Source organism: Streptomyces sp. NPDC048462 (assembly GCF_043200175.1).
Lineage (GTDB): Bacteria > Actinomycetota > Actinomycetes > Streptomycetales > Streptomycetaceae > Streptomyces.
This window is the reverse complement of record NZ_JBICXG010000003.1, coordinates 1-56,790: the sequence shown is the minus strand read 5'-3', so window position 1 is coordinate 56,790 and position 56,790 is coordinate 1. Positions and strand designations below refer to the sequence as shown.

46 protein-coding genes and 3 pseudogenes (1 of these 49 only partly in view) are annotated in these 56,790 nt (G+C 72.2%); 27 read left to right on the top strand and 22 right to left on the bottom strand.

The annotated features are described in order from the left end of the window. Together ACGFU6_RS06380 and ACGFU6_RS06375 are read left to right on the top strand one after the other, a co-directional pair. On the top strand, positions 1 to 294 hold the 3' portion of the coding sequence (locus ACGFU6_RS06380; RefSeq protein ID WP_393608464.1) for a hypothetical protein. 213 nt of this gene lie to the left of the window's left edge; the window shows 294 of its 507 coding nt (coding positions 214-507); the start codon falls outside the window, past its left edge; the stop codon is at positions 292 to 294. Between the two features lie 91 nt (positions 295 to 385). Beyond that, a pseudogene (locus tag ACGFU6_RS06375) lies at positions 386 to 652 on the top strand (hypothetical protein); the annotation flags it as partial. Positions 653 to 743: 91 nt separating this feature from the next. On the opposite strand, the gene ACGFU6_RS06370 reads toward ACGFU6_RS06375, so the two are convergent. Further along, the gene (locus ACGFU6_RS06370) at positions 744 to 1,406 is read right to left on the bottom strand and encodes a hypothetical protein (protein ID WP_393608463.1); all 663 of its coding nucleotides are present in this window, start codon (positions 1,404 to 1,406) and stop codon (positions 744 to 746) included. Here ACGFU6_RS06370 and gndA point away from each other — a divergent pair. Continuing rightward, on the top strand, positions 1,396 to 2,835 hold the full coding sequence (gene gndA / locus ACGFU6_RS06365) for an NADP-dependent phosphogluconate dehydrogenase (protein WP_393608462.1): 1,440 nt from the start codon (positions 1,396 to 1,398) through the stop codon (positions 2,833 to 2,835). The two genes, ACGFU6_RS06370 and gndA, sit on opposite strands and share 11 nt — an antisense overlap. Before the next feature lie 73 nt (positions 2,836 to 2,908). Here gndA and ACGFU6_RS06360 read toward each other — a convergent pair whose 3' ends face one another. After that, positions 2,909 to 4,585, bottom strand: a complete 1,677-nt coding sequence (locus tag ACGFU6_RS06360) for a sigma-70 family RNA polymerase sigma factor (RefSeq protein ID WP_393608460.1) — start codon at positions 4,583 to 4,585, stop codon at positions 2,909 to 2,911. Positions 4,586 to 4,714: 129 nt separating this feature from the next. Next, positions 4,715 to 5,410 (bottom strand): type 1 glutamine amidotransferase domain-containing protein, encoded by a 696-nt coding sequence (locus tag ACGFU6_RS06355; RefSeq protein WP_393608458.1) that lies wholly within the window; start codon positions 5,408 to 5,410, stop codon positions 4,715 to 4,717. 235 nt (positions 5,411 to 5,645) lie between these two features. Here ACGFU6_RS06355 and ACGFU6_RS06350 point away from each other — a divergent pair, with 235 nt between their 5' ends. After that, on the top strand, positions 5,646 to 6,254 hold the full coding sequence (locus ACGFU6_RS06350) for an HAD-IA family hydrolase (protein ID WP_393608457.1): 609 nt from the start codon (positions 5,646 to 5,648) through the stop codon (positions 6,252 to 6,254). Between the two features lie 50 nt (positions 6,255 to 6,304). Continuing rightward, positions 6,305 to 6,616 (top strand): hypothetical protein, encoded by a 312-nt coding sequence (locus ACGFU6_RS06345; protein WP_393608455.1) that lies wholly within the window; start codon positions 6,305 to 6,307, stop codon positions 6,614 to 6,616. Here ACGFU6_RS06345 and ACGFU6_RS06340 read toward each other — a convergent pair. After that, a protein-coding gene (locus ACGFU6_RS06340; protein WP_393608454.1) for an IS5 family transposase occupies positions 6,598 to 7,418 on the bottom strand; the annotation gives its coding sequence in 2 pieces (ribosomal slippage) (positions 6,598 to 7,067 and positions 7,067 to 7,418; 822 coding nt in all). The genes ACGFU6_RS06345 and ACGFU6_RS06340 overlap by 19 nt on opposite strands. A gap of 267 nt (positions 7,419 to 7,685) precedes the next feature. Between ACGFU6_RS06340 and ACGFU6_RS06335 the strand changes: the two genes are divergently transcribed. The 4 genes from ACGFU6_RS06335 (at position 7,686) to ACGFU6_RS06320 (ending at position 10,874) form a co-directional block, all read left to right on the top strand. Beyond that, positions 7,686 to 8,441 (top strand): MgtC/SapB family protein, encoded by a 756-nt coding sequence (locus ACGFU6_RS06335; protein ID WP_393608452.1) that lies wholly within the window; start codon positions 7,686 to 7,688, stop codon positions 8,439 to 8,441. Between the two features lie 184 nt (positions 8,442 to 8,625). Further along, positions 8,626 to 9,702: a Dyp-type peroxidase gene (locus ACGFU6_RS06330; protein ID WP_393608450.1), complete on the top strand. Its 1,077-nt coding sequence runs from the start codon at positions 8,626 to 8,628 to the stop codon at positions 9,700 to 9,702. Continuing rightward, positions 9,702 to 10,499: a family 1 encapsulin nanocompartment shell protein gene (locus ACGFU6_RS06325; protein WP_393608448.1), complete on the top strand. Its 798-nt coding sequence runs from the start codon at positions 9,702 to 9,704 to the stop codon at positions 10,497 to 10,499. Before ACGFU6_RS06330 ends, ACGFU6_RS06325 begins: the two co-directional genes overlap by 1 nt. A 54-nt stretch (positions 10,500 to 10,553) precedes the next feature. Then, positions 10,554 to 10,874, top strand: a complete 321-nt coding sequence (locus tag ACGFU6_RS06320) for a hypothetical protein (protein ID WP_393608447.1) — start codon at positions 10,554 to 10,556, stop codon at positions 10,872 to 10,874. Positions 10,875 to 10,936: 62 nt separating this feature from the next. Here the strand turns inward: ACGFU6_RS06320 and ACGFU6_RS06315 are convergent, their stop codons facing one another. From ACGFU6_RS06315 to panD, 3 genes are read right to left on the bottom strand one after another with little or no spacing between them, the layout of a single operon-like run. After that, the gene (locus tag ACGFU6_RS06315; protein WP_393608445.1) at positions 10,937 to 11,593 is read right to left on the bottom strand and encodes an arylsulfatase; all 657 of its coding nucleotides are present in this window, start codon (positions 11,591 to 11,593) and stop codon (positions 10,937 to 10,939) included. Between the two features lie 38 nt (positions 11,594 to 11,631). After that, positions 11,632 to 11,994, bottom strand: a complete 363-nt coding sequence (locus ACGFU6_RS06310; protein WP_393608444.1) for a GNAT family N-acetyltransferase — start codon at positions 11,992 to 11,994, stop codon at positions 11,632 to 11,634. Positions 11,995 to 12,024: 30 nt separating this feature from the next. Further along, a complete protein-coding gene (gene panD, locus ACGFU6_RS06305) occupies positions 12,025 to 12,450 on the bottom strand; it encodes an aspartate 1-decarboxylase (protein ID WP_393608442.1) in 426 nt (141 codons plus the stop codon). A 264-nt stretch (positions 12,451 to 12,714) separates the two neighbouring features. Here panD and ACGFU6_RS06300 point away from each other — a divergent pair, with 264 nt between their 5' ends. After that, the gene (locus ACGFU6_RS06300; protein WP_393608441.1) at positions 12,715 to 13,008 is read left to right on the top strand and encodes a hypothetical protein; all 294 of its coding nucleotides are present in this window, start codon (positions 12,715 to 12,717) and stop codon (positions 13,006 to 13,008) included. Here ACGFU6_RS06300 and ACGFU6_RS06295 read toward each other — a convergent pair. From ACGFU6_RS06295 to ACGFU6_RS06285, 3 genes are all read right to left on the bottom strand, one after another. Continuing rightward, complete coding sequence (locus tag ACGFU6_RS06295; RefSeq protein WP_393608439.1) at positions 12,989 to 13,282, bottom strand: DUF1330 domain-containing protein; 294 nt, start codon at positions 13,280 to 13,282, stop codon at positions 12,989 to 12,991. The two genes, ACGFU6_RS06300 and ACGFU6_RS06295, sit on opposite strands and share 20 nt — an antisense overlap. Positions 13,283 to 13,481: 199 nt before the next feature. Next, positions 13,482 to 15,164, bottom strand: coding sequence for an L-aspartate oxidase (locus tag ACGFU6_RS06290; protein WP_393608438.1), 1,683 nt, complete (start codon positions 15,162 to 15,164; stop codon positions 13,482 to 13,484). Between the two features lie 41 nt (positions 15,165 to 15,205). After that, the gene (locus tag ACGFU6_RS06285; RefSeq protein ID WP_393608436.1) at positions 15,206 to 15,871 is read right to left on the bottom strand and encodes a carboxymuconolactone decarboxylase family protein; all 666 of its coding nucleotides are present in this window, start codon (positions 15,869 to 15,871) and stop codon (positions 15,206 to 15,208) included. Between the two features lie 139 nt (positions 15,872 to 16,010). On the opposite strand from ACGFU6_RS06285, the gene ACGFU6_RS06280 reads away from it, so the two are divergent. After that, positions 16,011 to 16,307, top strand: coding sequence for a winged helix-turn-helix transcriptional regulator (locus tag ACGFU6_RS06280; RefSeq protein ID WP_393608435.1), 297 nt, complete (start codon positions 16,011 to 16,013; stop codon positions 16,305 to 16,307). 347 nt (positions 16,308 to 16,654) lie between these two features. Here the strand turns inward: ACGFU6_RS06280 and ACGFU6_RS06275 are convergent, their stop codons facing one another. After that, a complete protein-coding gene (locus ACGFU6_RS06275; RefSeq protein WP_393608434.1) occupies positions 16,655 to 17,152 on the bottom strand; it encodes a MarR family winged helix-turn-helix transcriptional regulator in 498 nt (165 codons plus the stop codon). A gap of 63 nt (positions 17,153 to 17,215) precedes the next feature. Here ACGFU6_RS06275 and ACGFU6_RS06270 point away from each other — a divergent pair, with 63 nt between their 5' ends. After that, positions 17,216 to 17,584 (top strand): VOC family protein, encoded by a 369-nt coding sequence (locus ACGFU6_RS06270; protein WP_393608433.1) that lies wholly within the window; start codon positions 17,216 to 17,218, stop codon positions 17,582 to 17,584. Positions 17,585 to 17,642: 58 nt separating this feature from the next. Here the strand turns inward: ACGFU6_RS06270 and ACGFU6_RS06265 are convergent. Beyond that, positions 17,643 to 18,438 (bottom strand): annotated as a pseudogene (locus tag ACGFU6_RS06265) (SDR family NAD(P)-dependent oxidoreductase). A gap of 299 nt (positions 18,439 to 18,737) precedes the next feature. Between ACGFU6_RS06265 and ACGFU6_RS06260 the strand changes: the two are divergent. Then, complete coding sequence (locus ACGFU6_RS06260) at positions 18,738 to 19,004, top strand: hypothetical protein (RefSeq protein WP_393608431.1); 267 nt, start codon at positions 18,738 to 18,740, stop codon at positions 19,002 to 19,004. Between the two features lie 136 nt (positions 19,005 to 19,140). On the opposite strand, the pseudogene ACGFU6_RS06255 reads toward ACGFU6_RS06260, so the two are convergent. The 4 genes and pseudogenes from ACGFU6_RS06255 to ACGFU6_RS06240 all read right to left on the bottom strand — a co-directional run. Continuing rightward, positions 19,141 to 19,284, bottom strand: a pseudogene (locus tag ACGFU6_RS06255) (transcriptional regulator); the annotation flags it as partial. 52 nt (positions 19,285 to 19,336) lie between these two features. Further along, positions 19,337 to 19,900, bottom strand: a complete 564-nt coding sequence (locus ACGFU6_RS06250; protein ID WP_393608429.1) for a hypothetical protein — start codon at positions 19,898 to 19,900, stop codon at positions 19,337 to 19,339. Positions 19,901 to 20,100: 200 nt separating this feature from the next. Further along, a complete protein-coding gene (locus ACGFU6_RS06245) occupies positions 20,101 to 20,958 on the bottom strand; it encodes an ABC transporter permease (protein WP_393608428.1) in 858 nt (285 codons plus the stop codon). Continuing rightward, positions 20,955 to 21,569, bottom strand: coding sequence for an ABC transporter ATP-binding protein (locus tag ACGFU6_RS06240; RefSeq protein ID WP_393608426.1), 615 nt, complete (start codon positions 21,567 to 21,569; stop codon positions 20,955 to 20,957). Before ACGFU6_RS06240 ends, ACGFU6_RS06245 begins: the two co-directional genes overlap by 4 nt. Positions 21,570 to 21,884: 315 nt before the next feature. Here ACGFU6_RS06240 and ACGFU6_RS06235 point away from each other — a divergent pair, with 315 nt between their 5' ends. Further along, complete coding sequence (locus ACGFU6_RS06235; protein WP_393608425.1) at positions 21,885 to 23,258, top strand: flavin-containing monooxygenase; 1,374 nt, start codon at positions 21,885 to 21,887, stop codon at positions 23,256 to 23,258. Between the two features lie 39 nt (positions 23,259 to 23,297). On the opposite strand, the gene ACGFU6_RS06230 is transcribed toward ACGFU6_RS06235, so the two are convergent. After that, entirely contained in the window at positions 23,298 to 24,437 is a 1,140-nt protein-coding gene (locus ACGFU6_RS06230; RefSeq protein ID WP_393608423.1) for a wax ester/triacylglycerol synthase domain-containing protein, read from the bottom strand. A 1,095-nt stretch (positions 24,438 to 25,532) separates the two neighbouring features. Here ACGFU6_RS06230 and ACGFU6_RS06225 point away from each other — a divergent pair. The 8 genes from ACGFU6_RS06225 (at position 25,533) to ACGFU6_RS06190 (ending at position 45,669) form a co-directional block, all read left to right on the top strand. Continuing rightward, on the top strand, positions 25,533 to 26,741 hold the full coding sequence (locus tag ACGFU6_RS06225; RefSeq protein ID WP_393608421.1) for an SDR family oxidoreductase: 1,209 nt from the start codon (positions 25,533 to 25,535) through the stop codon (positions 26,739 to 26,741). Positions 26,742 to 26,774: 33 nt separating this feature from the next. Then, complete coding sequence (locus ACGFU6_RS06220; protein WP_393608420.1) at positions 26,775 to 28,358, top strand: PfaD family polyunsaturated fatty acid/polyketide biosynthesis protein; 1,584 nt, start codon at positions 26,775 to 26,777, stop codon at positions 28,356 to 28,358. A 56-nt stretch (positions 28,359 to 28,414) separates the two neighbouring features. Next, the gene (locus ACGFU6_RS06215; RefSeq protein WP_393608418.1) at positions 28,415 to 34,555 is read left to right on the top strand and encodes an SDR family NAD(P)-dependent oxidoreductase; all 6,141 of its coding nucleotides are present in this window, start codon (positions 28,415 to 28,417) and stop codon (positions 34,553 to 34,555) included. Positions 34,556 to 34,605: 50 nt separating this feature from the next. Next, entirely contained in the window at positions 34,606 to 41,091 is a 6,486-nt protein-coding gene (locus ACGFU6_RS06210; protein WP_393608417.1) for a beta-ketoacyl synthase N-terminal-like domain-containing protein, read from the top strand. Between the two features lie 105 nt (positions 41,092 to 41,196). Further along, entirely contained in the window at positions 41,197 to 42,123 is a 927-nt protein-coding gene (locus tag ACGFU6_RS06205; RefSeq protein ID WP_393608415.1) for a MerR family transcriptional regulator, read from the top strand. A 284-nt stretch (positions 42,124 to 42,407) separates the two neighbouring features. Then, a complete protein-coding gene (locus ACGFU6_RS06200; RefSeq protein WP_393608413.1) occupies positions 42,408 to 43,166 on the top strand; it encodes a (5-formylfuran-3-yl)methyl phosphate synthase in 759 nt (252 codons plus the stop codon). 8 nt (positions 43,167 to 43,174) lie between these two features. Continuing rightward, positions 43,175 to 44,578, top strand: a complete 1,404-nt coding sequence (locus ACGFU6_RS06195; protein ID WP_393608412.1) for an aldehyde dehydrogenase family protein — start codon at positions 43,175 to 43,177, stop codon at positions 44,576 to 44,578. A 2-nt stretch (positions 44,579 to 44,580) separates the two neighbouring features. Next, positions 44,581 to 45,669: an NAD(P)-dependent alcohol dehydrogenase gene (locus ACGFU6_RS06190; RefSeq protein WP_393608410.1), complete on the top strand. Its 1,089-nt coding sequence runs from the start codon at positions 44,581 to 44,583 to the stop codon at positions 45,667 to 45,669. 65 nt (positions 45,670 to 45,734) lie between these two features. Here ACGFU6_RS06190 and ACGFU6_RS06185 read toward each other — a convergent pair whose 3' ends face one another. Both ACGFU6_RS06185 and ACGFU6_RS06180 read right to left on the bottom strand, forming a co-directional pair. Beyond that, positions 45,735 to 46,655: a class I SAM-dependent methyltransferase gene (locus ACGFU6_RS06185; RefSeq protein WP_393608409.1), complete on the bottom strand. Its 921-nt coding sequence runs from the start codon at positions 46,653 to 46,655 to the stop codon at positions 45,735 to 45,737. A gap of 177 nt (positions 46,656 to 46,832) precedes the next feature. Further along, positions 46,833 to 47,366, bottom strand: coding sequence for an EF-hand domain-containing protein (locus ACGFU6_RS06180; protein ID WP_393608408.1), 534 nt, complete (start codon positions 47,364 to 47,366; stop codon positions 46,833 to 46,835). Between the two features lie 542 nt (positions 47,367 to 47,908). Between ACGFU6_RS06180 and ACGFU6_RS06175 the strand changes: the two genes are divergently transcribed. Both ACGFU6_RS06175 and ACGFU6_RS06170 read left to right on the top strand, forming a co-directional pair. Further along, positions 47,909 to 48,829 (top strand): diiron oxygenase, encoded by a 921-nt coding sequence (locus tag ACGFU6_RS06175; protein WP_393608406.1) that lies wholly within the window; start codon positions 47,909 to 47,911, stop codon positions 48,827 to 48,829. A 43-nt stretch (positions 48,830 to 48,872) separates the two neighbouring features. Then, positions 48,873 to 50,519 (top strand): FAD-dependent oxidoreductase, encoded by a 1,647-nt coding sequence (locus tag ACGFU6_RS06170; protein ID WP_393608405.1) that lies wholly within the window; start codon positions 48,873 to 48,875, stop codon positions 50,517 to 50,519. A 39-nt stretch (positions 50,520 to 50,558) separates the two neighbouring features. Here the strand turns inward: ACGFU6_RS06170 and ACGFU6_RS06165 are convergent, their stop codons facing one another. After that, positions 50,559 to 51,098 carry a DoxX family membrane protein gene (locus ACGFU6_RS06165; RefSeq protein ID WP_393608403.1) on the bottom strand — a complete coding sequence of 180 codons (540 nt, stop codon included), beginning with the start codon at positions 51,096 to 51,098 and terminating at the stop codon, positions 50,559 to 50,561. Positions 51,099 to 51,334: 236 nt separating this feature from the next. On the opposite strand from ACGFU6_RS06165, the gene ACGFU6_RS06160 reads away from it, so the two are divergent. Next, a complete protein-coding gene (locus ACGFU6_RS06160) occupies positions 51,335 to 53,350 on the top strand; it encodes an FAD-dependent oxidoreductase (protein WP_393608402.1) in 2,016 nt (671 codons plus the stop codon). Between the two features lie 55 nt (positions 53,351 to 53,405). Further along, positions 53,406 to 53,960, top strand: a complete 555-nt coding sequence (locus ACGFU6_RS06155) for a PadR family transcriptional regulator (protein WP_393608400.1) — start codon at positions 53,406 to 53,408, stop codon at positions 53,958 to 53,960. Positions 53,961 to 54,025: 65 nt separating this feature from the next. Here the strand turns inward: ACGFU6_RS06155 and ACGFU6_RS06150 are convergent, their stop codons facing one another. Both ACGFU6_RS06150 and ACGFU6_RS06145 read right to left on the bottom strand, forming a co-directional pair. Further along, positions 54,026 to 54,988, bottom strand: a complete 963-nt coding sequence (locus ACGFU6_RS06150) for a hypothetical protein (protein ID WP_393608399.1) — start codon at positions 54,986 to 54,988, stop codon at positions 54,026 to 54,028. Beyond that, positions 54,985 to 55,821, bottom strand: a complete 837-nt coding sequence (locus ACGFU6_RS06145) for a phosphatase PAP2 family protein (protein ID WP_393608397.1) — start codon at positions 55,819 to 55,821, stop codon at positions 54,985 to 54,987. Before ACGFU6_RS06145 ends, ACGFU6_RS06150 begins: the two co-directional genes overlap by 4 nt. A 165-nt stretch (positions 55,822 to 55,986) precedes the next feature. On the opposite strand from ACGFU6_RS06145, the gene ACGFU6_RS06140 reads away from it, so the two are divergent. Continuing rightward, the gene (locus ACGFU6_RS06140; protein WP_393608396.1) at positions 55,987 to 56,616 is read left to right on the top strand and encodes a TetR/AcrR family transcriptional regulator; all 630 of its coding nucleotides are present in this window, start codon (positions 55,987 to 55,989) and stop codon (positions 56,614 to 56,616) included. The last annotated feature ends 174 nt before the right edge of the window (positions 56,617 to 56,790 follow it).

The window sequence follows — 56,790 nt, the reverse complement described above, 5'->3', positions numbered from 1 at the left end:
ATCCCCGCAACCGCCGCTCACAGTGCCGAACACATCACTGTGGTCATCAGCAACTTCGGCAACCTGGCCATCATGACCTTGGGTGATCCAGGCGTCTACGACGAGGAGGAGGAGCGTGAGTTCTTCCACACCACCGATCGACTCCGCATCGGGGAAGAACTCGACGCCCTCGGCTACACCGTCATCTCGGAGCACCTGCTCCGGACGAGATACGACGGGGTCAGCGACCTCGTCTCCTACTACCCGCCCGAGTACCACCCGACGTGGTGGATCCGCTTCTTCGACTACCTGTGACCCCGCCTTCAGGGTGCTCGGCAGAAGCATTCCGCCAGTTCCCGTACCCACAGCCGCCGCCGGAGAACCGGGACTGACTGATCGTTCCAGAATGAGTCGAGCTCGGGTCTTGCACTCGGCGATCTTGGTCGGCGGGGTGTCCGGAGTGCGTGCTGATCTTGTTCCTGACGACCTGTGGGAGCGTGTTGCCCCGCTGCTGCCGCCCGCTCCCGAGCGCCGCCGATTGCGTCGGCTGCGGGACTGGACCGAGTCCGGCGTCCGGCCCCGCCTGCATGCCACCCTGTTGACCGAGCTTCGCCGCGCCGGCCTGCTGCACCTGGACGACTGCTCCGTGGACGGGTCCCACGTCCGGGACCTGATCTCGCGCCGTCGCAACCCGCTATGACAAGCGCGGCTACGTCTTCCTTCGAACGGTCACTGCGGCGGCGGCCCCGGCCATCTGGTTGCGGTCATGAATCGACGTGCTGGTCCTCTGCCCTCAACATGACCGGCTCGGTGTCGAGCGGCCAGCGATGGCCGGCGTCATGCAACCTACTCAACGCCGAGTGGTCATTGGCCACCAGCACCTGGGCCAGCCGGGCTGCCGCGGCGACTACGGCAGACCAGCCAGGTGAGTCCATGAATGCCTCGTCACGAGCCGCAGTCCCGACCGATTCCTGTACCGCGCCGTAGGCAGCACCGAGACGCGCCATCAGCTCGACCTCCTCCTCGCTGCGAAGGCACTGCCCCAGCCACGGCAGAGGACTGTTCGCGTCGCAGAAGTCGTCGAAGAGCACGTGGACGGTGTGGTCGAGGTCCTCGAACCGATCCGAATCGAGCCACACCTCTCGCTGCCATGCCGGACTGGCCAATGCCACGACCGCAGACACGACATGGAGGCGGTAGTGAGGCAGCGCAATGCCGTGATCAATCACAAGTAAAGGGTACGCATCCGATGATCGGTGCCCACGGGCATGGCACGCCCGTTCGGGGCACATCGGCGACACCTCGGCAGCCGCACGGTCCGCGATCGGATGTACCTCGTAAGCTCGGTAGTCCGTTCCACCATGGTGGTCGGCCGAACTGCCGAAGACCACGAAACCGGAAGCAGGCGGAACCTCGATGAGCAGCACAGCGCAGATCGGTGTCACAGGACTTGCCGTCATGGGGCGCAACCTGGCCCGGAACTTCGCCCGCAACGGATACACCGTTGCTGTGCACAACCGTACGGCCGCCCGTACCCGCGAACTCGTCGAGGAGTTCGGCGATGAGGGTGATTTCATCGCCGCGGAGAGTGCCGAGGATTTCGTGGCAGCGCTGGAGAAGCCACGACGTCTGGTCGTCATGGTGAAGGCCGGAGAGCCCACGGACGCGGTGATCGCGGAGTTCACGCCCCTCCTGGAACCCGGCGACGTGATCATCGACGGAGGCAACGCGCACTTCGCGGACACGCGCCGCCGGGAGCAGGCTCTGCGCAAGCAGGGCATCCACTTCGTCGGCACCGGGGTGTCCGGCGGCGAAGAAGGGGCGCTCAACGGGCCGAGCATCATGCCGGGCGGCAGCCGGGAGTCCTACGAATCACTCGGTCCGATGCTGGAGAAGATCTCCGCGAAGGCCAAGGACGGCGCACCGTGCGTCACGCATGTCGGCCCAGACGGTGCCGGGCACTTCGTGAAGATGACGCACAACGGCATCGAGTACGCGGACATGCAGCTCATCGGTGAGGCCTACCAGCTGCTCCGCGACGTGGCGGGATACTCCCCCGCGCAGATCGCGGACATCTTCCGTACCTGGAACACCGGGCGCCTGGACTCCTACCTCATCGAGATCACCGCGGAGGTGCTGTCGCACGTCGATGCGGCGACCGGCAAGCCCTTCGTCGATGTCGTGCGTGACCAGGCGGAGCAGAAGGGCACCGGGCGCTGGACCGTGCAGATCGCCCTGGACCTGGGCGTCCCGGTCTCCGGCATCGCCGAGGCCGTCTTCGCCCGCTCCGTCTCCGGCCACGCCGACCTCCGCGAAGCCTCACAACACCTCGCCGGACCGACCGCCCACAAGCTCGGCAAGGACGAGGCGGCGGCATTCGCCGACCAGGTCGAGCAGGCCCTGTACGCCTCGAAGATCGTCGCCTACACCCAGGGCTTCCACGAGATCGCGGCCGGCAGCGAGCAGTACGACTGGGACATCGACCTCGGCAAGGTCGCCGCGATCTGGCGCGGTGGCTGCATCATCCGGGCCGCGTTCCTCGACAGGATCACCAGCGCCTACGAGGCCCAGCCCGACATGCCGAGCCTCCTCTCCGACAAGAGCTTCGCGCAGGAGATCGCCGCCGCCCAGGACGACTGGCGCGCCGTCGTCGCCGCCGCAGTGACCCAGGGCGTTCCCACCCCGGCCTTCGCCGCCACCCTCGCCTACTACGACTCCCTGCGCGCCGAACGTCTCCCCGCCGCCCTCACCCAGGGCCAGCGCGACTACTTCGGCGCCCACACCTACCGCCGGGTCGACCGCGACGGCGTCTTCCACACCCTCTGGGGCGGCGACAAGACCGAAGTCGAGAACTGACGGGCGGGCGGGCTGACCGCCGGCCGGTCAGCCGGCTCCGGACAGATGTGCCGGACCCGCTGTGCCGGACGGCTCACATCTTGGCGCCGAAGTCCTGGGTCCACCACGGTCCGCCGGAACCCTTGTGGATGCCGACGCCGAGGTCCTTGAAGGAACAGTTGAGGATGTTGGCGCGGTGACCCGGACTGTTCATCCAGGACTCCATCACCGATTCGGGAGTCTGCTGCCCCCGGGCTATGTTCTCGCCGTACGTCGACCAGTGGTACCCGGCATCGGTGATGCGGCGTCCGGGGTCGGCGCCGTCGGGGTTGGTGTGCTCGAAGAAGTCACGGGCGGCCATGTCCTCGGAGTGGCGCAGTGCCGCGTCCGTGAGCTGCGCGTCCTCCTTGACCGGCCCGCACCCGGACTTCGCCCGCTCCTGGTTGACCAGGGCAACGACCTGGGCCGTCTCGCTCGCGGGGGCGGGTTGCGTGGCGGGGGCGCTCGACGGGCGGGGCATGGACGTCTTCTCCGGCGGCGGGGCGACGGTCTTGGGCGGTTTGCGGGCCGGGGAGGCGGAGGCGCTCCGCTTTGTGGACGGCGAGGGCGAGACCGGGTGCGAAGGTGAGGGCGACGCGGACGCCGAGGGCGGCGATGAGGTGGTGGCCGGGCTCTCGGACGCCGTGAGATCGGCGATGGGGGCCGCCGAGGTGCGCGACGCGCTGTCTTCCCCGGCCCCCGTTCCAGGCCCGAGGGCCGCGTACCAGAGGCCTCCGCCGGTCATGCACGCCACCACCACCGCGCCGCCGACCGCCCGGCGCTGGATCCGCCGGCGCCGGCGTGCGGCGGCCCGGGAGGTGTCCCTGCCGCCCGTGTGCCGCCCGCCCCCGGAACGGTGGCGGGCGGGGCGGGCCGCGGTCGCGCCGTCGCCCGCCGCGGCGTCGAGAGCGTGTGCGGCGGCGACCGGCGCCGCGTCGTCCCGGGCGGGCCACAGCACGAGGAGCGCCGCGGGCACAGCCACCAGCGCGAGTCCGGCCAGCAGGCCCTCGGCGGGCATCAGACCGCTCCACAGACCGGCGCACCGGAGGCAGTCACGGGCGTGCCGGGCTATTCGCTTGCGCCACAGTGCCGAGGGGCGGCCGTCCCAGGTGGTCAGGACGGCGCGGAGTTCCTCGCACGGCGGATGCGCGCCGAGGGCCCGCACGACGACGCGGGCCGTCTCCAGCTGCGCCTTCATCCGCTGCACCCGGACCGCCGCGTACTGCGGCGAGAGCTCCAGCGCCTGGGCCACCTCGGTCCGGGTCAGCTCCCCCGCGCACTCCAGCCACCACAGCGACAGCAGGCCCCGGTCGTCCGGCTCCAGCCAGCGCGTCGCGCACGCCGTCTCCTGGCGCTGTCCGGACAACTGCAGGCGCATCATCGTCAGGTCGACGAAGTCGGCCCCCGGGTCAGCGATCTCCCCGGCCTCCTCCAGCGTGCCGGGGGCGATGTCGCGGTCCCGCCAGTGCGCACGTATCTGGTTCATCGCGATCGCCACCAGCCAGGAGCGGAAGCTCTCCGGGGTGCGCAGACCGCCGAGGCCGTCCAGTGCGCGGAGCATGGTGTCCTGCACCACGTCGTCGACGTCCGCCGAACCGTTCAGGGCCCGGCCCACGATGTTGTAGACGAGCGGAAGGTAGGCGCTGGCCAGTGCGTCCTGCGCCCCCGCGTCCCCGTTGCGCGCGGCGATCACCAGTGGCACCGGGTCCACCGTGTGCTGCTGACTGCTCATGTCTCAGATCCCTGTCCTGTAGGCCGCTGATGATGCCCGATGACTGGGAGACCGCCGCGGGCGGCCGGGATATCAGTTCCTCCGACCGGAGTTTCCGGTACGGGTCCGGCGCGCGCCGGACCCGACGGCTCAGGCGAGTTTCTTGAGCAGCTCGTCCGCGAGCGGTGCGGCGGAGGCCGGGTTCTGGCCGGTGACCAGATTCCGGTCGACGACCACGTACGGGGCCCACGGCTCGCCCTCCTGGAAGTCGGTGCCGATCTCCACCAGGCGGTCCTGGAGCAGCCACTTGGCCTTGTCCGCGAACCCGGCCTGGCTCTCCTCCGTGTTGGTGAAGCCGGTGAGCCGGTAGCCGGCGAAGGCGTTGGTGCCGTCGCTCTTCGTGGCCGCGAGAACGGCGGCCGGGGCGTGGCAGACGATGCCGAGCGGCAGCCTCGACTCCAGCGCCCTGGTCAGCAGCTTCCCGGAGTCCACGTTCACCGCCAGGTCCTCCATGGGGCCGTGGCCGCCGGGGTAGAACACCGCCGCGTAGTCCGCCAGGTCGACGTCCGCCAGGCTCAGGGGCCGCTGGAGTTCGCTCATGGAGGCAAGGACGTCCGCCACCCGGTCGGCGTTCTCCTGACCGTCGTTGAACTCCGGCGCCAGGCTTCCCCGGTCCACGGTCGGCACCACGCCGCCGGGAGTGGCGACGACGATCTCGTACCCGGCGGCCTTGAACCGCTCGTACGGTGCGACGGCCTCCTCGGCCCAGAAGCCGGTCGGGTGCACGCTCCCGTCGGCGAGGGTCCAGTGGTCGGAACCGGTCATCACGAAAAGGATCTTTGCCATCTCACATCTTCCGCAGGGCCCGGCGTCAGCCGTCCGGGACGATCACGCGCGTTTCGCGCCTACGGGCCCGACCGTACGGTGCCCACCCGCCGGAGCCCGGCAGGGGCGCTACGGTGGGGCGCCGGAAAGCCATTGGGATGACGTGGGTGGAGCAGACGGCGGGCGCCCGCCGGCCGTCGGGCCGGATCGCCGGCCGGGACACGTGTGTCGTCGTTCAACGGACGGAGAGCCGGTCATGCCCGCCCGTCTCATCGACGCGGTGCTCTGCGACATCGACGGAGTGATCCGGCACTGGCCCGTGGCGGATGCCCTTGAGGACGCGCACGGCCTCCCCCGAGGCGCGCTCGCCGCGGCGGCCTTCGCACCGGCCCGGTTGCTTCCTGCCATCACGGGCGAGGTGACCGACGAGCAGTGGCGGTCCGCCGTGGCGAGCGACCTGGCCGAGGTCTGCGGGTCGGTGGACCGGGCCGGGGCCGCGGTGGCCGCCTGGGCCGGGCTCGTCCCCCTCGTCGATCCGGAGGTGGTCGCGCTCCTGACCGCGGTCCGGGAGGTGGCGGTGGTGGCCCTGGTCTCCAATGCCACCACGAGGCTGGAGCGCGACCTCGCCCGGCAGGGCCTGACCGGCGTGGCCGACACGGTGGTGAACACCGCCCGCATCGGCGTCGCCAAGCCCGACCCCCGGGTCTACCGCATCGCTGCCGAGCGCGTCGGGACCGCGGCGGGCCACTGCCTGTTCGTGGACGACACCGAGGCCAATGTGGCCGCTGCCCGGCGCGAAGGCATGACCGCGCTCCACTTCCGTGGGCCACAGGATCTGCGTGCCGCCCTCGCCCCGCTGCTTTAGACGATGTCTCAGTTGGCGCGATCGCTTGGTGACCGGCAGGATGCACCGGCATGGCAGACCTCGAGCTTCAGCGTGTCAACGGCATCGCCCTCACTGCGGTGCAGGCTCTGCTAGGGCTGATCTCATCCGACGTGGTAGCGGTAGCGGTAGCGGTTGCGGCCGAGGAGCAAAGAGTGTTGCTCTCCTTCTGGGTGCGTCGCCATACCGCTGAGATCGACGAAGACATCGCCGATGCGATTGGCGACCTGGAGGCGTTTCTCCATCCAGAGATTCCGCTGATCGAGCCGCGCGTCATGGTGGGCATGCCGGACGCGGCTGACACGCAGCCTCACGAGCGCATGATCTATTGGGCCAAGTCATAGAGCTGCACCGCTCTGTGGTAGCAGATGAGGGTGCAGGCGATGCCGAGAAAAGCGAGGAAGTGCTCAGCCTTGCGCTCGTAACGTCGGTGCAGACGACGGCAGCCGTTCAGCCAGGACGTCGCGCGCTCGACTACCCAGCGGTGCCGGCCCAGACGGCCGGACGGTTCGACGCCGCGGCGGGCGATGCGCGGCACGATCTGCCGACGGCGCAGCCATCCTCGCAGGTGGTCGAAGTCGTAGCCCTTGTCCGCGTGGAGTTTGGCCGGGCGCCGGCGCCGGGGTCCATAGCGGGAGCGGATCGGCGGAATGCCGCGCATCAGCGGGATCAGGGCCTGGCTGTCGTGGAGGTTGGCGCCGGAGATACCCACCGAGATCGGCAGCCCGTTGCGGTCACAGATGACGTGCATCTTGGACCCGAGTTTGCCGCGATCGGTCGGATTCGGTCCGGTCAGGGGCCCCCTTTGACCGCTCGGACGCTGGCCGAGTCGATTGCGCAGCGCGACCAGTCCAGCTCGCCGTGCGCGCCGAGCCGGTCGAGGACCACGCGGTGCAGCTTGGCCCAGACCCGGGCCGCGGACCAGTCGGTGAAGCGACGGTGGACCGTCTGCCAGGAGGCCCCGAAGACCGGTGGCACCTGCCGCCAGGCGCAGCCCGAGGTAGCGACGAAGATGATCGCGGCCAGCACTGCGCGATCATCGCACCTCCGGCGGCCCCCACCTTGAGCGCGGACCGGCGGCTCCGGCGCCACGTCCTGGAAGATCTCCCACAGCCCGTCCGGGACCAAGCGCACAACTATGTCCATGCTCAGAACAACGAGCGATCGCCAATCAAGACACCGTCTTAGCACGCGCCGTCCCCCGCACGCGGGAGCAGACGGTGCGCGGTCCCCGGCCCAATCGGCGGAATCCCCGGCTCCGCAGTCCCGGCGGCGCCCCGGACCGTACGAGCCCGGCCGGTACGGTAAGGCATCGCGCCGCCGCCACCGTCGCGCCGCCCGGCCCGGCGGAGTGACGGCGCTTTCCTTCCGGCGGCCGGCTGCCCGGAAGGTCTCAAGGGCTTCGGAGGGTCTGTGGCAATCGACATCAATGAACCGTTCGGTCAGAACTGGACGCACGCGGCACAGTTCGGCATCGCGTTCGGGCTCTCCTGCGCGATCGGGATCGAACGGGAGATCCGCCAGAAGGCGGCCGGTCTGCGCACGTACACGATCGTCGGGCTCGGGGCCGCCCTGTTCACCCTGGTCAGCAAGTTCGGCTTCTCGGACGTGCTGGTCACCGGGCAGGTCGAGTTGGACCCGTCCCGGGTGGCGGCGCAGATCGTCTCCGGGCTCGGGTTCATCGGAGGTGGCGTCATCTTCGTCCACCGCGGCTCGGTCAAGGGGCTGACCACGGCCGCGTCGATCTGGCTGACCGCGGCGGTCGGCTGCGCGGCCGGCGCGGGTCTGCCCGTCCTGGCGACTCTCGCCACACTCGCCTACTTCCTGGTGTCGTACGGCGTCCGGCCACTGGCCCACCGCCTCCCGGCGCTGCGCAACGCCTCGATCGGGTACCGGATCACCTACACGGAGGGGGTGGGCGCGCTGCGGGAGCTGGTCAAACACTGCACGGAGGCGGGGTTCGCGATCTCCGAGCTGACCACGCTCGCCGCCGACGGCGAGGGGATGTTCCGGCGCCGCCGCCGGTCGGAGACCGAGCCGCCGCCCGAGCGGACCGTCGAGGTCGCGCTCAGCGTGCAGGGCAGGGGTGATCCGGACGCGTTGATGGCCAGGCTGTCGAGCACCACGGGCGTGCTGGCGTGCAGCCGGAGTGACCTCGCGGACGAGTGAACGGTCCGGGGAGGGGGCGGGGCGCGCGCCGCGCCGGCGCGTAGATCGCCCGGTCGGACGCGCCGAGGTGCGGCACCCCGCCGGGTGTGGGTAAGTGGCAGCGGGCCCCGCTGCCGTCACATACGCGGGTACCGCCGTACCGCCGTACCGCCTTGTCGCCCACGCCACCTCATGGAGCCGCCGCATGCCCGGGACCACCGAGGAAGCGGCCGCGGCGCAGCCCGTGGTCGCGCCGCTGACCAGCGCGGCCCTGATCCTGGTCGCCACGATCGAGCCGGGCGGTGAGCCCGCTGTCCGCGAGGCACTGCCGGAGCTGGCGGCCCTCGCCCGCTCCATCGGGTTCCGTTTCCCCGGCGCGGGGCTGGCCTGTGTGACCGGGTTCGGTTCCGATGCCTGGGGCCGGCTGTTCGCGGGGCCGCGCCCCGCCTCGCTCCACCCCTTCCAGGAGCTCCACGGGCCCCGCCACCACGCCCCCGCCACCCCGGGCGATCTGCTGTTCCACATCCGGGCCGAGCGGATGGACGTGTGCTACGAGTGGGCGTCCCAGTTGCTCGGCCGGCTCGGCGGCGCGGTGAAGGTCGTCGACGAGACGCACGGGTTCCGTTACTTCGACCACCGGGACCTGCTGGGCTTCGTCGACGGCACCGAGAACCCGGTGGGGCCGGACGCGCGGTCGGCGGCGCTGGTCGGTGACGAGGACCCGGACTTCGCGGGCGGCAGCTACGTCGTCGTACAGAAGTACCTGCACGATCTGACGTCGTGGAACGCGCTGAGCACCGAGGAGCAGGAACGGGTGATCGGGCGGACCAAGTTCACGGACATCGAGTTCGCCGACGACGTCAAACCCGCCGACTCCCACGTGGCGCTGAACACCATCACGGACCCGGACGGCACGGAGCGCGACATCCTGCGTGCCAACATGCCGTTCGGCAGCTTCGGGCAGGGTGAGTTCGGTACGTACTTCATCGGGTACGCCGCCGATCCCGGCGTCACCGAGCAGATGCTCCGCAACATGTTCCTCGGCAGTCCCCCCGGCACCCACGACCGCATCCTCGACTTCTCGACCGCGGTCACCGGCACGCTCTTCCACGCCCCCAGCGCCGACTTCCTCGACGCCCCGCCGCCGTCGCCCGCGTCCGCCGAGGCCGGGATCCGGGCCCTGCCGGAGCCGGCGTCCGCGCCGGCTCCGCAGGCCCTGGTCCCGCCGGGCTCCTGTGACGGTTCGCTGCACATCGGCAGCCTGCAAGAAAGCGCCCAGTGATGAACAACCTCCACCGCGAACTCGCCCCTGTCACGCAAGCCGCCTGGGACCAGATCGAGGAGGAGGCCCGGCGCACCTTCAGCCGCCATCTGGCGGGCCGCCGCGTCGTCGACGTCCGCGGTCCCGAGGGCGCGCAGCTGGCGGCCGTCGGCGACGGCCACCTCCGGGAGATCGATCCGCCCACCCCCGATGTGCTGGCCCGTGCCCGCACATCGGTGCCGGTCATCGAGTGGCGGGTGCCGTTCACGGTGACCCGGGCGGCCGTGGACGATGTGGAGCGCGGCTCCGACGACAGCGACTGGCAGCCGGTCAAGGACGCCGCCAGGACCTGTGCGTTCGCGGAGGACATGGCGCTCATCGACGGCTACGCGGCGGCCGGGATCACCGGTCTGCGGGACGGGTCCTCGCACACCCCGCTGGCGCTTCCGGCGGACGCGCGGGACTATCCGGCCACGGTCAGCCAGGCACTGACCAAGCTGCGGCTGGCCGGTGTCGACGGGCCCTACCGGCTGCTGCTCGGCGCGGACGCGTTCACGGAGGCGACGGAGACGTCCGACCACGGGTACCCGGTCTCCACCCATCTGGCCCGGCTGCTGGACGACCAGATCCTGTGGGCGCCGGCGGTGGCGGGCGGGGTGCTGCTCTCCACTCGGGGCGGCGACTTCGAGCTGTGCCTGGGCGAGGATCTGTCGATCGGCTACCAGGAGCACGACGCGACGACCGTCAGCCTGTACTTCTACCAGTCGTTCACGTTCCGGATGCTGACGCCGGAGGCCGTCGTCCCGATCATCGCCTGATCGCGGCTCGTGCCGGAGGCTCAGGACGCCGAGCCTCCGGCACGAGTCCGGAAAATGACGGTGCTCATCGAGGCGGCCGAGGGACAAAAACGCCGCGGCCGGTCAGCCGTGACGGCCGAGCGCATCGCTCAGCCGACCGGTGAGGGCTCCGGCTCCGGCGGCGGCACCGGCTCGGGGTCAGGAGCGGGCGGCTGCGGAATCGGGTCGGGCGAGGGGCCCGGCGGTGTCGGGACCGGCGGCGTCGGCCCCGGGCCGGGCGGCACCGGTGTGGGCTCCGGCAGCGGCTGGGGCGGCCCCGGTACGGGCCCCGGGGTGGGCGCGGGCGGAACGGGGTCGGGGAACGGATGGGTCATCTCGGGCCTCCGAACGGTCTGAGTGGATCTCCTCCACCGTCTCCCGGAGCGGCTGCCCGCGCCCGGCGAGTCCATACGTTCGGGCTACGAATGATCCGCCCGGCCCACCGCAGCGGCTGCCGCAGCCGCTGCGGCCAGGCCCGGCCGCGGGCTGGACAGCACCGGAATCCGCGTGACCGTGCGGGTGACGGCACCGGCCATGGACGCCTGGGCCAGCACGATCACGTCGGCGTCCGTCACCGCGTCGGTGGCCGAGGCCACCAGATCCAGGTAGCCGTCGTACTCGCCCGCCTCGAAGCGCTCCCAGGCGCCCTCGACCAGCACGGTGCGCACCTCCACCCGCCGGCCCGCCCTGTCGGCCTCCTCGGCGAGCAGCGCGAGGGTCGGCGGCAGAGTGGCGGCGACGGTCGCGATGACCGTCACCCGCTCCTCGCGGGCGGCTGCGGCCGCCATCGGCCGGTCGACCCGTAGCACCGGGACGCCGAGTGCCGGGCCGAGCGACTCGGCGACCCCGCCGATCGTCGAGCACGTACAGAGCACCGCCGTGGCCCCCTCGGCGACCGCGGTGGCGAGCACCGCCTCGACGTCGCCCGCCACCGCCTGCGGCCCGCTCTCCCCGGCCCGGTCGAGGAGGTCCTCGAGCACGAGGTGGCGCAGGACGAGCTCCGGATGGCCGGCGTCGCGCAGGGCGTCGAAGACCGGGACATGGGCCGGGGAGGTGTGCAGCAGAGCCAGGGGCATGGGCGAAACGCTACCGGCCCCGCCGCCTGCCCCGGTGATCAGTACAGCTCGGGACGCGACGTGAGCTGTTCCTTCGCCCGCTCCACCAGTTCGTCCGGGGCCTGCGGTGCCTCGTCGGGGTGGCGCGACGCCCACTTCGCCGCGTACGGGCAGAGCGGCACGACGGGGACGCCATCCCGGCCCGCCATGGCGTAGACCTCCCTGACCAGAGCGCTCCCGATCCCCTTGCCCTCGTGCCCCGGCTCGACGACCGTGTGCACGGCGACGAGCGCGGCCGGTGCCCCGTCCATCACGAAGTACACGACGACGCCGACGGCCGTGCCGTTCTCGTACGCGAGCAGCTTGCCGGCCGCCCGGTCGTCGACGAGGTCGAGTCCGTTCCGTCCGCTCCGGTCCGCCATGTCGGGTGCTCCTTCGTCGGGTCGGTCGCTTCAGCGCGCCGAGGGCACGGCGTGCGGGCTGCGCGCGGTGTCGGTACCCGGAACGGGAGCGGAGGCGTCCGCCCCGAGCTCGACGATCCGGTTGCCCGCGTCGACGTGGACGACACGCGGGACCAGGCCGCGCGCCTCGACGTCGTCGACCTGCGCGTAGCTGATCAGGATGACCAGGTCGCCGGGGTGCACGAGGTGGGCGGCCGCGCCGTTGATCCCGATCACCCCGGAGCCGCGCTCACCCTCGATGACGTACGTCTCAAGCCGGGCGCCGTTGTCGATGTCCACGATGTGCACGAGCTCGCCGGGCAGCAGATCCGCCGCCTCCATGAGCTCGGCGTCGACGGTGACGGAGCCGACGTAGTGCAGGTCGGCCTGGGTCACGGTGGCCCGGTGGATCTTGGACTTGAACATGGTGCGCATCATCGAGGCACTCCTGGATTTAGGCTCCCTGCCTGCGTTTTTGCAGGTCAAGGGCTGTTTCGACATCCTACAGCGAGTCGCACGCCCGAGCAGCTTTCCCCGGTTTGCACTCTCAATGCTCCACCGTGGCGACAGCGACAAGCCTACGCAGCGCCCCGAAGCGCGTCCGTGATCACCGTCACACAGGCTGTCCGGACGACGGTCAGGAGCGAAGGCGCTCGGGGGAAGTCGCGTCACGCGCCGCCGCCATGGGCCGAACGCGTTGGCATGTTCGACCACGCCGTCGACCGCGGTCTCTTCGGCATCGTCCTGGCCAGAGGGCTCTTCGACTACCTCGAAGAGCCCTTCGCCCGAGCCCTGATCCCCACCGCCCTGTCCCGCCTGCTCCGGCCCGGAGGCACCTTCTACTTCTCCAACATCGCAGCTCCGAACCCCTGCGCCGCCCTGATGACCCACATCTGCCGCTGGCGCCTCGGGCGCGGAGGAGCCGCGGTGACCCCCACAGCGGACTCGGTGGTCGTCGTTGACGCGGCGCCGGTCGTCAGTCGAGGCCTTCGATGATGCGGAAGTCGCGTTCGACGGCGTCTGCGAGAGCGGCCAGCGCCTCCTGGTACGCCGCGCTCGCGTGTGCCGCGACTGCCTGATCGAAGCTGTCGAACTCGATCAGGATGGTGCGCTCGGCGATGCCTGCGTCGTGTGCGACGGCCCTGCCGCCGCGGGCGAGGAGCCGGCCGCCCCCGGCCCGGACCGCCGGACCGGCCAGCCTGTCATAGGCAGCCAGCTTCTCGGGGTCGGTGATGGTGCGGTACGCACTGACCCAATAGCCCTTGGCCATGAGACCTCCACTGCTCGCGACTGTACGTCTGACTTCGAATTCGGACTTCATGGTCTTCCAAGACCAAGGGACGCTCAGAAGCATGCTCAGATCCATGCCCGGCGCGCTGTGGGTCAGCGAGCCGGCAGAGATGGCGTCGGCACCGGTCTCCGCGACCGCGCGCAGGTCGTCCAAGGTGGACGGCCGGGGGTGTCCACGGTCACTGCTCCCGAAGAAGAGGAGGGAGGGTCGGAGGGTATTGCGCTGTGGCTGTGGTGCGTACCGCGAGGGAACGGTCGGGGCGCATGGTTACGGTCAAGTGGCGCTGCCAGGCCGCGTCCTTGCGGTCGTCATGGTCCTCGCGCCAGTGGCAGCCACGGGTCTCCTCGCGGCTCTGTGCGGCGGCGACCAGGGCGCGGGCCACGCACAGGAGGTTCGTCGCCTCCCAGGACTCGACGCCGGGGACCGCCGGCTTGCGGTCGTCGGGGGTTTCGGCGTCGGCGTCCGCCCTGAGCGATTCGAGACGCGCGGCAGCCTCCGCGAGGCTCGACGACGAGCGGACCACTCCGGCTCCCTGCGTCATGATCCGCTGGATCGGGAGCCGGGAGCCGGGAGCCTGGAGCGGGAGCGTGACGCCCCCGATGATCTCCGGTTCGGGCCGGTTGTGGGACGTTGCCGTGATGTGTCGCGCGGTGCGTTCCGCGAAGACCAGGCCCTCCAGGAGGGAGTTGGAGGCGAGGCGGTTGGCGCCGTGGACTCCGTTGCACGCCACCTCGCCGCAGGCGTAGAGGCCGGGGACGGTGGTGCGGCCGTGCAGGTCGGTGCGTACGCCGCCCGCTGCGTGGTGAGCGGCCGGGAAGACGGGGATCGGCTCCTTGACCGGGTCGATGCCGTGGCTGCGGCAAACGGCGAGGATCGTGGGGAAGCGGGTCTGCCACATCTCGCGGCCGAAGTGGCGGGCGTCCAGGTACATGTGTTCGGTGCCATGGAGCTGTATCTGGCGGGTGACGGCCTTGGCGACGATGTCGCGGGGGGCCAGTTCGGCAAGTTCGTGCTGCCCGAGCATGAAGCGGGTGCCGGTCGCGTCGACCAGGTGCGCGCCCTCGCCCCGTACCGCCTCGGAGACCAGGGGCTGCCGGCCCTCGGATCCGGAGCCCAGAAAGAGGACGGTGGGGTGGAACTGGACGAATTCGAGGTCGGAGACCTCTGCGCCGGCGCGCAGGGCAAGCGCCACGCCATCACCCGTGGAGAGGGAGGGGTTGGTCGTCGCGGAGAAGACCTGGCCCATTCCGCCGGTGGCCAGCACGACGGCGGGTGCGCGGACCGCGCCGACTCCGTCGTGTTCGCCCTCGCCCATGACGTGCAGAGTCACGCCCGCCGCGCGGCCCCCGGTGTCCGTCAACAGGTCCAGGACCAGGGCGCCCTCAATCGTGCGGAGGGCCGCAGACCGCACCGCATCGACCAGTGCGCGCGAGACCTCCGCACCCGTGGCGTCGCCGCCCGCGTGGACGACGCGGCGACGGTGGTGGCCGCCCTCACGGGCGAGGTGGAGGCCGCCCTCCGGCGAGGTGTCGAAGCGGGCTCCGGTGGCGATCAGCCGTCGTACGGCGTCAGGGCCCTCGGTGACCAGGGCACGGACCGCGTTCTCGTCGCAGAGCCCGGCCCCGGCGACCAGCGTGTCGTCCAGATGCTGCTGAGGGGTGTCGCCCTCGCCATGGGCTGACGCGATGCCGCCCTGGGCCCAGCGCGTGGAGCCGTCACCCAGGCCGGTCTTGGTGACGACGACGGTGCGCAGGCCGGCCGCATCACAGCGCAGGGCCACGGTGAGGCCTGCCACGCCGGATCCGACGACCACGACGTCCGCGTCGATCGACCAGCCCGGGGCCGGCGCGTGCAGGCGCATGCCGGTCGCGGTGGCTGTTCCCGTTCCTGTTGCGGACACGGTCACCGGGAGCCCCCGAACGTGAGCGGGGTGTTGGCGATATGACGGGCGGCGCCTGCCCTGGGGGTCACCGGGACGGCCTGATCGCCGGTGTGGTCGTCGGGGGCCCCGGTGAAGTCGGAGAAGCGTGGTGCGCCGGGCTCGTGCGGTATGCGTGCGGTGCGCGCCGCGAAGCTGACTGCGTGGTACCACCCGCACAACAGCAGCAGGTCGAGCAGTTGGAGGTCATCGAAGACCGAGGCCAGCCGTGCCCACGACGCGTCATCGATGTCGGAGCGCTCGTGCAGCATGTCGACAGCGAGGATGAGCAGCCGTTCCGGCTCGGAAGTCCAGCACGGGTCGTCCGGACCGCCGTGCACCAGTGACGTCGCCTGCTCGCGGGTGAGTTCGACCCGCTCGGCGAACGACATCATGTGCACGCCCCACTCGTACTCGCAGCCGCACCGCGCGCACGTCCGGTCGATGACGATCTCGCGTTCCCGCATGGTCAGCGTCAGCTGTCGGCCCAACTCGTAGCGGCCCCACCCGTGCATGGCGCCGGCCATCGGGAGGTTTCGGGCGAACATCCTGAACAGCCCGATCGGTTGAGTGTTGCTGGGCATCATGCGCGCGAGCAGTGCGCCGGCCCGGTCGCTGTACGGCGGCTCCACCAGGGCTATCCGAGACATCGGTTCTCCCGTCGAGTTCGTTTCGAAATCAGAAACACCGGGTGGATGTTAGTGTTTCTAATAACGAAACACAAGGAGGGTCATGCCGACACCGCGCCCAGGAGTTCCGGTACGTGGATCGACGACCGGCCGCCCCCTCATGGCCGCATTGGACCTGTTCGGCCGCCGGTGGGCACTGCGCATTCTCTGGGAGCTGCGTGCGGGTCCAGTCGGTGCCCGCGCACTGCTGGCGCGGTGCGAGGGATTGTCGTCCAGCGTCCTTTATCAGCGCCTCCGCGAACTCACATCGAGCGGGATCATCACACCCTCGGCCGATGGCTACGAGCTCACCCGGCTGGGCACAGAACTCAGTGGCGCCTTCGGCCGGCTCGACGAGTGGGCGATCACCTGGGCGCAGGAGCTGGAACGCAACGGCCAAGAGCCCACGGAAGCCTGAAGGTCACACCTGGCCAGATAGAGCCGTGATGCGCCTGGAACCAGGAGTTCCTGGGGGAATCGTTCGCCACCGGAGACGGTGGCAACGGCCTCCACGAGTTCGTCGTCCACGGCTACGGGCCCCACGGCCACCAGGCCGCGAAGGAGACGGTCGGGCAGATTCAGCACCGGCAGCGCGACCACGGCGCCACCCCGTGCGGCCCTGATCACCGACGCCGACGGCCGCCACCCGCTCCACCTTCGCCAGGTGCGCCAGGTGCGCCACTGCCGTCCACGACCGGGCCGGCGTCCGGGCACTCGACATCACGGTGAAGCGGAGCACCCCGTGCGCCTCGTTCGAGGATCTGCTCAGTGCGGCGTCACGGCGCTCACGTCACCGGCGCCGTCGCCGCCGTCGCCTCCCCCTTCGCGCAGGGAATGGATCATGCTCCGCAGGATCCGGAACGCCGCCGCCTGCTCGGTCTCGGTCATGCCGGCCATCATTCTGACCTCGACGGACCGGACAGCTGCGGTCGCCTTCTCCAGGCTCCGCCGGCCACGAGGAGTGAGCCGAGCGGGAAGGATCTTCCCGACACGCGCTTCCGCAGGCCTGGTTACGCAGCCATCCCGCTCAAGGGTCTGCAGCAGCACGTTCATCGACTGCCGAGTGACGAACGCGCGCCGCGCCAGCTCGGAGTTCGACAAGCCCGGCCGCTGAGCCAGCAGTTCGAGGCAGGAATAGTGCGTCACGGTCATCCCGAGCGGCCGCAGTACCTCCTCCATGGCCACGCGCAGGGCACTCGAGGCCTCTTTCAGCAGGTAGCCCAGCGATTTGTCCAGGTCGATGCCGACACCGTTTTGACTCATGTCAGCAGTCTGACATACGCTGGTTCGTGTCAGGATACTGACACAACCGGAAGGAGTACCGTCATGCCCGCCACCGGCCCCGACTTCATCTCGCTCCAGGTACACGACCTCGATGCCTCGCAGGCGTTCTACGAGCAGCACCTCGGCCTGGTCCGCTCACAGGCCGGGCCTCCGCACGCTGTCGTCTTCGAGACGAAGCCGATCGCGTTCGCGCTCCGTGACATCGTTCTCGGCACCGATCTCGCAGCCGTCGCCCAGCCCGGCATCGGTGCCGCCATCTGGCTCCACGCCACCGACATCCAGGCCATCCACGATGCGCTCGTCGCCGACGGCCACACCATCACCTCCGCGCCGATCGACGGCCCCTTCGGCCGGACATTCACCTTCGCCGACCCCGACGGCTACCGGATCACCCTCCACGACCGCGCCTGACAGGACGAACGCTCCGGCCGGGAGGAGCCATGAGGGCCGCACGTCCCGGTCGCAGCGGTCACGGCAGGATCGAGTCCACGTAGCCGCCGTCCACCCGCAGGGCCCCACCAGTGGTCGCGGAGGCGAACGACGAGGCCAGGTAGACGACCATGTGGGCGATCTCCGCCGGCTCGATGAGGCGCTGGAGCAGCGACTGCGGCCGGTGCCTGCGCATGAACTCCCGTTGCGCCTCGTCCCACGGAAGGTCCTTGTCGACCAGCTCGTAGACGAAGTCCTCGACCCCACCGGTGTGCGTCGGACCGGCGATGACGGAGTTGACCGTCACGCCGGTGCCCGCGGCGTCCTTCGCGAAGCCACGGGCGACGGCCAGCAGTGCCGTCTTGGACACGCCGTAGTGGATCATCTCCGCCGGGATGACCACCGCCGAGTCGCTGGCGGATGTACTGCACCCGCCCCCATCCGTTCTCCTTCATACCCGGCAGATACGCCCGGGTCATACGGATCGCGGCCAGGACGTTGACCTCGAAGTAGCGACGCCAGTCGTCGTCACTGATCTCCAGCGCAGGCTGGGCGCCGAAGATGCCGAGATTGTTGACGAGGATGTCGGCACGCGGCAGCGCGTCGCGCACCTGACGGGCACCCTCGTCGGTGGCGATGTCGCCCGGCGCGGCGACGAACTCCGCCTCGGGACATTGTTCGCGCAGCCGCTCGATGGCGGCGGCCACCGAATCGGCACTGCGGCCGTTGACCGCGACGCGGGCGCCCGCACCCGCGAGGCCGGCGGCGATCGCCGCGCCGATTCCCTGCGTGGAGCCGGTGACCAGAGCTGATTTTCCGGAGAGATTGACGAGCATGGAAGTCGCCTTCCCTGGATGAATCAGGATCAATCAGGGTTAATCATTTTCAATCGTCCGAGCCATGTCGATTTATTGCCTCACCGGCCCTCACCGGCCCCTCGCGCACCCCGCGTGGCGCCACGGCCGCCTCGCTGCCGCCATTGCGCCCCAGGCGTGCGCACCGAGGGCGGTGAATCGTGCCGGCGGTTCTTCGAATGAACTCAAGTCAATGTGTTCATAAGGAAGTTCGGGGCAACTGAGCAACAAGCCGGTCACCGCCGGACCAGGCCTCAGGCCGATCGACAAAGGAGTGGGTCATGACGACGCAGTACGGCAATCACCAGACTGGCCAGCAGCCCCACGGCGCACCGCGGCCTGCGACGACCGGCAACGTACTGAGCATCATCGCCATCGTGGCCGGAGTGATCTCACTCCTCTTCCTGCCGATCGTCTTCGGTGTGGTCGGCCTGATCCTGGCCATCGTCGCCAAGACCGTCCGGCACGAGCGGCTCGCGGTCATCGCCATCGTGGTCAGTGCCGTGGGCCTGGTCGGCGGCATGATCCTCGGAGCCGCTCTGGCCTGACCAACACCCGGGCCCGAGGATCGGGCCCGACGTGGATCGACTTCCTCGGCCGGTTGTCGCCCGCCACTAATGGTGGCGCGCGACAACCGGCCGAGGCCGTGCCCGCCCGGGTCGCGGGAGTGGCGGCCACCGTCGGTCACGGACCGGCCGGCGCCCCCTCCGCGGGCGTCACCGGGGCGTCGCGGACCCCCATCCGCAGATGCTCGACGCGGTACAGCCCTTAGTCGAGGAGTTCGGCCACGTGGTTGTCGTACAGGGCGTGGACGATCGAGCGCCCATGGCCGGTGCGGGAGCACGGGACCGGTCCGCCCCGGGCTCCCGTACCGCGGCGGCTACCAGCCGGCCTTCACCCCGTTGTAGGCCGTCCGGCAGTCCGCGTTGGTGGCATCGGCGGCGAGCTTCTCCATGGAGTTCTTCCAGACCTTCTTGGCCACCTTCTCCATGTCACGGGTCGCGGCGGGCACGTTCGGGGCGTACTTCTTGATCGTCCCGATCGAGGATTTGGCGAACTTGTTGCAGACGGGCGCCGCGGCGTTCCGATAGCGGGTGTCCAGCTCCCCCGCGACCGCCTGGCCGTTGTTGGTCGCCCAGGTGTTCCAGGCCGCGCACGCCGCCTCCGTGAAGACCGCCTGGTCGGCCTCGCTCAAACCCAGCACTTCGCCCAGCATGGTGTTCTTGGCCTTGTCCGGGACCGTGAAGTCCACGACGGGGAACTTGTCCATGGTTTCGAGCAGCGCCTCCTGACACGCCGGCGGCAGCGGGGCCGCCTGCGCGGCGGCCGGAGCGGCAGCGCGGGTGGTGGGCTCGGCCACGGCGCTGGAGGAGACGGTCAGCGCGGAGGCGGACAGGAGAGCAGCGGTCAGGACGGTGCGCCGGACGGTACGCGAAAGAGTCATGGGGGTAGTGCTCCTTGCACGGAAGGGTCTGTCGGTCCGGGCACCGTTTCGGCGCCCGACGGCTACTGAACGATCACCGCATCCCGCAGGTCACGGGCCCTTTCGGTGGGACAGCCAGTGGCACAAAGGGGCGTCGGGCGTCCGTGCGACGAGAGGGTCCGGGGGCCCGTCGGTGATCAGGTGATCGAGTGATCCGGCGCTCAGGTGGGCTGTGCGCGCTCCGCCGAGGAGAGCGGCTCAGGGGCGCTCTCGGCGCCCGCGCGCTCGGTGGGAGCCGGGACCCACGGCCGCCTCTCCGGCGGCAGCGCGTTCCCGGTCCGCCTGCGGAAGACCAGGAACCCGGCCGAGGCCGCACCGAGGAGCCAGAGGCACTGGATCACGAGGCCCTGGACGGCGGAGGCGTCGGAGAACGCCGCCGACATGCCGGCCTGCACGGCTCCGTAGGTCGGCAGGAAGCGCACCACCGCACTGTCGGACCCTGAGCTGGAGAGCGGGTTCTGCAGGGCGACATCGAGGATGCTGATCATCAGAATGGCGAACATGCCCTCCACCTCCCGGCGGAGTACCGATCCGAAGACCACGCCGAGCGCGCCGTACGTCATCGCGGCGCAGAACAGCGCGGCCGCGAGCAGGAGTGGCTGTCGCGGCGGCCAGGAGAACCCGACGGCGACCGTGGCGTACCCGGCGATCGCGGCACAGACCAGCGTGAGCGCGGCGAGCTTCGCGAGGACGAGGTGGTAGCGGGGGTAGCCGGCCATCGCGAGCCGCCGGTCGAAGGCGCCTCCGGTGAAGGTGGCCGCGAACATCATGAATCCGGCGATCAGCGTGACCGCGTTCAGCGCACCGGTGATCTGGGTCAGGTGGTTGCCGGGCGGGGACAGCACCTCGCCGGTGGCCCGGAGCCGGAACGGGGCGAGCCGGTCGGGGATGGTCACATAGGCGAGGCCGATCCATACGGGGATGTAGACGACCACCAGCAGCATCGCGAACCGGTTGCGTGCGTGCCCGATCAACGCGTAGCGCGACGCGGTGCTGAACAGGGACCAGTGCCGCCTCATGCCACTGCCTCCGCCCGCGGTTCCCGGCAGTGCAGGCGCCCGTTCTCCAGGCGCCAGAGCAGGTCGAGCCGGTCGATGTCGTACGCCAGGTGGGAGACGACCAGCACCGAGCGCCCGGCGTCGCGCAGTTCGGTCGCCAGCTCCCAGAAACGCAGGTACGTCTCCCAGTCGAATCCCTGGTAGGGCTCGTCCAGGAGCAGCACGTCGGGATCGTGCATGAGGGCGAGGGTCAGGTTCAGCTTCTGCCGGGAACCCCCGCTGAGCAGGCCCGCACGCTGGTCGAGGTACTCGGTGAAGCCGAGGACCTCCATCACCTCCTCGGCCCGTCGCAGATCCGCAAGTCCGAACGCGCTCCTGAAGAAGTCGAGGTGCTGGCGGACGGTGAAGGCATCGTCCAGGACCACGGACTGCGGGCAGTAGCCGAACCTGCCCCGGTGGCGCACCGAGCCTCGGCCGGGCCGGAGTTCACCGGAGACGATCTTCAGCAGGGTCGTCTTGCCCGAGCCGTTCTCCCCGACGATTCCGGCGAGGGTGCCGGGCCGCAGCCGAAGGTCGACGCCCCGCAGAACGGTGTGCCGGCGGTAGGCGTGGTGCACATCTGTGACGTCCATCGTGTCGCTCCGTCGTGCCGGGCCCGGCTGGTGGCCGCGGAAATCGTCCGCGTCCAGCCGGTGTACGGGAATCCGGCGGCCGGTCGCTCGGTGGCGCGTCCGGTCCGCCCGTGCCCAACGAGCGGGCCGAGCAGCGGAAACGGTGCCGGGAGAGCGCCTGTTCCGCGCCGTCAACCCCGTGCACGAGGTGTCATCCGCGCGACGGGTCCACCGCTGAAGACCGGTGCCCGAAGCGGCGGGGTGGCTAGCGTGACCCGCTCCGGAGTGACGCGATCGGTGCCGATGAAGGGTCAGTCAGCCATGCGGAGAACGTGTGTGATCGGAGCGGGCCCTTCCGGTCTGGCCGCGAGCAAGGTCCTCGCCTCGCGCGGTGTTCCGTTCGACTGCTTCGAGGCCGGTTCGGGCATCGGCGGGCTCTGGCGGTACGGGAACGACAACGGCATGTCGGGGGTGTACGCGTCGCTGCACACGAACATCTCGAAGGAGAGCATGTCGTTCTCCTCGCTGGCGATGCCGGACACCTACCCGGTCTTCCCGCACCACAGCAAGGTCCTCGCCTACCTGGAGGACTACTCCGCGGCCTTCGGCCTGCACCGCCGCATCACGTTCGGTACGGAGGTCACCTCGGTGCGGCCGCTGGCCGACGGCGGCTGGGAGGTCACCCACCGGCGCCGCGGGGACACGGCAGCTGAGGTGGAGGCGCGGCGGTACACCGAAGTGGTGGTGGCCAACGGGCACCACTGGAACCCCCGCCTCCCCGACCCCGCCGTGCCGGGGGCCGAGGAGTTCGAGGGGTCCGCCCTCCACTCGCACGACTACCGCACCCCGGAGGCGTACGCCGGCCGCCGGGTCCTGGTGATCGGCATGGGCAACTCGGCGTGCGAGATCGCGGCGGAGATCTCCCGGACGGCGGCGCGGACGTTCCTCTCCGCACGCGAGGCGACGCACGTGTTCCCCAAGATGCTGCTCGGCCGGCCGGCGGACCACCTGGTGTGGAGCCCGCTGTCCCGCATCCCGCGCTTCCTCAAGGGCCCGGCGATGGCGCTTCTCCTGCGCCTGACCCGCGGTGCCCCGGCCCAGTACGGGCTGGCCGAACCGGTCCGTGGGCCCCTCGCCGCCCACCCCTCCACCTCGGACGAACTCCTCGTCCAGCTGGCCAGGGGCGCGGTCACTCCCAAGCCCGGCGTCAGCTCGTTCGGCCGGGGCACGGCAACCTTCACGGACGGCAGTCAGGAGCCCGTGGACGCGGTGGTGTACGCCACCGGGTACTCCATCTCCTTCCCCTTCCTGGACCCCGGTGTCTTCGCGGCCCGGGGCGGCCGCACGGAGCTCTATCTGCGCACGGTGCCGCCCCGGCTCCCGGGCCTCTACTTCATGGGGCTCGCCCAGCCTGCGGGTGAGGCGTTCCAGTTGCTCGAACCACAGGCGGAATGGGTCGCCGGCCTGATCACGGGAACGATGGCCCTGCCGTCACCGCAGAACATGACGCGGGCGATCATCCGCGAGGCGCGGCAGCACGGGAGGGCCTATGCACCCACCTACCGCCACGGCATCGAAATCGATGTCCGCTCCTACCACCGGGCCCTTCGCCGGGAGCTCCGGGCGGGCGCACGCCGAGCACGCGGGGGCGTCCCACCCGTGTCCGCGCCGGCCGCTGCCGGTCCCGTCCCGGTAGCGGAGGGCGGGTGACCCGTTTTGCCGCGAACCCCACAAGGTGCCCGGCGGCGCTCAGACCAGTGTCGAGATCTCCTCCAGCTCACGCACGGCCCGCTCCCACAGCTCCGGCAGCGACTCCCCGAGCGGGAGGGCGCCGTCGACCACGACGGACACCTCTGCCCAGTCGCCGAAGAACGACAGTCCCACGCCGAAAAGGTGTCCGGGCACGAGCAGGGGCAACAGGGCGGTGCCCGTCACCTGCGTCTCCCCCAGGCTCCCCTTCCCGGCCAGTGGCATGGATGTGGCCATGACGTTGGTGACGCGTGGGGAGAGCACGCGTCGCAAGTACCACTCGGTGGGGCGGCCCGGCATGAAGCGGACGAGGTCCTGAATGGCCTGCCGCCATGCCTCGCCCCGCAACTTCCGCGTCCTCGCCATCACATGGTCCAGTCGCCGCAGTGAGACGTCACCGGCGCCGGGCTCGTCCGGATCCTTCGATGCGGTCCCCACCGGCAGCTCCATCGGCACCGCGAAGCAGCGGTTCCCCCACGTCTGGTCCTCGTCGGGGCGGCGTGCGTCGATGGGCAGCAGGGCCGTCACCCGGGGCAGAGCAATCCCTGAGCGGGCCGACCACACGGTCAACGCCCCGGCGAGCGCGGCAAGATGCACATCGTGGGCCGAGCCGCCCCGCGCGGCGCCGATCCGGCGGAGGGTGTCGGCCGGAACCCGCCCCCGCGCCAGCCGCCGCTCCCCGGAGGGGGTGAAGACGGCGTCCGGGCGGTGTCCCCGTACGGCGAGTGAGCCCGCCGCGAACCTGATGGCGAGCCCGACGGCCGCACCCACCCGCCGGGGCACTGCGGCCCGGTGGCTCCGGCCGGGTACCGGACGCGCCGAGGGCTCCCCTTCGCCCAGGATGGCGCGGAAGGTCATGGCGGCGGCGGAACCGTCCTGGCAGGCGTGGTGGAAGCGGTAGCAGACGGCGTATGCGTCCGGTTCGTGCCCGTGGATCAGCCACATCCCCCACAGGGCTCCGGGCTCGAACGGGGCGTTGAGCGCGGTGTGCAGGGCACCGTCCCAGGCGGCGGGGCCATCGGCGGCCACCTCGTGCACATGCCGGGCGATGTCGAATGCCGCGTCCGGCTGCCACTGGGGCCGCCGGCCGCCCTCGGCCCTGCTCGTGTGCAGGGGCAGCCCGCCCAGACGGAAGCCCACAAACGCTCGAAAGTCCGCCAGGGCAGGGGGCGGCCCGCTGAGGTAGGCGACACCGCCACCGTCCCAGCGGACATCGGGCCGCCGGCGCCCCAGGTTGAGGAACGCACGGTCGACCGAGTGCGTGGGATGGCGGCGGGGTGGGGAAACGAACGGGGCAGAAGCGGCGGACGGCTCGGGCTGAGCAGGCTCGGCGGATTCAGTGGGCTCAGTGGACTGTTCAAGACCGGACATGGGGTTTCGGAGCTCCGATTCTGGCCGAAGGCCACGACAGATCAGGTCAGGGCAGGGCGACCGCTCGGCCACAGCTGGGCGACAGCACCGGCGGCAGAAGAGAACAGGTCATGCGTGCACGAGCGGGCGGGCTGCAGGAGGCCGCCGCACCTGCGGCCGTCGCCCGCAGCACAAAGCTGGCCGGACCGGCATGACAACAGAATGACCACCGTCCGGAGCCGGCTCCCTCCGGCGTCCGAACCCCCCATCCGCCCCGGTAACCCGGTTCCGGCCGGCGCCGGGCCGGTCGCCCGTATCCGCACGCAGGCATCCGGGGACCCGGTTCCCGTGCCGTGACCGGCCTGCCGCACCGCGCCACCCGCAGCCGCCGACGACGCGGCTGCCCCGGCACGCGCGTCCGGGGCACCCGGCCGATCCATGATCCTCACCGGCAGGTTCGCCCGAAAGGAGGACGGGTCTCGGACCGTGCCCGTACGGCTCCGCACATGTCCCGTCGGCGTATTCGACGAGGCAGCCGGGAGGGCGGTGAAACCCCTCCGGATCGGACGGCTCGCACGGTTCCCGGTGTGGCGTACTTCGTTCGGGTGAGCAGGGGGAATCGAGGCGGGCAGCCCGCCCACCGTCTGACATTGTGTGCCGTGCGCCGGAGGTCACCGGGCCGGGGCGAGCCCGGGGGAACCCTGTCCGGACAGGGCACACCGGACCGGTCGCACCGTGCGACGCGCCCGCCAGTGGCACCCCGCCTCGCAGGACGGCCAGCGGCATCCCGCTCTGCCGGCACCCGGTCGCCGTAACGGCGGTGCCCCTGCCCCTCCGCACCCGGTCGCGGGACCGCCCCTTCTCACCGCCCTTGGAGCCACGCTCGTGCACGTCGCCCTCACCGGCGCCACCGGATTTCTCGGACTGCGCCTGTTACGTCGCCTGCTCGGCACACACCCGACAGTGACGGTCCTGGCCCACGCCGGATCGGACGACGCCCTGCTCCGCATCACCCGGTACTTCGAACTGACGGGCTCGCCCGAGGCGTTCATCGCCGAACTCCCGCGCCGGCTGCGCGTGGTGGAGACCGACCTCGCACAGCACCGCCTGGGGCTGTCCGGACGGGCCTTCCAGGAACTGGCCGACGGTCTGGGCACGATCTGGCACAGTGCGGGCAGCATCAATCTGGAGGGTGATCTCCCCGAGCTGCGCCACATCAACGTCGAAGGCACGCGTCACGTGCTGGAGTTGGCGGCAGCCGGACGCCGGACACCTCTGCTCCGCCACGTGAGCACCGCGTTCGTCGCCGGGTCCCGGCGGGACGGAGTGGCGTACGAGGACGAGCTGGAGGATGCCTGCGGCTTCGAGAACGCCTACGAACGGTCCAAGTACGAGGCGGAGCTGCTGGTACACGCGTGGTCCCGCAAGCACGGCCGCCCGGCCCTGGTCCTGCGGCCGAGCATCCTGGTCACCGATCTGCCGCCGCACCCCGAACTGCCCTCGCATCCGCTGCTGGTCATCGAGCGGATCCTGCGGGACGCCCGGTGTGCCGCAGAACTCGCAGAGCCCTCGGCGCCCCGAGAGCCCGCAGAGGCCGCCCAGCCCGCACAACCCGCTGGGCACGGGCCCGGTCCGGGCGGCCGGCCCCTCGTCCGGACGGTGGGGCACCCGGACGGCCGGCTGAACCTGCTGCAGGTCGATCACGCGGCCGAGGTCATGGTGCGGCTGGCAGGGCTGACGCCATCGGGCGGCGTCGACACCTACCACGTCGTCCACGACCGCGATGTGCCCGTACCGGCGGTCGTGACGTTGCTGGAGCGGCTGGTCCCGCTCTCGATCGACCTGGTCGCCGCCAAGCCGGAGACACCGTCGGCGCTGGAGGCCCTGCTGGACTTCTATCCGGGCATGACGGCCTACCTCGCCCACCGGCGGCGGTTCGACGACACCCGGGTCAGGACCCGGCTCGGGCCGACGGCGGCGTCGGCCCCGGTGAGCCTCGACTACCTCTGGTCCGGTCTGGCCCCGAGAGGCAGGCCCCTCGCCCCGGCGCCTCGCCCCGCCCCGGCCGTCCTTCCGTCCGCCCGGTACGCCTGACCAGCAGACGTCCTCTTCCGTTGGAGCCCTTGCGTGTCCGTCCTCGCCCTCCCCGACGCCTCCGCCGCGTCCCCGCCGGTCTTCTCGCCCGAGGGGATCACGGCCCGTGCCCGGCAGATCCGCAGACCGGTCCACGTCGTCAGTTCGCCGGACGGCCGTGAGCTGGGGCTCGCGACCGGTCCGGTACCCGGCGGCACGGTGCTCGGTACGCTGCCGCCGCTGTACCCGGAGTGGCTCGGCGGCCGTACCTTCTGCGAGGCGCACGGCGTCCGATTCCCCTATGTCGCGGGCGAGATGGCGAACGGCATCGCGACCACCCGGATGGTCGCGGCGATGGCGCACGCCGAGATGCTCGGCTTCTTCGGGGCGGGTGGGCTGGCCTACCCCGAGGTGGAGCGGTCCGTGCACGCGCTCGCGCGGGAGCTGGACTCCCGCGACAACTGGGGCGTCAACCTCATCCACTCCCCGGCCGAGCCGGAACTCGAGTTCCGCGTGGCCGAGTTGCTGGTGGGCGCCGGAGTCCCCCGGATCTCCGCCTCGGCGTTCATGGAGCTGACTCCGGCGGTCGTGCTCTGCTCCGCGCACGGGCTGCGCCGGGACGCGGCGGGCGCCGTCGTCCGGCGCACACGGCTGCTCGCCAAGGTCTCCAGGCCCGAGGTGGCCGAGCGGTTCCTCTCCCCCGCCCCGCGCGTGCTCCTTGACCATCTCGTCGCGCGGGGGAAGCTGACCCGGCAGGAGGCCGATCTGGCGGCCCTGGTGCCGGTGGCCGAGGACATCACGGTGGAGGCGGACAGCGGCGGGCACACCGACAACCGGCCACTGCAGGCCCTGCTGCCGAGGATCGCGGCCCTGCGCGACGAGCTGTGCCGCCGGTTCGGCTACCCCCGGCCGGTCCGCCTGGGCGCGGCGGGCGGCCTCGGCACACCGGACGCGGTGGCCGCCGCGTTCGCGCTCGGCGCGTCCTACGTCGTCACCGGGTCGGTGAACCAGACGGCCATCGAGGCGGGCCTGTCCGACGAGGCCAAGGCGATGCTCTGCGACGCCGACATCGCCGATGTGGCCATGGCCCCCGCGGCCGACATGTTCGAGCTGGGCGTGAAGCTGCAGGTCCTGGCCCGAGGCACGATGTTCGCCCAGCGGGCCGCCCGGCTCCACGCCGCTTACCGGGCCCACGGTTCGCTGGAGGAGATTCCGCCCGCGCTGCGGGCCCCGATCGAACGCGACGTGCTGCGTGCCCCGTTCGACGAGGTCTGGCAGCGCACGCGCGCGTTCTGGGAGCAGCGCGATCCTGGGGAGATCGCCCGTGCGCAGGCCGACCCGAAGCACCGCATGGCCCTGGTCTTCCGCTGGTACCTGGGGAGTTCCAGCCGGTGGGCGATCACCGGTGAGGCCTCGCGGCGGGCCGACTACCAGATCTGGTGCGGTCCGGCGATGGGCGCGTTCAACCGGTGGGTGGCCGGGACGTTCCTGGCCGAGCCGGCGAACCGGTCCGTGGTGCAGATCGCGCTCAACCTGCTCGAAGGGGCCGCGGTACTCACCCGCGCCCATCAACTGCGCACCTACGGAGTGCCCTTGACGGCCGAGGCGTTCAGCTACCCGCCGCGCGAGCTGGCGTGAGCGGGGCCGGCGCCGACGCGGCGTCAGCAGGGACAGCCCGACCCGGAGGAGAGAACGTGCCCGCCGCACCCCACCGCCAGGTCCCCGTCGCAGTGGTCGGCGTCGGGGCCCTCGCGCCCGGCGCGACGGACGCGGCCGGCTACTGGCGGATCGTGACCGGTGGCCGCGACCTGATGACCGAGGTGCCCGCCTCGCGCTGGAGCGTGGCGGACCACTACGACCCGGACCCGGCCGCGCCCGACAAGACGTACGCCCGCCGGGGCGCCTTCCTCCCCGAGGTGGACTTCGACCCGATGGCCTACGGGGTTCCCCCCGCCAATCTGCCGACGACGGACACCTCCCAGCTGCTCGCCCTGATGGTCGCCGACCAAGTGCTGAAGGACGCCGGCGGTCTGGACCGGGTCGACCGGGACCGGACCGGGGTCGTCCTCGGCGCCGCCGCGCTGGAACTGCTTCCGCACATGTACGGGCGCGCCCAGCGCCCGGTGTGGCTCGCGGCGCTGCGGGAGGGCGGACTCGGTGAGACCGAGGCACAGACCGTGTGCGACCGCATCTCGTCCCGCTTCGCACCGTGGCGGGAATCCACCTTCCCCGGGCTGCTGGGCAATGTCGTAGCCGGCCGGATCGCCAACCGGTTCGATCTGCATGGCATCAACCACACCACCGACGCCGCCTGTGCCAGTTCCCTGGCGGCCCTGTCCACGTCGGTGGCCGAGCTGTCCCTCGGGCGGGCCGACCTGGTGATCAGCGGAGGCGTGGACACCGGGAACGACATCGGCATGTTCCTGTGCTTCTCCAAGACACCCGCACTGTCCCCGAGCGGTGACTGCCGGCCGTTCTCGGCCGAGGCCGACGGCACCATGCTGGGCGAAGCCGTCGTCATGTACGCGTTGAAGCGGCTGTCCGACGCGGAACGGGACGGCGACCGGATCCACGCGGTGATCCGGGGCATCGGCACGTCGTCCGACGGCAGGAGCACGGCGATCTACGCCCCGCTCCCCGAGGGCCAGGCACGGGCGTTGCGACGGGCCTATGAGCAGGCGGGCTACGGGCCGGAGACCGTGGAGCTGGTGGAGGCGCACGGGACCGGCACGAAGGCCGGCGACACCGCCGAACTGGCCGCTCTCAGTGAGGTGTTCGGCGCGTCGGGCCGTGCGGACGGCCAGTGGTGCGCCATCGGATCGGTCAAGTCGCAGATCGGCCACACCAAGTGCGCCGCAGGCGCGGCGGGACTGCTCAAGGCCGTCATGGCCCTGCACCACAAGGTGCTGCCGCCGACCGTGAAGGTCGACCGGCCGAACCCGGCGGCCGCCGCTGCGGACGGCCCGTTCTACGTCAACACCGAGACCCGTCCGTGGGTCCGGCCCGCCGGGCATCCGCGCCGGGCGTCGGTGTCGAGCTTCGGGTTCGGCGGCAGCAACTTCCACGTCACGCTGGAGGAGTACGCGCCCCGGGGCGCCGGGGGCCGGACGGCTCTGCGCCACCGCTCCGCCCCGAGCGAGCTCTTCCTGTTCAGCGGCGACTCCCTGTCGGACCTCGTGGCGCCGAGTGCCGACGAGGACCGTCCGCCGGCCGCGTCGGCCAGGGAGAGCCACAGCTCCTTCTCGTCCGCCGCCCGGATGCGGCTGGCCGTCGTCGCCACGGATGTCGAGGACCTGCGGGAGAAGCACGCGCAGGCGGTCGCGCTGATCCGGCGGCAGCCCGGCGCCGCGTTCTCGACGCCCGCCGGTGTCCGGTACGCGTGCGGGGACGCCGGACCCGGCCGCATCGGCTTCCTGTTCCCGGGACAGGGGTCCCAGTACGTCGGGATGGGAGCCGGTCTCGCGATGCTGGCGCCGAGCGCGCAGGCCGTCTGGGACCGCCTCGGCGGCACCCGCTTCGACGGACTGCCCCTGCACCGGGCCGTGTTCCCGCCGCCTGCCTTCACCGACGGTGAGCGGGCGGCCCGGCGGGCCCTGCTGGATGCCACCGAGTGGGCGCAGCCCGCGCTGGCCGTGCACGCCCTCGCGCTTCTGGAGGTGGTGCGGGAGCTGGGGCTGCGGCCGGACTGCGTGGCCGGTCACAGCTTCGGCGAGCTGGTGGCGCTGCACTGCGCGGGTGTCATGGACGCCGGCTCGCTGGTGGATCTGGCCCGGCGCCGCGGTGAGCTGATGCGCGACGCGGCGGTCACCCCGGGCGGGATGCTGGCGGTGGCGGCGGACCGTTCGCACGTGGCCGGGGTACTGGCCGGCGGCGGGTTCGGTGACATCTGGCCGGCCAACCACAACTCCCCTCGCCAAGTCGTTCTTTCGGGGACGTCGGAGGCGATCGCGCGGGCCGAGGAGGCGCTGTCGGCCGACGGGACCGGAACCCGCCGGCTGGCGACTTCGACCGCCTTCCACAGCCCGCTCGTCCGGCCGGCCGTCGAGCCGCTCGCCGGGTATCTGCGCACGGTGCCTCTCACGGGGCCCCGGATCGAGGTCTACGGAAACGCGGACGCGGCGTCCTACCCGTCATCGCCCGACGAGGTGCGCGACCGGATCGCCGGCCATGTCGCCTCCCCGGTGCTCTTCCAGGACCAGATCGAGGCCATGTACGCGGCGGGCGTGCGGACCTTCGTCGAGGTCGGCGCCGGCGCCGCGCTGACCGGCCTGGTCGGACAGATCCTCGGCGACCGCGAACACGCGGCCGTTGCGCTGGACCGGCCGGCCCGGTCCGGCGCCGACACCCTGCACACCGCGCTCGGCGAACTCGCCGTACGCGGCGTCCCACTCGATCTCGACACCCTCTGGGCGCCGTACGCCCACGAGAGCCCAGCGAAGGAGCACGAGCCCCGAATGACCGTGAAGATCAGCGGAGCCAACTGCGGTCAGTTCCCTCCAGCCGGCGCCGCGTCCGCCGGACCGCCGCCCGCTCCGGCGGACGATCCCGGACGCGGGCCCGGGCCCGCCCCCGTACACGTATCCGCGTCCGACACCCCGGCGGCCCCCATGCCCGCGTACGTCCCCTCTCCGGCCCACGCCCCGCAGCCGTCGCAGGTCCCGGCCGCACCCACGCCGTGGCAGCCCGAGCCCGGACCGGCGTCGGAGGCCGGTGCTCCACAGGACTCCTGGGCCGGGGGCGGCGCCGACGGCAGCTGGTACGCCGCCGTCGAGAGCGTCCAGCGGCAGACGGCGCAGGCCCACGCGGCCTGCCAGCGCATGCTGACGGACAGCCATATCGCCTTCCTGCGGATGACCGAGACGACCCTGGCCGCGATGCTCGGCGTACCGCACCCGGGTGGGGCCGCTGACCTGCGCGCGGACACGGCCTCGGACACGCGCACCGGCGGAGACCTGGACGTGCCCGTCCCCCCGGCGCCGCTGCCGCTCCCCCGCTCCTCGTCACCACGACCCGTACCCGTACCGGCATCCGTGGCTTCGCCGGCCCCTTCGGTTCCTTCGGTTCCTTCGGTTCCTTCGGCTCAGGCCGTGGGGGTTGTTCAGGCAGCGGCGCCCGCCTCCGCACCGCCCGCCGCCCCCGCTCCGGACGAGGGCGCGACGCCGCTGTCGCCCTCGGAGCTGGAGGAGCTGCTGCTGTCCGTGGTGGCGCGGCTCACCGGCTACCCCACCGCCATGCTCAACATGGACATGGAGCTGGAGGCGGATCTGGGCGTCGACTCCATCAAGCGCGTCGAGATCCTCTCCGTCATGCGCCGCGAGGTGCCCGACGTCGGCGCGGGGGACATCAGCCGGCTCGGCAAGCTCCGTACGCTGCGCGAGATCGTCGACGCGCTCACCGACGGAGCCCCGCCCTCCGGGCCCACGGCACCGGAGGCCACCGAGCCCCCAGGGCCGCCCGGAATCACCGCAGTCACTGACATCAGCACGAACAGCACGGACACCGCAACCACCGAAGCCGCTGCCGGGGCATCCGCGCTGCCCGCCCCCCGCACCGGATCGGGCGAGCGGACGCCGCTGACGAGGCTGGTGCCCCTGACAGTGGATTCGCCGCCGTCCGGGCTGGCCACGGCCGGGCTGCTGGACGGTCCCGTCGTGGTGACCGGCGGCGGCACGGGCGGGTCCGCGATGGCCGGCCTCGTCGCGCGGAAGCTGACGGAACGGGGCGTGGACGCCACCGCCGCGGCGGAGGTGCCCGCGCAGGCGTACGGAGTCATCCATCTCGGCGCGCTCACGGCGGACACCACGCCGGACGGCGCGCGGGAGGTCCACCGGTCGGCGCTGCGGGCGGCGCGTGCGGTGTCGGCCGCACGGACGGCCGGGGGCGGCGGGCTGTTCGTGACCGTCCAGGACACCGGGGGCGACTTCGGGCTCGGCGGCGGCGAACCCGGCCGTGCGTGGCTGGGCGGGGTCGCGGGGCTGGCCCGGACGGCGGCGAAGGAGTGGCCGGACGCCTCGGTCAAGGTCATCGACTGCCAACGGGGCGGCCGGGACGACGAGGAGGTCGCCGCGGCGATCGTGCGGGAGCTGTTCGAGGGCGGCGCCGACCCGGAGGCGGGCCTGCGGGCGGACGGCACCCGTAGCCTTCTGCGGCTGGTACCCGGGCGGGTGACGCCCGGCGGCGCACCGAGGATCTCCTCCGATTCGGTGATCGTGGCCACCGGAGGGGCGCGCGGGGTGACCGCGGCCGCACTGCTCGACCTGGCCAGGACCCACCGTCCGCGGATCGTGCTGCTCGGCAGGACCGAACCGGCCGCCGAACCCGCCGGACTGGCGACGGCGACCGACGAACCGGCCCTCACCCGGCTGCTGGCTGAACGCTCCACCCCGGACACGGCGGACATCTCGCCCGCCCGGATCGTGGAGCGGGCCCGGGAGATCCTGGCCGCGCGCGAGGTGCGGGCGACCGTGGCGGGGCTGGAGGCCGCAGGGTCGCCCGTCCGGTACATCCGGGTGGACGCCCGTGACGGTGACGCCCTCGCCGCCGCCCTGCGCGACGTACGCGAGACGTGGGGGCCGGTCACCGGGATCGTGCACGGCGCGGGGGTCCTGGCCGACCGGCGGATCGCCGACAAGACCGACGAACAGGCCGAGTCGGTGATGTCCACCAAGGTGGACAGTCTGCGGGCGTTGCTGGCGGCGACGGCGGACGACCCGCTGGACACGATCTGCCTCTTCTCCTCGGTGGCCGCCGTGTTCGGCAATCCGGGGCAGAGCGACTACGCGATGGCCAACGAGGTCCTCCATCAGGTCGCGTCGGCCGAGCAGGCCCGCCGTCCCGGGTGTCTGGTGCGGTGCGTGGCCTGGGGCCCCTGGCAGGGCGGCATGGTCACCCCGGCGCTGGCCGCGCACTTCGGCCGCTCCGGAGTGCCGCTCATCGCCCTGGACCAGGGCGCCTCGGCCTTCACCGCCGAGCTGGACGGCGCCGCCGGTGAGGCCCGCGTCGTGCTGACCGCCGGGGACGGCCCGGCCGCGCTGTCCCCGGCGGGTGAACCGAGGCGGGCACAGTTGCTCGTCCCCTCCGACACCCTTCCGCAGCTGGCCGACCACGCGCCCGCCGGTGTTCCCGTGCTGCCCGTCGCCCTGGTCCTGAACTGGTTCGCGGCCGCGGCCACGGCCTGGCTGCCGGATGCCGGGCAGCTGGTTCTGCGCGATCTGCGGGTCTACCGGACGTACTCCCTGCCCGGACTTCCGGGCGAGGGACACCGGATCACCCTGCTCGGCAGCCGGGGCGCACCCGGTGCGTTCCCGGAGCTGGAGGCGGAGCTGCTGGGCGAGGACGGCCAGGCGCACTTCCGGGCGGTCCTGGACGCCGGGGACGGGGAGCCCGACGCTGCCGGCTGGGACACCCCGGAGGGCCTGAAGCCGCTCTCCCGGGCCGAGTCGTACGACGGGAAGGTGCTCTTCCACGGTCCCCGGTTCCAGGTACTGCGCTCGGTGCGCGGCGTCTCGGAGCACGGCGCCGAGGCGACCGTCGCGGGTCTGCGCGCCCTGGACTGGGCCGGTGAGCACTGGCCGCTCGATCCGGCCGCCGTGGACGGCGCGCTGCAACTCGCCCTGCTCTGGGGCGAGGAGGTGCTCGGAGCGGCGACGCTGCCGATGGCCGTCGCCGAGTGCCGGGTGCACCGGCGCGGCCCGGTCGACGGCACCGTGCGGTGTGTGGTGCGGGGCCGGAAGGCGCACGACACGGGGGCGCGCTGCGACGCGGCGCTCATCGACGCGGACGGGTCCGTCCGGCTGGAACTGATCGGTGTCGAACTCGTCCGCCGCCCCTCCTGACCGCACCCGGCCCCGGCCTCCGCCCCGCCGTGAAGTGAAGTGAGACCCGCATGCCTGTCGAACCCATCGCCGTCGTCGGCCGGGGCTGCGTGCTGCCCGGTGCGCTGGATCCGGACACGTTCTGGGAGAACATCGCCGCCGGCCGTCTGAGCCTGTCGGCCGCCCCCTCGGACCGGTGGCGGCTGCCGCGCCAGTGGGCCATGGGCTCGGTGGACGACCACCTCGACCGCACCTGGACCGATGTCGGCGGGTACGTCCGAGGGTTCGAATCGGTCTTCGATCCGGGCGGCTTCCGGATCTCCCCGGAGCGGATCGCTTCGCTGGACCCGCTCTTCCACTGGGTGCTGTACGGGGTCCGGCAGGCGCTCACCGAGGCGGGCCGCTCCGGCCCGTTGCCGCGCGGGGGGCTGGTGCTGGGGAACCTGTCGTATCCCACGCCCGCCGGGGCGGCCTTCGCCGAGCACGTCTGGCTGTCGGCGCAGCGCCCCGCGCTCCGGGACGCCCTGCTGAGCGGTGCGCGCCCCGACGCCCGTAACCGCTTCTCCTCCGGGCTGCCCGCCCGGATCGCCGCCCAGGCGCTCGGCCTCGGCGCCGGGGCGTGGTCCCTCGACGCCGCCTGCGCGTCCTCGTTGTACGCGATCAAGCTGGCGTGCGACCGGCTGCACGACGGCACGGCCGACCTGATGGTCGCCGGCGCGGTGAGCCGCCCCGATCCGCTCTACCTCCACGTGGGGTTCTGCGGGCTGTCCGCGACCAGCCGCACCGGGCGCAGCCGCCCGTTCCACCGGGACGCGGACGGGCTGGTGCACGGCGAGGGCGCCGGGTTCGTCGCGCTGATGCGGCTGTCCGAGGCGCGCGCCGCCGGTGTGCCGGTGCTCGGGGTGATCCGCGGCGTCGGGCTGTCCAACGACGGGCGTGGTTCGGGCCTGATCAGCCCGTCGGAGGAGGGCCAGGTACGGGCCATGCGGCTGGCGTACGACGTCGCGGGGGTCCCTCCCGAGTCGGTGTCGCTCGTCGAGTGCCATGCGACGGGGACTCCGGTCGGTGACGCGGTGGAGGCGCGCGGCATGGCCAGGGTCTTCGGGGCGGCGGACGACGTGCCGATCGGTTCGGCGAAGTCGAACGTCGGGCACCTGCTGGCCTCGGCGGGCGTGGCGGGGCTGTTGAAGGTGCTCGGCGCGATGCGCGCGGGGGTCCGTCCGGCGACGCTCGGCGCGCAGCAGCCGCTGGACGCGCTGGCGGGTACCCCGTTGCGGCTGCTGACCGCTGCGGAGGAGTGGACGGGGCAGCGGCGGGCCGCGGTGAGCGCCTTCGGGTTCGGCGGTACCAACGCCCACCTGATCGTCGACCCACCGGACGCCGTTCCCGTGTCCGCGGCCGGACACGGCGCAAGGGCGGAACGGGCACCGGTGGCGATCGTGGCCGTCGGCGCCAGGGTCGGCGAGGGTACGTCCGCCGAGGATCTGCGCCGGGCGGTGCTGGGGGGTGAACGGCGCGGCCCCGTCACGGAGATCCCCGTGGCACTGACGGACCTGTGCTTCCCGCCGCTGGCCCTGGAACGGGCCGTGCCCCATCAGCTCCTGGTGCTGGAGGCCGCCCGGGAGGCCGTACGGGGGGTGAGCCTGCCCCGCGAGCGGACCATGGTGGTCATCGGAACCGGAGTGGACCCCCAGGTGGCCCGCGCGGGTGCCCGCTGGCGGGTGCCGTTCTGGCTGGAGCGGTCGGGCGTGCACGTCACCGGCCCTTCGGCGGATTCCGCCCGGGGGGCGTTCACTGCGCCGATGACGTCGGAAGGGGTGGTGGGCAGCATGCCGAACCTCGCGGCGAACCGCATCAGCACCCAACTGGACCTGGCGGGACCCGGATTCACGGTGTCCGCCGAGGAGGCGTCCGGGCTGGTCGCACTGGAGCTCGCGGCGCGGGCCATCCGGTCGGGTGAGGCCGACGCCGCTCTCGTCGGTGCCACCGACCTGTCCTGCGAGGTGGTCCACCGGGCTGCCCTGCGGGAGCTCGGCCACCGGGACGAGCCCGGGGACGCGGCCGTCGTCCTGGTCCTCAAGCCCCTGGCTTCCGCGCGCAGGGACGGCGACACCGTCGTGGCCCTGCTGGATGAAGGTGCCGCCGGGGAACCCGACATGATCATCGGGGACGGCCCGGACGCGGTGTTCGACCCGTCGTCGGTCTTCGGGCGCGCCCATGCCGCGTCCGGGCTGGTCTCCGTCGCGGTCGCGGCGCTCTCCCTCCAGCACCGCGCGGTGCCCCGTCCCGGCGGGCCCGCGGATGCCGGTGCCTTCGCCCGGACGGCGCTGGCGGTGGCGCTGCCGCTGGAGGGGCCGGCCGCGAGCGTACGGCTGCGCGCGGAGGACGTCCTGCCGTGGCTGCGGGGTACGGCTCCGCGCCTGCACGTCTTCTCCGGGGCCGATCGTCAGGAGGTGCTGGCCGCGCTGGACTCCGGTACGCGTTCCTCGGCCGGCCCGGCCCGCCTCGCGCTCGTCGCCGACGGGGACACCGTGCCGGCCGGCCGCAGGGAAGCCGCCCGCCGCTGGCTGGCGGAGGGCGGGGTCCGCCCCGCCGACCTGCTGTACCGGGACGGTCCGGTCGGCGGGCAGACCGCCTTCGTCTACACGAACGGCTCGGCCGCGTACCCGGGGATGGGCCATGAACTGATGCTCGCCCTGCCGTCGCTGGGCGAGGCGGTACGGGAGGGGCACCACGAGATGACCGCCCGGCTGCGGTCCCGGCCGGAGCCGGGTGTCCTCGGGCAGATCTGGGCCGCCGCCGAACTGGCGGTCTCCCACACCGTTCTCAGCCGCGACCTGCTCGGGCTGCGGCCGGACGCCGCGCTCGGGTACTCCTCGGGCGAGTCGACGGCGCTGGTCGCGCTGGGGGCCTGGCCGGACTCCTCCGGGCTGTTCGAGGCCGTCCGGGACAGTGGTCTGTTCACGACCGAACTCACAGGTGAGCTGCGGGCGGTACGGCGCTACTGGCGGCAGCGGGGAATCCAGGGCTCGCGGTGGTCGAGCTATCTCGTCGGAGCACCGCTGGAGGCCGTCCGCGCGCAGATCGCGGCGGACGCCTCGGTCCACCTGATGGCGGTGAACGCGCCCGGTGTCTGCGTCATCGGCGGCGAGTCCGGGGCGTGTGCGGCGGCCGTGGCCAGGATCGGCGCCGACCGGGCGATCGAGCTGGACTACGACCTGGCGGCCCACGCACCGGAGTTGGCCGAGGTCGCGGAGGTGTGGCGCGAGGTCCACCGCCGTCCCACGGTCGAGGTGCCCGGGGTGCGGTTCTACAGCGGGGCCACCGGGCGGGCGTACCGGCCGACGGAGGAGCGGGCCGCCGAGGCGATCACCGCCCAGGGGCTCGACACGATCGACTTCGCGGCCACGGTCGAGCGGGCGTGGGCGGACGGCGTCCGGGTGTTCGTGGAGCACGGGCCACGGCGGCTGTGCACCGGCTGGATCAAGCGGGTGCTCGGCGGCCGGGAGCATGTGGCCGTCGCGCTGGACGCGTCCGAGGACACCGGGCTGCGGCAGCTGTGCCTCGCGGTCGGCGAACTCGTCGTCGCCGGAGTTCCGGTGCGGGCCGACGCGCTGTTCGCCCAGCTCGCCGAGGCCTCGGGCCGGCTCGCGCCGCCCGGCCCCGCCGTCACCATCGCCGTACCCCCGATCCCGTGCCTGCCTCCCCTGGAGCGTGCCGTGACCGTTCTGCCCCGGGCGCCCGAGCTGGCCCCCGTACCGGACCGGAGCCCCGTCCTGCCCGGCCCTTCCCCCACCGGGCCCGGCATCGCCGTACCCGCGCCCTCCTCCCCCGCAGCCTTCCGTGCGCGTGCGGCACGTACGGCGGGAGCCGGGGCCGTGGCCGCCCGGCACGCGCTTCACGTCGCCGAGCTGCACCAGGAGGTGATGGCCGCGCACACCGAGGCCCATCAGCGGTTCCTGCGGGTGTCGGCACTCGCCGTCCAGGCACTGACCGCCGCCGGCAGACCGGCAACCGGGCCCCGCGAAGCCGGCTCGATCCCAGCCAGAGACCCCGGGCCCACCGAGCCGGGCCCGGTCCCGGCGAGAGACCTCAGGCCGGGGCCGAAGTTCGACCGCGCCCAGCTGGAGCACCTCGCCTCCCGCGAGATCTCCGTCCTGTTCGGTCCGCGCTTCGCCGAACAGGACGGATACGCGGTTCAGACCCGGATGCCCGGACCGCCCATGCTGTTCGCCGACCGGGTCACCGGCATCGACGCGGTGCCCGCGGCGCTGACGATGACGGGTGCGGTGCGCACCGACGGGACGATCTGGACGGAGACCGACGTCCTGCCCGCCGGCTGGTACCTGGACTCCACGGGGCGCATGCCCGCCGGCGTACTGATCGAGGCGGGCCAGGCCGATCTGCTCCTGCTCAGCTGGCTGGGCGTCGACCTACTCAACCGGGGCGAGCGCGCCTACCGGCTGCTCGGCTGCGAGGTGACGTTCCACGGCACCCCGCCCGAGGCGGGCGACACCCTGTGCTTCGAGATTGATGTCGACGGCCACGCGGAGGCCGACGGTGTGCGGCTGGCGTTCTTCCACTACGACTGTTACGTGGACGGCGAACTGCGGCTCAGCGTCCGCGAGGGCCAGGCCGGGTTCTTCACCCCGGCGGAGCTCGCCGGCAGCGGCGGTGTCCGCTGGAACCCCGCCGAGCACGTGCCCGCTGACGGCCTGCCGCTCGACCCGCCGGCCGTGCGCTGCGAGCTGACCCGCTTCGGCCCGGACCGGTTGCTGGCCCTGGCGCAGGGGCGCCCGGCGGACTGCTTCGGGCCCGGCTGGGAGTCGACGGCTGCCCACGTACGCACGCCCACGCTGGACGTGAGCCGCCTGCGGCTGCTGGACGAGGTCGTCGCGTTCGACCCGGCCGGAGGACCGTGGGGGCGCGGGTATCTGCGCGCCGAGACCGCGCTCTCGCCCGACGACTGGTTCTTCACCGGGCATTTCAAGAACGATCCCTGTATGCCGGGCACTCTGATGCTCCAGGGCGGCCTCCAGGCGATGGCGTTCTACCTGACGGCCATGGGCTTCACGATCGACCGGGACGGCTGGCGCTTCGAACCGGTCACCGAACACCCCTCCAGTGCGATGTGCCGGGGCCAGGCGACCCCGGAGGGCCGACGGGTCGTCTACGAACTGTTCGTCACCGGCGTCTCCGGCGGACCGGTGCCGACGCTGCACGCGGATGTCCTCGGCTCGGTGGACGGGACGAAGGCGTTCCTGGGCCGCGGCATGGCGCTCCGGCTGGTCCCCGACTGGCCGCTGTCGCACTGGCGGCATTCGGGCCCGCCCACCGTGCAGACCGGTGGCGCCCCGGTGCCCCTGGCGCGGCTCGCCGGGACGGCCGGGCACCGGGAGGAGAAGCCGGTGGCTGTGGCGGCCGACGGTTTCCCCTTCGACCACGCCTCGCTGCTGGCCTGCGCCTGGGGCCGGCCGAGCGAGGCGTTCGGCGCCATGTACGAGCCGTTCGACGGCACCCGCAGGGTGGCCCGGCTCCCCGGCCCGCCGTACCACTTCATGAGCCGGATCGTGTCGGTGGACGGGCCGCAGGCCGGAATGCGGGAGGGCAGTGTCGTCGTCGCCGAGTACGACGTGCCGGACCGAGCCTGGTACTTCGAGGAGAGCGGCGGCCGCGCCATGCCGTTCGCCGTCCTGCTGGAGATCGCCCTGCAGCCCTGCGGGTGGCTTGCCTCGTACGTGGGCAGCGCGCTGACCAGCGAAACGGACCTGTTGTTCCGCAACCTCGACGGATCGGGAACGGTCACCGGCGAGGTCACTCCGGCGACCCGTACCATCCGCACCAGGGCCGAGCTGACGCGCGTCTCGCGCAGCGGCGACATGATCATCGAGTCCTTCCGGGTGGAGTGCACGGCCGACGACGTACCGGTCTACGAACTCACCACGGTCTTCGGCTACTTCCCGCGTTCGGCCTTCGACGACCAGCAGGGCCTGCCGACTTCGGCGGACGAGCGGGCCCGGCTCGGCGAGCCCTGCGGCCAGACCGTCGATCTGACCGTCCGCCCTGCCCGCTACTGCGCCGGGGAGCCGCGTCTGCCGGGCCCGATGCTGCTGATGCTGGACCGGATCACGGGTTACTGGCCGGACGGGGGAAGCGCGGGGCTCGGCCGGCTGCGGTCGGAGAAGGACGTGCGCGCCGACGCCTGGTTCTTCCGGGCCCACTTCTTCCAGGACCCGGTCCAGCCGGGCTCGTTGGGCATCGAGGCCATGTGCCAGCTCCTCCAGTACCACCTGCTCGAACGCGGCGCGGCCGACGGCGTCCCCGCCCCCGGGTTCGAGCCGGTGCTGCCCGGTCACGAGACGGCCTGGACGTACCGGGGCCAGATCACCCCGTCGAACCGGCTGATCCGGGTGGACATGGACATCGTGGCGAGCGGCACGGACGCGCGGGGTCCCTATGCCGTGGCCGACGCCGCCCTGTGGGGCGACGACACGTGCATCTACCGGGTGCGGGGCCTGGGTATGCGTGTGGTGCCGGGGGCGGGGAGCACGCCGTGAGGCGCTCCGGGCGCGGGAGCCCGGTGCCGGCCGGGGGCCGTCCGCCGCCGTTCCGCGGCGACCGGCCTTGAGTCTCCAGTCGGGGGAGACGTCAGGATGAGGGGCATGAACGACGCGACCCTCCACCCGATCGGGGAAGTTGCCCGGCTCACCGGTCTGTCGGTGAAGACGATCCGGTTCTACTCCGACTCGGGGGTGGTGCCGCTCGCCGCCCGCAGCCCCGCCGGATACCGGCTCTACGGCCTCGACGCACTGCTCCGCCTGGACCTCGTACGCACGTTGCGGGAGCTGGGCATGGACCTCGCCACCATCCGGCAGGTGCTGGACCGCAAGGTCTCGGTGGCGGAGGTGGCGGCGGTCCACGCCGATGCCGTGGATCTCCAGATCCGGACGTTGCGGCTGCGGCGCAGTGTCCTGCGAGCCGTGGCCGTCCACGGCTCCGGTCCCGAGGAGGCCAGTCTCATGCACAAGCTCACCCGCCTGACCGCAGCCGAACGCCGACGGCTGATCGACGACTTCATCGGCGCCACCTTCGGTACGGAACACGCCCACCTCGAACTCGCCGCCATGGTGCGCGCGGCTGCACCCGACCTTCCGGACGACCCCTCCCCCGAGCAGATCCGCGCGTGGGTGGAGCTCAACGAACTCATCGACGACGAGGACTTCCGCGACCACCTGCGCAGGACCGCTGAGCAGCGGACCGAGCACACGGAACCAGGTCTGCGGGGCGAGGTGCCCGAGCCCGTTCGCGAACTGGTCACCGCAGCGCGGGAAGCGGGCATAGACCCGCTCGGCCCTGAAGCCGGGCCGACCGTCCAGGGCATCGTCCAGCTGTTCGTACAGGCGTACCCGCATATCCCCGGGGCGGAGGTGGCGCCCCGGATGATCCAGCAGCTGGAGGCGACAGGCGATCCGCGCATGGAGCGGTACTGGCGGCTGGTGTGGGCGGTCAACGGCTGGCAGGTGCTGCCAGGTCTGCTGCCTGACCGGTCCTGGCTGCTCCGGGCGCTGCGCGCGGACCGCACCCCGTAGCGGGCCGAACGGCCGCTGCCCATCCGTGGCCGCCCCGTGGCCACCGCCGTCGGTGGCCGGTTGTGGCTGTCGGTGGCCGGTGGCCGTACGGCGCATGCCCTGCGCACGCGAACCGGCGTGTACGGCGGAGTGCGACGTGTGACGGGGTCGGGGCAGTGCCCCGTTCCGACCCCGCGCGCCCTGCCGATGACCACGGCCCGCCGCCATGATGAGCGAACGGCAGTGATCCGAGCGGCTCCGCACCCCTGCCCCGGCAGGCGGATTTGCGGTGGAAGGAATTCACCTTGTTGCTTCTCATCTCCCCGGACGGCGTCGACGAGGCCCTCGACTGCGCGAAGGCGGCGGAACACCTCGACATCGTCGATGTCAAGAAACCCGACGAGGGATCGCTCGGCGCGAACTTCCCGTGGGTCATCAGGGAGATCCGCGACGCGGTCCCGGCGGACAAGCCGGTCTCCGCCACCGTGGGGGACGTCCCGTACAAGCCCGGCACCGTGGCCCAGGCCGCGCTCGGCGCGGTCGTCTCCGGGGCCACCTACATCAAGGTCGGACTCTACGGATGCACGACGCCCGAGCAGGCCGTCGAGGTTATGCGCGGGGTCGTCCGCGCGGTGAAGGACTACCGGCCGGACGCGTTCGTCGTCGCCTCGGGGTATGCCGACGCACACCGGATCGGCTGCGTCAATCCGCTGGCGCTGCCCGACATCGCCCGTCGCTCCGGCTCCGACGCGGCCATGCTCGACACGGCGATCAAGGACGGTACGCGGCTGTTCGACCACGTACCGCCCGAGGTCTGCGCGGAGTTCGTCCGGCTGGCCCACGGGGCGGGCCTGCTCGCCGCCCTCGCCGGCAGCGTCAAGGCGGCAGACCTCGGGGCGCTGACCCGTATCGGCACCGACATCGTGGGGGTGCGCGGGGCGGTCTGCGAGGGAGGGGACCGCAACACCGGTCGGATTCGGCCGTCGTTGGTGGCCGCCTTCCGGGCCGAGATGGACCGGCATGCCCGGGAGCACGCCGCCACCGCTGCCGCCACCGCGAGCTGACCGCCCGGATGCCGAACTGCCGGCCCCGCCGCTGGCCCGGAGCCGGGGGCGGGCGTTTCGCCGTCGTCGATCCGGCGACGGGCGAGGCCTTCGACGACTCCCCCGACCAGCGGCCGGACGAGCTGGACGGCGTCGTCGGCCGGGCGGAGGAGGCCTGGCGCGGCTGGCGGGCCGACCCCGCCGCCCGCGCCGCGGCACTCCTCGCGGCGGCCGACGCCGTGGAGTCGGCCGCGCCCGGACTCGCGCCGCTCCTCACTCGTGAGCAGGGCAAACCCCTCGCCGAGTCGTACGCGGAGCTGGCCCGCACGGCGGCCCGCCTGCGCTACTTCGCAAGGGCCGCTCCCGGGCCCCGCCCCATCAGGGACGGCCGTCCGGTGCACAGCGAGATCCGCTGGCGGCCGCTCGGGCCGGTCGCCGCGATCGTCCCGTGGAACTTTCCCCTCCAGCTCGCGTCGGCGAAGTTCGCTCCGGCGCTCGCCGCGGGCAACACGGTGGTGCTGAAGCCGTCCCCGTTCACACCTCTCGCCACCAGGCTGCTGGTGTCCGTGGTCTCCGCCGCCCTGCCCGAGGACGTGCTGACGACCGTCACGGGCCGCGAACCGCTCGGCGCCCGCCTCGCGTCCCATCCGGGGATCCGCCATGTCACCTTCACCGGTTCCGTTCCCACCGGCCGGGCGGTCGCCGAGGGCGCGGCGGCCTCACTCGCCCGGGTCACGCTGGAGCTGGGCGGCAACGACGCGGCGATCCTGCTGGACGACGTGGATGTGGAACGGATCGCGGAACGGCTGTTCTGGGCGGCGTTCCGCAACTGCGGGCAGGTCTGCATGGCGGTCAAACGCGTCTACGCCCCGGCCCGGCTGCACTCACGCGTGGTCGAGGCCCTCGCGCACTACGCGAAGAGCGTGGTGGTCGGAGCGGGACTGAACCCGGACACGCGGCTGGGGCCGGTGAACAACGCCCCGCAGCTGGCCCGGATCGAGCACTGCACGGCCCAGGCCGTGTCGGACGGGGCCCGAGCCGTCTGCGGTGGTCACCGGCTGGACCGGCCGGGATACTTCTTCGCTCCGACGATCCTGACCGGTGTTCCGCCGAGCAGTGCCGTGGTGACGGAGGAGCAGTTCGGTCCCGTGCTGCCGGTACTGCCGTACGGGCACCTCGACGAGGCGGTCGAGGCGGCCAACAGCACCCGTTTCGGGCTGGGCGGCTCGGTGTGGGGAACGGACCTCGACCGGGCCGAGGCCGTCGCCGGCCGGCTTGAGTGCGGCACGGCGTGGATCAACCACCACGCGGAACTGTCCCTCGCCCAGCCCTTCGCGGGCATCAAGGAGAGCGGTGTCGGCGTCGCGGGCGGGCCGTGGGGGCTCTACGGGAACCTCAGACCGTTCGTCGTGCACCGTCCCCTGGAAGGGTGAGGATGAGGTTCGACGCGGCGGTACTGCGCGAGTACGAGGGGCCGTTCGCCGTCGAGGAGGTCGTCCTGGACACGGGGCCCGCCGAGGGCGAGGTGCTGGTCAGGATCGCGGGCTGCGGAATGTGCCGGACCGACCTCGCGGTGCGGCACTCGGCGGGCCGTTCACCGCTGCCGGCGGTGCTCGGCCACGAGGGGGCCGGGGTGGTGGTGGAGACGGGTGGCCCGGACACCGGGCTGAACCCCGGCGATCACGTCGTGCTGGGCTTCGACTCCTGCGGGCGCTGCCCGACGTGTCTGATCGGCGCCCCCGCCTACTGCGACTCCTTCGCCTCGCTCAATCTCTTCGGCGGCCGGACGGAGCACACGGCACGGTTCAGGGACGCTGCCGGCGGCGGGCTGGCCCCGCGCTGGTTCGGCCAGTCGTCGTTCGCCGCGTACGCGATGGTCCGGGCCCGCAACGCCGTGCGCGTCGATCCCTCGCTGCCCGTCGAGCTGCTCGGGCCCCTGGGCTGCGGCTTCCTGACCGGCGCCGGAGCCGTCCTCAACTCCTTCGGCGCAGGTCCCGGGGACACCCTGGCGGTGTTCGGTGCGGGGGCGGTGGGCCTGGCCGCGGTGATGGCGGCGACGGCCGCCGGTGCGGTGACCGTGGCCGTCGACCGGTTTCCCGAACGGCTGGCACTCGCCGAGCGGTTCGGTGCGATCCCGTTGCGTGCCGCACCGGCCGGCCTTGCCGACCGGATCCGGGCCCTGACCGGCGGTGGCGTCCAGTACGCACTGGACACCACGGGCTCCGCACCGCTGATCAACGACGCGCTCCGGGCGCTGCGCCCGACCGGTCATCTCGGGCTGGTGGCACGGCTGCGCACCACGCTGCCCATCGAACCCGGCTCACTCGACCGGGGCAGGCGCATCTCGCACATCTGTGAGGGGGATGCGGTGCCGCGGCTGTTGGTCCCGAGGCTGACCGGGCTGTGGCAGGCGGGCCGGTTCCCCTTCGATGAGCTGATCCGCACGTACCCGCTCGCCGACATCAACGAGGCCGAGCGCGACTGCGAGGCGGGCCGCGTGGTCAAGCCGGTGCTGATTCCGTAACGGGCGGACGGAAGGGGCCTGCCGACGGGACGGGCCGGGCCGCCCCGTCGGCAGGGTTGGCAGGGTCATGGACGGGGCTTGTTCGCGAACACCCACCGGTTGCCCGCGAGCGCGTCGTTGGCCTCCGGCAACGGGCCGCGTCCGTGGTGGCGGGTGAAGTCGAAGGGGGTGTGGACCGATGTCGACCAGCCCTTGCCGGTCAGATGTCCGGCGGAGTCCGGCCTCGGCCCCCTGTCGAACAGGCTGAGCAGGTCGATGCCGATCTGCTCGGTGGTCGAGGTGTAGAGGGGACTGTCGCGGTATTCCAGCAGGTCCTTGTCGAGTTTGACCTCGAACGCGAGGGCGCTTCCTCCCGCGCTCAACCGGTCCACCGTCTCGATGAGGCTCGTCTCGGCGGCGTCGGGCAGGTAGAACAACAGCCCTTCGGCCAGCCAGACACTGGGTGCGGCCGCGTCGAATCCGGCGTCGGTCAGTGCTCCTGCCCAGTCGGCGCGCAGATCGACCGGGACCGGTACGCGGGCCGCCTTCGGTTCGGCGGAGAGCCCGTCGAGCACCTCGTGTTTGAAGGCCAGCACGCCGTCTCTGTCGACCTCGAAGATCGCACAGCCGGGCGGCCAGTCGAGCCGGAACGCGCGGGAGTCCAACCCGGCCCCCAGCAGCACCACTTGGCGGGCGCCCGCCTCCACCGACCGGAGGAGGAAGTCGTCGAGGACCCTCGTCCGCAGCCCGAAGTAGCGCGCGAACCGCCCCCAGAGCGGGTTCGCGTCGCCGTCGGGAACCTGCTGAAGGCGCACCGGCCAGCTCGCGCACGCCGGTGCGGCGAGCACGAAGTGTTCCGCGAAGACGTCCCGGGCCAGAGGGTCCTGGCGATGGGTCTCGATCGCACGGGCCGCGGCGACCAGAAGGGCGGTCAGGCCGACGCCTCCGTCCACCCCGCCCGTTTCTCCCGCCCCGCCGGCTTCTTCCGTCCCGCCGGTTTCTCCCATCTCTTCGACCGTCCCCACCCCGTTCACCATTCCCACCCGTTCACGCCTTCCGTCCCTTCGATTCCGTTGCTCCGATACTCCGTGCCGGTCACGCGCCCTCCTGAGGCGTATGGAGACCACGAACAGCGAGGAATCGGAATGACAATTCCGATCCCGGCCGGACAAGGATTCCCAATTTCAGACCTCCACGCTCCCGACGAGGTGGTCGCCAGGGATTCCGGCCTTTTCCGGACTGTAGAAGTCCTTGATACCGACCACCCAGGACATCACCTCGATGCGGTCGGAATCCGAGGGCTCGAAGGCGTCGAAGAGAGCATCGATGTTCGGGCGCTCGAAACCGATCGCGATCATCAGCGCCATGAAGAGGGGCCGCTCGATGAGACCGTCACCGTCCGGGTCGCCCAGCGCGGCGAGCGACTCGGCGAAGTCGCCGATCGTCGCGTCGAAACGCTCAGGTGACAGCACGCATGCCGCGTACTCGTCGAAGGTGATCATCCCATCACCGTCGGCGTCGAGTTCGGTGCTCAGGGTCGACCAGTACCGCCGGAAGGCGGCCACCATCGCACCCTTCGCCGCATCGTCGGAATCGGGTGCCACCTCGACGACACGACGCGCCATGATGTCGAAGTCCTCGGCATCGAGAACACCATTTCCGTTGGCGTCGAGCAGCGAGAAAACAAGCCTGACCCGATTGGTCGCCTCTACACGCACAGCCCAGCCACCTTTCTTCTGACCGAACCATGCCGGCGGCCAGAAGGAATATACGAACGATCGGTCACCGCACTTACCGGCCCCGCCAGGAATTCAGAACCTGAACTCCTGGCTGCGAACTCCCGAACGGGAACTCCGGCCGCCCCTTTACTATCCGGCCGCCGATCACCCCTGCATGAAAAATCCATGTCGATTCACCTGAACGGGTGCATTTCGCTCAGATGATGTGTACCGCGAACAATCCGGCACCCCGCGTGCGGCGGAAGCGACGCACCCCACCCCGACGACCGGCCCGACGCCCGTCCCGCCCGGCGGAGTTGCGGCCGTGACGCTGGCGCCCCGTGGAGAGACCGTACGAATGTGACGCGAGGGGGTAGGCCGCCGCCCGCTCTTGTTATACCTTCCGTCCAACAGCTTGCTAGACGCCACGTCTAATAAGCGAGGTCGGTGTTCGGTGGCCGGCTGCCCCATCGAGGGGGCAGGGGTGAGGCAGCACACCGGGCGCCGTCGGATCGATCCCTCTCGATTCAAGGAGCCGCAGCATGGCAAGCAGCACTGTTCGGCCGGAGGACCAGAACCAGGACCGGGCCGCCGGGCAGGACGTCGCCCGGCGTCTGCTCGACTCGGCAGCGAAGCTGTCGTACGACCCGGCCGCCGAGGTGGACTGGGAGACCCCGCTGGACCCGGACCACCACGGCGCGAGCCCCGAGTGGAGCACGCTCTACGGGACCCCGTACTGGCGGGAGTTGACCGAGGTCCAGCGCAAGGCGCTGACCCGCCAGGAGGCCGCGTCCGTCGCCAGCACGGGCATCTGGTTCGAGATGATCCTGCAGCAGATGGTTCTGCGGGACATGTACGCGAAGGACCCCACCGACCTGCGGTTCCAGTGGGCGCTCACCGAGGTGGCCGACGAGTGCCGGCACTCCATCATGTTCGCCAGGGGCGCGGCGAAGCTCGGCGCCCCGGCCTACCGGCCGCACCGCGCGGTGGTCGAACTGGGCAGGGCCTTCAAGACACTTGCGTTCGGAGAGGCCGCCTACGCCGCGATCCTGGTCGCCGAGGAGGTTCTCGACGTCATGCAGCGCGACTGGATGCGGGACGAACGGGTCGCACCCTTCGTCCGCACCATCAACAACATCCATGTGGTCGAGGAGTCACGGCACATGAAGTTCGCCCGCGACGAGACCCGCAGGCGCCTGCGGAACGCGGGTCCGGTGCGCCGGCACATCAACTCCCTCGTGGTCGCGATCGCCTCGTACTACATCGTCACCAGCATGGTGAACCGGGACGTCTACGCCAACGCCGGACTCGACAGCGAGCGCGCCCGCAGCGAGGCCGCGACCAACGAGCACCACAAGTCGCTGATGCGTTCCAGCTGTTCGGGCCTGATGGAGTTCCTCGCCTCGGCCAGGCTCCTCACGGGGCCCGCGCTCTTCTTCTACAAGCGCGCCTCCCTGATCTGATCCGATCCGCGCGCCCCACCGACCGAGCCGACGAGATGACGAGATGACCTACGCCATCACCCAGACCTGTTGCAGCGATGCCACCTGCGTCGCCGTGTGCCCCGTCAACTGCATTCACCCGACCCCGCGGGAACCGGACTTCGGCAGCACCGAGATGCTCTACGTCGATCCGGCGACCTGCATAGACTGCGGCGCCTGCGCGGATGCCTGCCCGGTCGACGCCGTCGTCCCGGTGGACAGCCTCTTCGGGGCGCACCAGGAGTACGCCGCGATCAACGCCGCCTACTTCGAGGACCGGGAGCCGGAGCCGGTCGCCGGACCGAACTTCCACGCCTGGGCCGAGCCCGCGTTCCCGCGCAGCCTGCCGTCCGACTTCGCGCCGATCCGGGTGGCGGTCGTGGGCACCGGGCCGGCCGGGATGTACGCCGCGGAGGACCTGCTGCTGCACACCAACGCCGAGGTCACACTGGTGGACCGGCTGCCGGTGGCGGGCGGCCTCGTCCGGTACGGCGTCGCGCCCGACCACCCGGCGACGAGGAAGGCGGGCGAGACCTTCGCGCGCTTCCACGCGCACCCCCGGGTACGGATGACCCTGGGCGTCGAGGTCGGCCGGGACATCACCGCGCAGGAGCTCGCCGCGCACCACGACGCGGTGATCTACGCGGTCGGCGCCTCCACCGCGCGGCGGCTCGGCATTCCGGGTGAGGACCTGCCGGGCAGCATCTCGGCCACCTCGTTCGTGTCCTGGTACAACGCCCACCCGGAAACGCCCCCGGAGACCGTCGCCCTGACGGCGGACCGGGTGGTCGTCGCCGGGAACGGCAACGTCGCGCTCGACGTCGCGCGCATCCTCGTCACGGATCCGGCCGCCCTGGCCGGCACGGACATCGCCGGTCACGCGCTGGCGGCCCTGCGGGACTCACAGGTACGCGAGGTGGTGCTGCTGGGGCGGCGCGGCCCGGAACACACGGCCTGCACCGCCTCCGAGCTGCTCGCCCTCAAGCATCTGCCGGGTGTGGAGCTGGTCGTCGACGACAGCGATCCGAGGACCGGCACGGCGATCGACAGCGCCGCGCCGGGCGAGAAGGCCGCGCTCTTCCAGGGCGTGCCCCGGGAGGCGGCCGGCCGGTCGCTCTCCCCCGCCGCCGGACGGCGCATCGTCTTCCGCTTCCACACGGCCCCGGTGGAAGTGCTCGGCCGGGACCACGTCGAGGCCGTGCGGGTGACGTGCGCCGGGCACCAGCGGGAGATACCGGCGGGCCTGTTCCTGCGGGCGATCGGATACCGCGGTCTGCCGGTGCCGGGGCTGCCCTTCGACGAGACGACCGGGACGGTGCCGCACGAGGGCGGCCGGGTGACGGGCCTGCCGGCGACGTACGTCGTCGGCTGGATCAAGCGGGGCCCGTCGGGCGGCATCGGGGCCAATCGCACCTGCGCCGCCGAGACCGTGGGCAGCCTCCTGGCGGACGCCGTCGCGGGCGTGCTGCCCTCCCCCGCTCCCCCGGCCAGGGCGTTCCACCGCCTCGCCCGGAGCCGCGGCCGCGATGTCGTCGACGCCCGCGGGCTGGCGGCCATCGAACGGGCAGAGCTGGCGGGCGGCCGCGAGCAGGGCCGCCCGAGGGTCAGACTGGCCACGGTGCCCGCACTCGTCGCGGCGGCGAAGGGCGGCCGCGGCAGACCGTCGAACTGACCCGGCAGGCAGGCCTGCCGGATCGGGCGCCCCGCCGGATCAGAACTCTTCGAGGCCGGGGTCGGCCGGCGCCGGCACCTGCCCCTTGGCCCGCCTGCCGACGACGGCGGCCGCCGCGACCGCGCCGCCCGCGAAGGCCAGAGCCACCGTCCAGGGCCGGTTGAACACATGACAGGTGGCCTGGTCCACGGAGTAGCGGCCGGGGCCGGTGAGCCCGATCGCCGCGGCGGTGAACCCGAGGAAGGCCGGGTACTCGTAACCGCCGCCCTGCGCGAAGAAGCCGGCGGGCGCGTGGACGGCCACGGCTCCCGCCATCGCGCCGGCCGCCGCCGCTCCGGCCGCCGGGGTGGCGAGGCCCAGGGCCAGCAGGACGCCGCCGCCGGCCTCGCCGAGTCCCGCCGCGACGGCGCTGTGCTTCGGCGGGTGGAAGCCCATCGCCTCCATCGCCGCGGTGGTGCCCTCGATGCCTCCGCCGCCGAACCAGCCGGCCAGTTTCTGGCTGCCGTGCGCGGCCAGCACCGCGCCGGTCCCGACACGCAGGAGAAGCAGGCCGAGGTCACGACGGTTCACGCTGCCCATGAGGTTCTCCGGGGAGGTTTCGGGGCCCGCCGCGGACTGACGGACCTCAGGTGCGGTACGGGTCCACTCTCGGCGCCGCCGCGTCCCGAGGGGTCACGTTGTTACGCCGTCCGGGGCACCGCCGGAGGGCACGTGACTCGTGACACAGTGCGGCGTACGTCATTATGCAACTTGTTGCACAAGGGCGTCCCGGTGCTCTAGAACTGGTGCGACGACACTGCGCGAGGAGCCGCCGCATGAGCCCGTACCCGCATCTGCTGAGCCCGCTCGACCTCGGGTTCACCACCCTCCCGAACCGGGTCCTGATGGGGTCGATGCACATCGGCCTGGAAGAGGTCGAGCACGGCTTCGAGCGCATGGCCGCGTTCTACGCCGCCCGCGCCCGGGGCGGTGTGGGCCTGATGGTCACCGGCGGCATCGCGCCGAACGACGCGGGCTGCACGTTCCCCGGCGGCGCCAAGATGACCACGGAGGCGGAGGCCGCGCAGCATGCCCGGGTGACCTCGGCGGTGCACGAGGCGGGCGGCCGGATCGCCATGCAGATCCTGCACTTCGGGCGTTACGCGCACCATCCGGGACTGGTGGCGCCGAGTGCCGTCCAGGCGCCCATCAGCGCGTTCACGCCGCACGCGCTGAGCGAGGACGAGGTCGAGTCGACGATTGAGGACTTCGTCACGGCGGCCGCGCTGGCGCAGCGCGCGGGTTACGACGGCGTAGAGATCATGGGCTCCGAGGGCTACCTGATCAATGAGTTCATCGCCGCCGCGACCAATCACCGCGACGACCGCTGGGGCGGCTCGTACGAGAACCGCATCCGCTTCCCCGTCGAGATCGTGCGCAGGGTCCGTGAGCGGGTCGGGAGCGACTTCATCCTGATCTACCGGCTCTCGATGCTGGACCTGGTGCCCGGCGGGTCGTCGCTGGAGGAGGTCGTGCACCTCGCCCGGGAGATCGAGGCGGCCGGTGCGACGATCATCAACACCGGCATCGGCTGGCACGAGGCCCGTATCCCGACCATCGCGACGTCGGTGCCGCGCGGCGCCTTCACCTGGGTGACCCAGAAGGTGCGCGGCGCCGTCTCCGTACCGTTGGTGACGAGCAACCGGATCAACACCCCGGAGGTCGCGGAGGAGATCCTGGCGGCGGGGCGCGCGGACATGGTGTCGATGGCCCGGCCGTTCCTGGCGGACCCGGACTTCGTCGTGAAGGCGAGCGAGGGCCGCGCGGACGCGATCAACACCTGCATCGGCTGCAACCAGGCCTGTCTGGACCACATCTTCAGCGGCAAGGTCACCTCCTGCCTGGTCAATCCGAGGGCGTGCCACGAGACGGAACTCACCTTGTCGCCGACGCGCACGCGTAAGCGGGTCGCGGTCGTCGGTGCCGGTCCGGCAGGGCTCGCCTGTGCCGTGACGGCGGCCGAGCGCGGACACGCGGTGACGCTGTTCGACGCGGCGGACGAGATCGGCGGCCAGCTCAACGTGGCGCGCCGGGTGCCGGGCAAGGAGGAGTTCAACGAGACGCTGCGCTACTTCCGTACCCGGCTCGCGGAGGAGGAGGTCGGGCTCCGGCTCGGCACCACGGCGACCGCGGAACAGCTCGACGGCTTCGACGAGGTCGTCCTGGCCACCGGGGTCACCCCGCGCACGCCCGCGATCCCGGGCGTGGACCACCCCAGCGTGGTCAGCTACCTCGACGTCCTGCGCCACGGGGCGCCGGTGGGCGACCGGGTCGCGCTCGTCGGGGCGGGCGGGATCGGTTTCGACGTGGCCGAGTTCCTGACGGACGGCGGGGACGCGGCGAGTCTGGACCCGGAGGCGTTCTTCCGGCAGTGGGGCGTCGACACCGAGTACCGGGAGCGGGGCGGCCTGGGCACCGCCGAGCGCCCGAAGGCTCCGCGCACGGTCCATCTGCTCCAGCGCAAGGCGAGCAAGGTCGGCGCGGGCCTCGGGAAGACGACGGGCTGGATCCACCGCACCGAGCTCCGCCACCGCGGCGTCACGATGCTCGCGGGAGTCGGCTACGACCGGATCGACGACGAGGGCCTGCACATGACGGTCGACGGTGAGCGGCACCTGCTGCCGGTCGACACGATCGTGCTCTGCGCCGGCCAGGAGCCCCGCCGCGACCTGTACGAGGAGCTGCTCGCCGCGGGCCGTCCGGCGCATCTCATCGGCGGCGCGGACGTCGCGGCCGAGCTGGACGCCAAGAGGGCGATCCGCCAGGGCACCGAACTCGCCGCCTCGCTCTGACCGGGCGCCCCGGGGCAGGCCGGGCAGCCGGCCGGCCGTCTCTAGGATGCACCCCATGTCACTCCCGCACGCGATCCTCACCGCCCTCCTCGAAAAGCCTTCGTCGGGGCTGGAGCTGACCCGCAGGTTCGACCGGTCGATCGGCTACTTCTGGTCGGCCACCCACCAGCAGATCTACCGTGAGCTGGGAAAGCTGGAGCGGGCCGGGCAGATCAGGGCGCTCGTACCGGCGCAGCCGGCCCGGGGGCAGAAGAAGGAGTACGAGGTACTGCCGGCGGGCCGCGAGGAACTGTCCGCGTGGGTGGGCCGCCCGGAGGACCCGAGGCAGGTCCGGGACCCGCTGCTGCTGCGGATGCGGGCGGCGGCGGTCGTCGGGGCGCCCGGTCTCGACGCGGAGCTGCGCCGTCATCTCGCCCTGCACAGGCGGCAGCTCGCGGAGTATCTGGAGATCGAGGAGCGGGACTTCCCGCCGGAGCGCACCGCTGCGGAGGACCGGCTGCGGCATCTGGTGCTGCGGGGAGGCATCGATCTGGAGAGCTTCTGGATCGGCTGGCTGACCCGCGCGCTGGCCGATGGCGGCGTCCCGGCGGCGCCGCCACGGCCGCAGTAACCGGGCCGGCCGCGGCGCTCGGGGCGGCGGCCTGCACTCCGTGCCCGGGGTTTTCGCCGCACGCCTCAGGACCGGCCGGCCCTGATCCTGCGCAGGTGCCCGTGTTCCGGGCGGAGGGCGCGGGGACTCCTGATGACCACCCTCGACGGTACGGGGACACCCGGTTCGGGCGCGGCGGGCACCGGCGCGGCGACGGGCGCCGCCCCGGCCTGGGCGCGGCTGAGCAGGAACACTCCGCGGGTCGCGGCGGCCGCGCCCAGCAGCGCCGCGAACAGGCTGATCGTGCCGCCCTGGAGGCGCTCCCCCAGCAGGGCGAGGCCGATGGCCGCCGCCGCGACGGGGTTGGCGAGGGTGACCACGGCGAGCGGTGCGCCGAGGCCGCCTCGGTAGGCCGTCTGGGAGAGCAGCAGCCCGCCCATCGCGAACGCCGAGACGAGGGTCGCGACGACGACCAGGCGCCAGCTGAACAGCGGGCCCGTGGTGTGGTCGGTGACGGCGACCGTGAGCGTCTGGGTGAGCGCGGAGGCGACGCCGGAGGTGATGCCGGAGGCCGCCGCGTGCCGCAGTCCCGGGCGGGCGCCCGGGCGGCTGAGGCCGGCGACGACCGCCATGGTTCCGGCGCCCACCGCCAGTGCCTCGACCAGGCTGAGGGTCTCGTGCGGGGCGGAGCCTCCCGAGGCCGTCAGCAGGGCGCCGAGGCCGAGCAGGGTGAGGAGGGTGCCGCGCCACTCGGTCGTGGAGACGCGGCGGCCGGCCGCGCGGGCGCCCAGCGGGACGGCGGCGACCAGGGTGAGGGCGCCGAGCGGCTGGACGAGGGTGAGCGGGCCGTACTTGAGCGCGGCGACGTGCAGCAGCGCGCCGCCGGCGTTCAGCCCGACGGACGACCACCACGCCCCGCGCGCGAGGAGCCGGAGCGTTCCGGTGCCGGGTGCGGTGCGTCCGGCGAGCCGTGCCTGGGCGACCGCGGCCGACGCGTACGCGGCGGCGGAGACGAGGGACAGCGCGACGGCGATCAGGGTGGCGTTCATCGTCCGGCTCTGGACGCGGCGTAGGACGAGGAGCGGCCGATCGCCCCCGCGGGGACGGCGTACGGGCCGGCGGCGGTGGCCGGCCAGGGGATGTGGGGCCGGACCGGCTCCGTGCGCGGCAGGCGCAGGGCGGCGAAGGCCACCGAGAGCAGTGCGGCGACCACGATCGAGTCGAGCCAGTAGTGGTTGGCGGTGCCGACTATGACGAACAGGGTGATCGCCGGGTGCAGCAGCCACAGCCGGCGCCACCGCGATCGGGTGGCGACGACGAGGCCGACGCCGACCATGACCGCCCAGCCGAAGTGCAGTGAGGGCATCGCCGCGAACTGGTTCGCCATCGAGTCGGTGGCGGGCGTCGACCCGTAGACCGTGGGCCCGTACACCTGCCCGGTGTCCACGAGGCCGGTCGCGGCGAGCAGCCGGGGCGGGGCGAGCGGGAAGACCAGGTGCAGGGCGAGTGCGGCGCCGGTGAGGACGGCGAGGATGCGGCGCGACCAGACGTAGTGGTGCGGACGGCGCCAGTACAGCCAGCCGAGGAAGAGCAGGGTGGCCGGGAAGTGCACGGTGGCGTAGTAGGTGTTCGCCAGGTGGATCAGTGTCTCGTTGTGGAGCAGCAGCCCTTGTACGGCTCCCTCGCCGGGCAGGTGTGCCGCGCGTTCGAGGTCCCAGACGTGTCCGGCGTTGTGGAACGCCTCATCGACGTGACCGTTGGCCGCCTGGCGGCCGAACTTGTAGATCACGAAGAGTCCTGCGACGAGAAGAAGCTCGCGGACGAGGGGCGGTCGGGCAGCGCTGTCCGGCTCCTGATCTGCGGGCCTGATACCGGCGAACATCACCCGGTGCCCCTTTGCTGACGAAGCGGTGTTACGGCGGCATGGACCAGCCCATGCCGTATCGATACGCCAGTGTACCGATACGGGAGCGTATCGGAACACTCGCGTATCGGTACACTGGCGTATCGATGGACCTCGTCGCAGAGTCGCAGAGAGGGAACGCGCATGTCGTCGCAGGAAACCGAGCAGGAGACGGCCACCGCGCCACGCCGCTCGAAGATCACGCCGGAGCGGGCCCAGGAGCTCTACACGGCAGTGCTCGACATGCTCAGGGAGAGCGGCTACGAGTCGCTCACCATGGAGGGCGTCGCCTCCCGGTCGCGCTGCGGCAAATCCACGCTCTACCGGCAGTGGGGCTCCAAGCCGGAACTGGTCGTCGCCGCCCTGCACGGCACCCGGCGCGGGCTGCTGCCGAGGATCGACACGGGCACCCTGGCGGGAGATCTGCGCGCGGCGGCCAAGGCCATCGGTGAGGGTTCGGGGCGCGACACCACGCTGATGCTGGCCCTGAGCCATGCCGCGCTACAGAGCCCCGAGCTGCTGTGCGCGCTGCGCGAGGCGCTGATCCTGCCGGAGCTGGCGGCGCTGGACGCCATGGTCAGGCGCGGCGTGGAGCGTGGCGAAGTGGCGGCGGACAACCCCGCCACGGAGTTCGTCCCGGCCCAGCTGCTCGGCGTGATGCGCGCCCGACCCCTGCTGGAGGGGGCCGTGGCGGACGAGACCTTCCTGGTCCGCTTCGTGGAGGGCGCCGTCCTTCCCGCACTCGGCCTGGACGCGCACGCGCCCGGGTCCTGACAGACGTGGGCCGTCGCCCCAGCGGATGACGACGGCCCGCCCGCGCCGCACCGTGGGGACGGGGGCGGCGCACCTCCGGGGGGGGGGGGGGGGGGGGGGGGGGGGGGGGCGGGGGGGGGGGGGGGGGGGGGCCCGCCCCCCCGCGCCCCGCCCCCCGGCCTCGGCCGCGGGGAG

Bases quoted from the DNA above. Each gene is read 5' to 3' on its own strand.
- gndA (WP_393608462.1), top strand. From the start codon at position 1,396: ATGAGCAGCACAGCGCAGATCGGTGTCACAGGACTTGCCGTCATGGGG.
- ACGFU6_RS06360 (WP_393608460.1), bottom strand. From the start codon at position 4,585: ATGAGCAGTCAGCAGCACACGGTGGACCCGGTGCCACTGGTGATCGCC.
- ACGFU6_RS06355 (WP_393608458.1), bottom strand. From the start codon at position 5,410: ATGGCAAAGATCCTTTTCGTGATGACCGGTTCCGACCACTGGACCCTC.
- ACGFU6_RS06350 (WP_393608457.1), top strand. From the start codon at position 5,646: ATGCCCGCCCGTCTCATCGACGCGGTGCTCTGCGACATCGACGGAGTG.
- ACGFU6_RS06345 (WP_393608455.1), top strand. From the start codon at position 6,305: ATGGCAGACCTCGAGCTTCAGCGTGTCAACGGCATCGCCCTCACTGCG.
- ACGFU6_RS06330 (WP_393608450.1), top strand. From the start codon at position 8,626: ATGCCCGGGACCACCGAGGAAGCGGCCGCGGCGCAGCCCGTGGTCGCG.
- ACGFU6_RS06325 (WP_393608448.1), top strand. From the start codon at position 9,702: ATGAACAACCTCCACCGCGAACTCGCCCCTGTCACGCAAGCCGCCTGG.
- ACGFU6_RS06320 (WP_393608447.1), top strand. From the start codon at position 10,554: ATGACGGTGCTCATCGAGGCGGCCGAGGGACAAAAACGCCGCGGCCGG.
- ACGFU6_RS06315 (WP_393608445.1), bottom strand. From the start codon at position 11,593: ATGCCCCTGGCTCTGCTGCACACCTCCCCGGCCCATGTCCCGGTCTTC.
- ACGFU6_RS06310 (WP_393608444.1), bottom strand. From the start codon at position 11,994: ATGGCGGACCGGAGCGGACGGAACGGACTCGACCTCGTCGACGACCGG.
- panD (WP_393608442.1), bottom strand. From the start codon at position 12,450: ATGATGCGCACCATGTTCAAGTCCAAGATCCACCGGGCCACCGTGACC.
- ACGFU6_RS06300 (WP_393608441.1), top strand. From the start codon at position 12,715: ATGTTCGACCACGCCGTCGACCGCGGTCTCTTCGGCATCGTCCTGGCC.
- ACGFU6_RS06295 (WP_393608439.1), bottom strand. From the start codon at position 13,282: ATGGCCAAGGGCTATTGGGTCAGTGCGTACCGCACCATCACCGACCCC.
- ACGFU6_RS06290 (WP_393608438.1), bottom strand. From the start codon at position 15,164: ATGCGCCTGCACGCGCCGGCCCCGGGCTGGTCGATCGACGCGGACGTC.
- ACGFU6_RS06285 (WP_393608436.1), bottom strand. From the start codon at position 15,871: ATGTCTCGGATAGCCCTGGTGGAGCCGCCGTACAGCGACCGGGCCGGC.
- ACGFU6_RS06280 (WP_393608435.1), top strand. From the start codon at position 16,011: ATGGCCGCATTGGACCTGTTCGGCCGCCGGTGGGCACTGCGCATTCTC.
- ACGFU6_RS06275 (WP_393608434.1), bottom strand. From the start codon at position 17,152: ATGAGTCAAAACGGTGTCGGCATCGACCTGGACAAATCGCTGGGCTAC.
- ACGFU6_RS06270 (WP_393608433.1), top strand. From the start codon at position 17,216: ATGCCCGCCACCGGCCCCGACTTCATCTCGCTCCAGGTACACGACCTC.
- ACGFU6_RS06260 (WP_393608431.1), top strand. From the start codon at position 18,738: ATGACGACGCAGTACGGCAATCACCAGACTGGCCAGCAGCCCCACGGC.
- ACGFU6_RS06250 (WP_393608429.1), bottom strand. From the start codon at position 19,900: ATGACTCTTTCGCGTACCGTCCGGCGCACCGTCCTGACCGCTGCTCTC.
- ACGFU6_RS06245 (WP_393608428.1), bottom strand. From the start codon at position 20,958: ATGAGGCGGCACTGGTCCCTGTTCAGCACCGCGTCGCGCTACGCGTTG.
- ACGFU6_RS06240 (WP_393608426.1), bottom strand. From the start codon at position 21,569: ATGGACGTCACAGATGTGCACCACGCCTACCGCCGGCACACCGTTCTG.
- ACGFU6_RS06210 (WP_393608417.1), top strand. From the start codon at position 34,606: ATGCCTGTCGAACCCATCGCCGTCGTCGGCCGGGGCTGCGTGCTGCCC.
- ACGFU6_RS06205 (WP_393608415.1), top strand. From the start codon at position 41,197: ATGAACGACGCGACCCTCCACCCGATCGGGGAAGTTGCCCGGCTCACC.
- ACGFU6_RS06195 (WP_393608412.1), top strand. From the start codon at position 43,175: ATGCCGAACTGCCGGCCCCGCCGCTGGCCCGGAGCCGGGGGCGGGCGT.
- ACGFU6_RS06190 (WP_393608410.1), top strand. From the start codon at position 44,581: ATGAGGTTCGACGCGGCGGTACTGCGCGAGTACGAGGGGCCGTTCGCC.
- ACGFU6_RS06185 (WP_393608409.1), bottom strand. From the start codon at position 46,655: ATGGGAGAAACCGGCGGGACGGAAGAAGCCGGCGGGGCGGGAGAAACG.
- ACGFU6_RS06175 (WP_393608406.1), top strand. From the start codon at position 47,909: ATGGCAAGCAGCACTGTTCGGCCGGAGGACCAGAACCAGGACCGGGCC.
- ACGFU6_RS06170 (WP_393608405.1), top strand. From the start codon at position 48,873: ATGACCTACGCCATCACCCAGACCTGTTGCAGCGATGCCACCTGCGTC.
- ACGFU6_RS06165 (WP_393608403.1), bottom strand. From the start codon at position 51,098: ATGGGCAGCGTGAACCGTCGTGACCTCGGCCTGCTTCTCCTGCGTGTC.
- ACGFU6_RS06160 (WP_393608402.1), top strand. From the start codon at position 51,335: ATGAGCCCGTACCCGCATCTGCTGAGCCCGCTCGACCTCGGGTTCACC.
- ACGFU6_RS06155 (WP_393608400.1), top strand. From the start codon at position 53,406: ATGTCACTCCCGCACGCGATCCTCACCGCCCTCCTCGAAAAGCCTTCG.
- ACGFU6_RS06150 (WP_393608399.1), bottom strand. From the start codon at position 54,988: ATGAACGCCACCCTGATCGCCGTCGCGCTGTCCCTCGTCTCCGCCGCC.
- ACGFU6_RS06145 (WP_393608397.1), bottom strand. From the start codon at position 55,821: ATGTTCGCCGGTATCAGGCCCGCAGATCAGGAGCCGGACAGCGCTGCC.
- ACGFU6_RS06140 (WP_393608396.1), top strand. From the start codon at position 55,987: ATGTCGTCGCAGGAAACCGAGCAGGAGACGGCCACCGCGCCACGCCGC.